Origin of the sequence: Buttiauxella sp. BIGb0471, assembly GCF_024807715.1 — a bacterium.
Classification (GTDB): Bacteria; Pseudomonadota; Gammaproteobacteria; order Enterobacterales; family Enterobacteriaceae; genus Buttiauxella; species Buttiauxella agrestis.
Genome location: NZ_JANUEU010000006.1, coordinates 1 through 57,671 on the forward strand (window position 1 = coordinate 1; position 57,671 = coordinate 57,671).

Annotated in this window: 42 protein-coding genes and 1 riboswitch (1 of these 43 running past the window's edge); of the genes, 13 read left to right on the forward strand and 29 right to left on the reverse strand. The window is 54.9% G+C overall.

Features of this window, described 5'->3' with window-relative positions; genetic code table 11:
- Window positions 1-322: 322 nt before the first annotated feature.
- From M2371_RS17370 to M2371_RS17395, 6 genes are all read right to left on the reverse strand, one after another.
- Window positions 323-1,330 (reverse strand): carbohydrate kinase family protein, encoded by a 1,008-nt coding sequence (locus M2371_RS17370; RefSeq protein WP_259268298.1) that lies wholly within the window; start codon window positions 1,328-1,330, stop codon window positions 323-325.
- 9 nt (window positions 1,331-1,339) lie between these two features.
- Complete coding sequence (locus M2371_RS17375) at window positions 1,340-2,200, reverse strand: ketose 1,6-bisphosphate aldolase (RefSeq protein WP_172895797.1); 861 nt, start codon at window positions 2,198-2,200, stop codon at window positions 1,340-1,342.
- Window positions 2,201-2,238: 38 nt separating this feature from the next.
- Window positions 2,239-2,922, reverse strand: a complete 684-nt coding sequence (locus M2371_RS17380) for a D-lyxose/D-mannose family sugar isomerase (protein ID WP_259268299.1) — start codon at window positions 2,920-2,922, stop codon at window positions 2,239-2,241.
- 126 nt (window positions 2,923-3,048) lie between these two features.
- Window positions 3,049-3,981: an ABC transporter substrate-binding protein gene (locus tag M2371_RS17385; RefSeq protein WP_259268300.1), complete on the reverse strand. Its 933-nt coding sequence runs from the start codon at window positions 3,979-3,981 to the stop codon at window positions 3,049-3,051.
- Window positions 3,982-4,052: 71 nt separating this feature from the next.
- Complete coding sequence (locus M2371_RS17390; RefSeq protein WP_051880616.1) at window positions 4,053-5,075, reverse strand: ABC transporter permease subunit; 1,023 nt, start codon at window positions 5,073-5,075, stop codon at window positions 4,053-4,055.
- Window positions 5,065-6,591 carry a sugar ABC transporter ATP-binding protein gene (locus M2371_RS17395; RefSeq protein ID WP_259268301.1) on the reverse strand — a complete coding sequence of 509 codons (1,527 nt, stop codon included), beginning with the start codon at window positions 6,589-6,591 and terminating at the stop codon, window positions 5,065-5,067. The genes M2371_RS17390 and M2371_RS17395 overlap by 11 nt, the downstream gene beginning before the upstream one ends.
- A gap of 205 nt (window positions 6,592-6,796) precedes the next feature.
- Between M2371_RS17395 and M2371_RS17400 the strand changes: the two genes are divergently transcribed.
- A complete protein-coding gene (locus M2371_RS17400) occupies window positions 6,797-9,361 on the forward strand; it encodes an ATP-binding protein (protein ID WP_259268302.1) in 2,565 nt (854 codons plus the stop codon).
- 290 nt (window positions 9,362-9,651) lie between these two features.
- Here M2371_RS17400 and M2371_RS17405 read toward each other — a convergent pair whose 3' ends face one another.
- Genes M2371_RS17405 through M2371_RS17425 form a run of 5 tightly spaced genes read right to left on the reverse strand, consistent with a single transcriptional unit; the run spans window position 9,652 to window position 28,663 of the window.
- The gene (locus tag M2371_RS17405) at window positions 9,652-11,757 is read right to left on the reverse strand and encodes an HlyD family efflux transporter periplasmic adaptor subunit (protein ID WP_232062513.1); all 2,106 of its coding nucleotides are present in this window, start codon (window positions 11,755-11,757) and stop codon (window positions 9,652-9,654) included.
- On the reverse strand, window positions 11,754-13,106 hold the full coding sequence (locus M2371_RS17410) for an efflux RND transporter periplasmic adaptor subunit (protein ID WP_259268303.1): 1,353 nt from the start codon (window positions 13,104-13,106) through the stop codon (window positions 11,754-11,756). The genes M2371_RS17405 and M2371_RS17410 overlap by 4 nt, the downstream gene beginning before the upstream one ends.
- The gene (locus tag M2371_RS17415; protein ID WP_259268304.1) at window positions 13,103-13,999 is read right to left on the reverse strand and encodes an efflux RND transporter periplasmic adaptor subunit; all 897 of its coding nucleotides are present in this window, start codon (window positions 13,997-13,999) and stop codon (window positions 13,103-13,105) included. Before M2371_RS17415 ends, M2371_RS17410 begins: the two co-directional genes overlap by 4 nt.
- Window positions 14,000-14,007: 8 nt before the next feature.
- Window positions 14,008-15,915 carry a TolC family protein gene (locus M2371_RS17420; RefSeq protein WP_259268305.1) on the reverse strand — a complete coding sequence of 636 codons (1,908 nt, stop codon included), beginning with the start codon at window positions 15,913-15,915 and terminating at the stop codon, window positions 14,008-14,010.
- Between the two features lie 25 nt (window positions 15,916-15,940).
- Complete coding sequence (locus M2371_RS17425; protein ID WP_259268306.1) at window positions 15,941-28,663, reverse strand: Ig-like domain-containing protein; 12,723 nt, start codon at window positions 28,661-28,663, stop codon at window positions 15,941-15,943.
- A 473-nt stretch (window positions 28,664-29,136) separates the two neighbouring features.
- Here M2371_RS17425 and yjdP point away from each other — a divergent pair, with 473 nt between their 5' ends.
- The gene (gene yjdP, locus M2371_RS17430) at window positions 29,137-29,481 is read left to right on the forward strand and encodes a DDRRRQL repeat protein YjdP (protein WP_259268307.1); all 345 of its coding nucleotides are present in this window, start codon (window positions 29,137-29,139) and stop codon (window positions 29,479-29,481) included.
- Here yjdP and lysC read toward each other — a convergent pair whose 3' ends face one another.
- Together lysC and M2371_RS17440 are read right to left on the reverse strand one after the other, a co-directional pair.
- Window positions 29,482-30,837, reverse strand: coding sequence for a lysine-sensitive aspartokinase 3 (gene lysC, locus M2371_RS17435; protein WP_172895775.1), 1,356 nt, complete (start codon window positions 30,835-30,837; stop codon window positions 29,482-29,484). It lies immediately after the preceding gene.
- A 234-nt stretch (window positions 30,838-31,071) separates the two neighbouring features.
- Window positions 31,072-31,387: riboswitch (Lysine riboswitch) on the reverse strand.
- 51 nt (window positions 31,388-31,438) lie between these two features.
- Window positions 31,439-33,244, reverse strand: coding sequence for a sodium:proton antiporter (locus M2371_RS17440; RefSeq protein WP_259268308.1), 1,806 nt, complete (start codon window positions 33,242-33,244; stop codon window positions 31,439-31,441).
- A gap of 211 nt (window positions 33,245-33,455) precedes the next feature.
- On the opposite strand from M2371_RS17440, the gene pgi reads away from it, so the two are divergent.
- From pgi to M2371_RS17470, 6 genes are all read left to right on the forward strand, one after another.
- Entirely contained in the window at window positions 33,456-35,105 is a 1,650-nt protein-coding gene (pgi, locus tag M2371_RS17445; protein ID WP_259268309.1) for a glucose-6-phosphate isomerase, read from the forward strand.
- A gap of 374 nt (window positions 35,106-35,479) precedes the next feature.
- Window positions 35,480-35,725 (forward strand): exopolysaccharide production protein YjbE, encoded by a 246-nt coding sequence (yjbE, locus tag M2371_RS17450; RefSeq protein ID WP_115631479.1) that lies wholly within the window; start codon window positions 35,480-35,482, stop codon window positions 35,723-35,725.
- Window positions 35,726-35,788: 63 nt separating this feature from the next.
- Window positions 35,789-36,427, forward strand: a complete 639-nt coding sequence (locus tag M2371_RS17455) for a YjbF family lipoprotein (RefSeq protein ID WP_259268310.1) — start codon at window positions 35,789-35,791, stop codon at window positions 36,425-36,427.
- Window positions 36,428-36,486: 59 nt separating this feature from the next.
- Window positions 36,487-37,194, forward strand: coding sequence for a capsule biosynthesis GfcC family protein (locus M2371_RS17460; RefSeq protein ID WP_259268423.1), 708 nt, complete (start codon window positions 36,487-36,489; stop codon window positions 37,192-37,194).
- Window positions 37,194-39,290, forward strand: a complete 2,097-nt coding sequence (locus M2371_RS17465) for a YjbH domain-containing protein (RefSeq protein ID WP_259268311.1) — start codon at window positions 37,194-37,196, stop codon at window positions 39,288-39,290. Before M2371_RS17460 ends, M2371_RS17465 begins: the two co-directional genes overlap by 1 nt.
- Before the next feature lie 134 nt (window positions 39,291-39,424).
- Window positions 39,425-39,928, forward strand: a complete 504-nt coding sequence (locus tag M2371_RS17470) for an REP-associated tyrosine transposase (RefSeq protein WP_259268312.1) — start codon at window positions 39,425-39,427, stop codon at window positions 39,926-39,928.
- Window positions 39,929-39,995: 67 nt separating this feature from the next.
- Here M2371_RS17470 and phnP read toward each other — a convergent pair whose 3' ends face one another.
- From phnP to phnC, 14 genes are all read right to left on the reverse strand, one after another.
- A complete protein-coding gene (phnP, locus tag M2371_RS17475; RefSeq protein WP_259268313.1) occupies window positions 39,996-40,754 on the reverse strand; it encodes a phosphonate metabolism protein PhnP in 759 nt (252 codons plus the stop codon).
- Complete coding sequence (gene phnO / locus M2371_RS17480; RefSeq protein ID WP_259268314.1) at window positions 40,732-41,190, reverse strand: aminoalkylphosphonate N-acetyltransferase; 459 nt, start codon at window positions 41,188-41,190, stop codon at window positions 40,732-40,734. Before phnO ends, phnP begins: the two co-directional genes overlap by 23 nt.
- Before the next feature lie 106 nt (window positions 41,191-41,296).
- Window positions 41,297-41,830: a ribose 1,5-bisphosphokinase gene (gene phnN, locus M2371_RS17485; RefSeq protein WP_115631473.1), complete on the reverse strand. Its 534-nt coding sequence runs from the start codon at window positions 41,828-41,830 to the stop codon at window positions 41,297-41,299.
- Complete coding sequence (gene phnM / locus M2371_RS17490) at window positions 41,830-42,966, reverse strand: alpha-D-ribose 1-methylphosphonate 5-triphosphate diphosphatase (RefSeq protein WP_259268315.1); 1,137 nt, start codon at window positions 42,964-42,966, stop codon at window positions 41,830-41,832. Before phnM ends, phnN begins: the two co-directional genes overlap by 1 nt.
- The gene (gene phnL, locus M2371_RS17495) at window positions 42,956-43,657 is read right to left on the reverse strand and encodes a phosphonate C-P lyase system protein PhnL (RefSeq protein WP_034492559.1); all 702 of its coding nucleotides are present in this window, start codon (window positions 43,655-43,657) and stop codon (window positions 42,956-42,958) included. The genes phnM and phnL overlap by 11 nt, the downstream gene beginning before the upstream one ends.
- Before the next feature lie 115 nt (window positions 43,658-43,772).
- On the reverse strand, window positions 43,773-44,531 hold the full coding sequence (gene phnK, locus M2371_RS17500; RefSeq protein ID WP_034492562.1) for a phosphonate C-P lyase system protein PhnK: 759 nt from the start codon (window positions 44,529-44,531) through the stop codon (window positions 43,773-43,775).
- Window positions 44,528-45,376, reverse strand: coding sequence for an alpha-D-ribose 1-methylphosphonate 5-phosphate C-P-lyase PhnJ (locus M2371_RS17505; protein WP_259268316.1), 849 nt, complete (start codon window positions 45,374-45,376; stop codon window positions 44,528-44,530). Before M2371_RS17505 ends, phnK begins: the two co-directional genes overlap by 4 nt.
- Window positions 45,369-46,433 carry a carbon-phosphorus lyase complex subunit PhnI gene (locus M2371_RS17510; protein ID WP_259268317.1) on the reverse strand — a complete coding sequence of 355 codons (1,065 nt, stop codon included), beginning with the start codon at window positions 46,431-46,433 and terminating at the stop codon, window positions 45,369-45,371. The genes M2371_RS17505 and M2371_RS17510 overlap by 8 nt, the downstream gene beginning before the upstream one ends.
- Entirely contained in the window at window positions 46,433-47,017 is a 585-nt protein-coding gene (phnH, locus tag M2371_RS17515) for a phosphonate C-P lyase system protein PhnH (protein ID WP_034492569.1), read from the reverse strand. Before phnH ends, M2371_RS17510 begins: the two co-directional genes overlap by 1 nt.
- Entirely contained in the window at window positions 47,014-47,475 is a 462-nt protein-coding gene (gene phnG / locus M2371_RS17520) for a phosphonate C-P lyase system protein PhnG (protein WP_034492571.1), read from the reverse strand. Before phnG ends, phnH begins: the two co-directional genes overlap by 4 nt.
- The gene (phnF, locus tag M2371_RS17525; RefSeq protein ID WP_034492573.1) at window positions 47,476-48,201 is read right to left on the reverse strand and encodes a phosphonate metabolism transcriptional regulator PhnF; all 726 of its coding nucleotides are present in this window, start codon (window positions 48,199-48,201) and stop codon (window positions 47,476-47,478) included.
- Between the two features lie 16 nt (window positions 48,202-48,217).
- Complete coding sequence (gene phnE / locus M2371_RS17530; protein ID WP_034492575.1) at window positions 48,218-49,000, reverse strand: phosphonate ABC transporter, permease protein PhnE; 783 nt, start codon at window positions 48,998-49,000, stop codon at window positions 48,218-48,220.
- Between the two features lie 111 nt (window positions 49,001-49,111).
- A complete protein-coding gene (phnD, locus tag M2371_RS17535; protein WP_259268318.1) occupies window positions 49,112-50,128 on the reverse strand; it encodes a phosphonate ABC transporter substrate-binding protein in 1,017 nt (338 codons plus the stop codon).
- A gap of 34 nt (window positions 50,129-50,162) precedes the next feature.
- The gene (gene phnC / locus M2371_RS17540; protein ID WP_172895742.1) at window positions 50,163-50,945 is read right to left on the reverse strand and encodes a phosphonate ABC transporter ATP-binding protein; all 783 of its coding nucleotides are present in this window, start codon (window positions 50,943-50,945) and stop codon (window positions 50,163-50,165) included.
- A 190-nt stretch (window positions 50,946-51,135) separates the two neighbouring features.
- Between phnC and M2371_RS17545 the strand changes: the two genes are divergently transcribed.
- Window positions 51,136-52,350 carry a DUF2235 domain-containing protein gene (locus M2371_RS17545; protein ID WP_259268319.1) on the forward strand — a complete coding sequence of 405 codons (1,215 nt, stop codon included), beginning with the start codon at window positions 51,136-51,138 and terminating at the stop codon, window positions 52,348-52,350.
- Between the two features lie 113 nt (window positions 52,351-52,463).
- On the opposite strand, the gene yjdN is transcribed toward M2371_RS17545, so the two are convergent.
- Window positions 52,464-52,904, reverse strand: a complete 441-nt coding sequence (gene yjdN / locus M2371_RS17550) for a VOC family metalloprotein YjdN (protein WP_259268320.1) — start codon at window positions 52,902-52,904, stop codon at window positions 52,464-52,466.
- A 166-nt stretch (window positions 52,905-53,070) separates the two neighbouring features.
- Window positions 53,071-53,406, reverse strand: coding sequence for a zinc ribbon domain-containing protein YjdM (locus M2371_RS17555; RefSeq protein WP_034492586.1), 336 nt, complete (start codon window positions 53,404-53,406; stop codon window positions 53,071-53,073).
- Window positions 53,407-53,789: 383 nt separating this feature from the next.
- On the opposite strand from M2371_RS17555, the gene M2371_RS17560 reads away from it, so the two are divergent.
- The 4 genes from M2371_RS17560 to M2371_RS17575 all read left to right on the forward strand — a co-directional run.
- Entirely contained in the window at window positions 53,790-56,156 is a 2,367-nt protein-coding gene (locus M2371_RS17560) for a dynamin family protein (RefSeq protein ID WP_259268321.1), read from the forward strand.
- On the forward strand, window positions 56,153-57,010 hold the full coding sequence (locus M2371_RS17565) for a YjcZ-like family protein (RefSeq protein ID WP_259268322.1): 858 nt from the start codon (window positions 56,153-56,155) through the stop codon (window positions 57,008-57,010). Before M2371_RS17560 ends, M2371_RS17565 begins: the two co-directional genes overlap by 4 nt.
- Window positions 57,011-57,302: 292 nt before the next feature.
- The gene (locus M2371_RS17570) at window positions 57,303-57,617 is read left to right on the forward strand and encodes a PTS sugar transporter subunit IIB (RefSeq protein WP_172895737.1); all 315 of its coding nucleotides are present in this window, start codon (window positions 57,303-57,305) and stop codon (window positions 57,615-57,617) included.
- A 9-nt stretch (window positions 57,618-57,626) separates the two neighbouring features.
- Window positions 57,627-57,671 carry the start of a glycoside hydrolase family 1 protein gene (locus tag M2371_RS17575; protein WP_259268323.1) on the forward strand. The gene runs 1,344 nt beyond the window's last position, so the window shows 45 of its 1,389 coding nt (coding positions 1-45); it begins with the start codon at window positions 57,627-57,629; the stop codon falls past the right edge of the window.

Genomic DNA, 57,671 nt, shown 5'->3' on the forward strand with positions numbered 1-57,671 from the left:
AACAACCTCAAGACGTTTCTCAAAGGAGTATTTTGGCTTTGCCATATAAGGGACTATTCCATTTTATAGTCCAACTAAATGGGTGCAGTGCACAGGTTAACGTAAAGTTGCCCGGGGCTTTCTTATTCTTAACGTTCAAGAATATCCCTCACTTATGCTCAGGACTGAAAGCCCTAAGCACCCGCCGCATAGTTTACTCAATTTTTATTTATTTAATATGAAATCCACAATGTAATTTATTGATTGAAATTACATTGTTATGGAACGTCTCTCTCAAGTAATATATTCACGCCATCATTATAAGTCGTTGACGTAATAAATATTAACTCTGCTCACTAATAAAACTCTGTAATTCCGTTAATGTTTTTGCGCCATCTATCGCATTTGCACATAAAAGATTAGATCGCGCACAGGCGTGGGCTAATTTCAGGCTGTCAGCCAACGACCATTTTTCATGGCAGCCATATAATATTCCGGCGCAAAATGCGTCACCCGCGCCGACGCTGCCGATAATTTCATTCCGGGCGAGCATAAACGAAGGCACCCACATACCTTCTTTTCCTTTTTCCACACCCCATGCGCCTTCCGGGCAGTGAATGACGACTCTTTGTTTTACGCCCGCTTCGAGTAATTGCGTCGCCGCAATGGCAATATTTTCGATGTGTGGCGCTCCGTTGGTGTGACGAATTTCCAGCCCGCTAAACTCACCGGCTTCCAGCTCGTTTATCACCAGATAATCGAGCCAACGCAGGGCAGGGAGCACCATCGGGCGATAACGTGGGTCGCCCTGGCGCGAGACTAAATCCAGTGAGGTTTCATAGCCTTGCTGCGCCATCATCGCCAGCAATCTGGCGCTGCGCGTGCCGTATTCCGCATCCTCCATATCGAGGCTGTCGAGCAGTAATAAATAACCCAAATGGAAGATTTTGAACGACGATTCAAGACGGTCAAAAGCGGGTAAATCAAGCAGACGATTCGCACCTGGCGAGTGGAAAAACGTGCGCTGCCCGTCAGGGTCGGTCATCACTTGCGACATTGACGTCGGCGCAAAGGTGGTGCGGTGCACATGCTGGCGATTCACATGATACTGATCGAGCATGGCCATAATGTAATCGCCGTCGTGGTCGTCACCGACTAAACCCACGGCCTGGAGCGGCAGGCCGACATGCATTTTTGCCAGCGTCAGCAGAACGTTAAGGGGAGCGCCGCCGGTGGAGCGTTCGCTGTGGACAATTTCCGCGAGCCAACCGCGCTGCGGCCACTGCACAATTTGATGCACATGGTCGACCAACATGTTCCCTGCGGCGATAATTCCACTGCGCTCTGTCATACCTACTCCTTACGCTTTACCCGAACTGCCAAAAATCTGCATCTGTTGTGCGACGACATCCGTAATCGCCTCTTCTATACCCAGTAATAACTCCGCGAACTCGTCATAAATGGCGTGACGCTGATTCATTCGCTGCTCGACGGCACCGAGTGCTGCCTGCGACATCCCGGTGTAGAAATTAATTTTATGAATGCCGAGCGTTATCGCCTTTCTGAAATCTTCATCGCTGATGCCGGAACCACCGTGTAGCACCAGCGGGAGACCGGTTTGGCTACGAATCGCGGCCAGTCTGTCGAAATCGAGTTTCGGCTCGCCCTTGTATTTGCCATGCGCATTGCCGATAGCGACGGCCAGCGTGTCGATGCCGGTTCTGTCGACAAAATCACGCGCGATTTTAGGGTCGGTAAACTTGTTGCTGTCGGCTTCGCCATACAGCGCACCGCCTTCGTCACCGCCGACGGCACCCAGCTCCGCTTCAACCGAAACACCCACCGCGTGGCACATTTTCACCACTTCACGCGTCTGGCGAACATTCTCCTCATATTCAAGTGTAGAACCATCGAACATGACTGAGCTAAAACCGAGGCGTAAAGCGCGAACGACCGCCTCAAAATGCAGGCCGTGATCGAGATTGAGCACCACCGGAATATCGTGGCGTGCCGCTTCGAATTTAACGGCTTCAACCAGCGAATCTAGCGAGACATACTTAAAATGGACTTCGGCGATATTGATGATAAACGGTGAGTTTTCCTGCTTTGCCGCAGCAAAAAGTGCGCGCAGAAAATGACTATCGAGGACATTAAACGCGCCTAACGCGTAGCCATTTTCCCGCGCGTGTTTCAGCCCATCGGCGAGCGATATCAAAGCCATAAAAGTTTCCCCTGGTGTTGGAAAATAAGGTTTGAAAATTAAAGGGTCTGGCGATATTCGTTGCACAGCAATTGCCGCGCGGGTTCGTCTTCAACAATGGCGTTAAAGCGTTCGAGCGGCTTGAGAAAACGGTTGTCATGGTCATCGTCATTCACCATCGACACTTCCCCAACCAGCACATCGCCATAACCCGGCTCGCCCCAAAAACTGTGGTAAATACCCGGCACCAGACAAATGCTTTCCCCCGGTGAGAGACGTAGTTGGCTGCCCGCCGCGTGAGTCTGGCGACAACCATCAATCACCACGGTGACGTCGCTGTCTTCGGTTTGCTCGAACTGATCGGCATTCCACAATTCGACAATCAGATTGCCGCCGCCGCGATTGATAATGTCCTCGCGTTTGCGCCAGTGAAAATGCATCGGCGTGATTTGCCCGTCACGAACATGCATGATTTTTTCGGCATAACATTTGGCATACGGTGCGCCATCGGGTGAACCATTACGCAGCGTAAAAAGCGTCAGACCCTGAGTGAGAAAATCATTGCCACCGAATGCGGTAACATCCCATCCGAGTTTTAAATCAATCACTTCTTGCCAGATTTGTTTATCAACCTGCTGCCATTTTGCCAGGTCGAATGAGGCAAAAGGAGGCAAATGGACATCGTGCTGCATAAAGAAATGGCGCGTTTGAGACAGAATATTATTCACTTCAGAACGTTTCATTTTGCAGGGTTTTCCTCACGTTAATGTCGGATGGCGCTGCGCTTATCAGACCTACAATGAACCCTTTGTAGGTCGGATAAGGCGTGTGCGCCGCCATCCGACAAAAATGGCAGGCAGTGGCAAAATCTATTTCACCGTCCAGCCCTTATACGTGCCGATATTGTTTTTATCGATCATCGTCACCGGAATCAGCACAGCCTCTTTAGGCGCTGGTTTGCCTTGCAGAATGTCGTAACCAATCTCCACCGCTTTCGCCGCCATCACTTGCGGGTCTTGCGCAGGCGTTGCGACAAACAGCGTATTTCCACCGCGTTTCAGCGCTTCTTCCGCATCCGGGCTTCCATCCACGCCGACGATAAAGAATTCGTTACGTTGGGCTTGTTTCGCCGCCAGATCGGCACCGATCGCGGTCGGATCGTTGATAGCAAACACGCCGTCGATCTTCGGATTAGCCGCCAGTAAAGAGGTCATCACTTCCAGTCCTCCTTCACGGCTGCCTTTGGCGTTCTGGTTAGAAGAAAGGATCTTAATGCCAGGGTGTTTTTTAAATTCGGTTTCACAACCCTCAACACGGTTTTGCACCGCAGAAACCGGCGGCCCGTTGATGATCACCACGTTGCCTTTCTCTTTCAGACGATCAGCAATGTATTTACAGGCCATCTCGCCCGCCTGGGTGTTGTTCGAGGTGATCGTTGCATCGGCACCTTCCGCCGCCACGTCCACCGCCACCACCACGATCCCGGCGTCTTTTGCTCGTTTCACCGCCGGGCCGATCCCTTTAGAATCCGCCGCGTTCAGAATGATCATGTCCACTTTGGCGGCAATAAAGTTATCAATTTGCGATACCTGCTGGCCGAGATCGTAGCCGCTGGAAACCAGCGTCACTTTCACGTTGTCGCCCGCCAGTTTTCGGGCTTCAAGTTCCGCACCTTTGGTTATCTGTACGAAGAACGGGTTGGCGAGGTCGCCCACCGTCACCCCGATGGATTTCAGTTCTTTTGCCTGAACAAAAGGCACAGTGGCAATCATGAGTGCAGCAGCGAGTAGTTTTAAACGCATGATGAATCTCCTGTCTGGTTTTGTCGGATGACGCTCACGCTTATCCGACCTACGACTATTGTTGTGTTGTGTTATGCACTTTGATGGTGACGGGTACGGTATTTATCGATCAGCACCGCAATGATGATCACCGCACCCTTGATCACCAGTTGCCAGAAATACGAGACGCCCATCAGCGTCATGCCATTGTTGAGCGTGGCGATAATCAGCGCCCCGACCAGCGTGCCGGTAATCGTGCCAATACCGCCGACGAAACTGGTGCCGCCAAGAATGACCGCAGCGATGGCATCCAGCTCATAACCCATCCCAAGGTTGCCGTTGGCGCTGTACAGCCGCGAGGCACTCATCACGCCGCCAAGCCCGGAAAGCAAACCGCTCATGCCGTACACGAACAGTAATACCAGCCAGACTTTGATGCCGGTCAGGCGTGCGGCCTGCATATTGCCGCCGACCGCGTAGATATGAACGCCAAGCGTGGTACGGCGCAGAATGAACCAGCAGACAACAATCACCGCCAGGGCAATCACAACCAGCCACGGAATCGGCCCCAGATACGAGTTGCCTATCCATTCAAAATTGATATTGGAGTTAATCACCGTGGTGCCGTCGGCCAGCAAATAGGCCGCTCCGCGCAGCGCGGTATAAGTGCCGAGCGTGACGATAAACGGCGGTAGTCCGGCCCAGGCGACCAACATGCCGTTAAACAGCCCCAGCCCGGTGCCCATCATCAGTGCGGCAGGAATCGACAGCGATTCCCAACCCGGCATTAGCGAAACCACCATCGCAGTCACCGCCGTGGTGCCCAGAATGGAGCCCACGGAAAGATCTATCCCACCGGTCAAAATAATGAAGGTCATCCCGGCGGCGAGCACGATGTTGATCGACGACTGACGGGCGATATTCAACAAGTTAGATTCAGTAAAAAAGTTCGGCGTGATAAACCCAAAAACGGCGACGATCAGGATCAAAATCGGCAAAATTCCGACGGTTTGCATCAAATCGCCAAACAGCGCTTTTTTCAGCGAAGCAGATTTGGCGACTTGCTGGGGAGTTGTGTGCGCCAGCGGCGTTTCTTTAGGTTGATTAGTTGCCATGGTGAACCCCCTTTTTGTGGGCATCTTCAACGCCGGTTGCCAGCGTCATAATCTTCTCTTGCGTGATATCAGCGGCGTGCAACTCCCCGGCAATACTGCCTTCGCGCATCACATACACCCGATCGCTCATGCCGACCACTTCAGGCAATTCACTGGAGATCATCAGGATCGCCACGCCCTGTTTTGCCATCTGACTCATGATCCGGTAGATCTCACTTTTCGCACCGACATCTACCCCGCGCGTTGGCTCATCAAGGATCAAAATGCGCGGCCCGATCGCCACCCAGCGCGAGATCAAAAGTTTTTGCTGGTTGCCGCCGGACAGTCCGCCAGCCCGTACTTGCGCGTGTGGGACGCGAATATTCAGCAAACTGATGGCATCGTCAGAAATGGTCTGGGCTTTTTTGCGATCCAGCCAGCCGTAGTGCGCGTCACGCTCAAGGGTCGCCATGGTGATGTTGTCTTGCGCGGCGAGTTCGAGGAACAAACCTTGCTCTTTGCGGTTCTCGGTCAGGAAACCGATCCCGTGGCTAATCGCTTCGCGTGGTGAATGGATTTTGACGGGCTTGCCGTCGATTTCTATCGTGCCGCCGGTGGATTTGCGCACGCCAAAAATCAGCTGTGCGAGTTCAGAACGCCCGGCACCGACTAGCCCCGCAAGGCCGACTATCTCGCCGGATTTCACCTGTAGACTGACCGGCTGCACTTTTACGCCGTCCGTCAGGTGGTGAACGTTCAGACGCACACTGCCGAGCGGAATATCGCGCTCTTTATTAAACAAATCGCTTAGTGGGCGGCCCACCATCATGCGCACCAGTTCGTTGGCATTGAGGTGTTCGCGCGTCAGGCTGCCGACGTATTGCCCGTCGCGCAGCACGCTCACGCGGTCAGAAAGCTCGTACACTTCCGCCATGCGATGGCTGATATAGATAATCGCCATGCCCTCATCGCGCAGCCGCATAATCAACTCGAACAGGCGGTGCGTTTCACGCGAGGAAAGGGCGGCGGTGGGTTCGTCCATCACTAAAATGCGGCTGTTGCGGTGCAGCGCACGAGCGATCTCCACCTGCTGCTGTTCGGCAATCGTCAGGCGCGAAACCAAATCGCTGGCCTTAAATTGCGCGCCGAGGCGGTCGATTACCGTTTGTGCCTGCATCACCATCTCTTTACGTTTGACTAAACCACCGCGTGACAGCTCGCTGCCGAGGAAGATGTTCTCAGCGACAGTAAGATTCGGCGCAAGCTGCATCTCCTGGTAAATCAGCGTGATGCCTGCGTTGAGCGCGTCTTTCGGCCCTTTGATGCTGTAGGGTTCACCGTTAATTAAAATCTCGCCGCTGGTGGCGGTATAGGCTCCGGCGAGAATCTTCATCAGGGTACTTTTCCCGGCACCGTTTTCCCCCATCAGCGCGTGAATTTCGCCGGGGAACACCGTTAAGTCGACACCTTTCAACGCATAGAACTTGCCAAATGATTTGGCAATATTGCGCATCTCCAGAATGGGAACGCTACTCATGGCGCGACTCCTGCGGGTGAAGGTTCGATTGCTGCCAGTTGAACACACGCATGTAAATGCAAAATGTCAGAAGTCGTTCATATTTGTCATATATCGACCCTCACCCCAGCCCTCTCCCTGAGGGATAGGGGGAAAACCGATCGGCTCCCTCTCCTGGGGGAGAGGGCCGGGGTGAGGGCATTCAAAAAAACACCGGAGCTAAAACATGCCTGCACCCCGCACACCCTTTCTCACCAGCGCCCGTGGACGTTTGCTGTCCTTTAACCTGCTGGTAGTAGCGGTGACTTTGCTGGTGTGCGGCGTGGCGATTTTAGGTTTTGATCACGCCAGCCGTTTGCAGGAGCAAGTTCAGGGGCAAACGCTGAGTGATATGTCCGGCAGCATGGAGCTGGCGCGGGATACTGCCAATGTGGCGACGGCGGCGGTGCGTCTTACGCAAGTGGTGGGTGCGCTGGAATATCAAAGTGAAGCGCAGCGTTTGCAACAAACGCAGCAGGCGCTACAAAACTCGCTTAATCATCTGGCGAATGCCCCGCTGGCTAGCCACGAACCGGAGTTGGTTACACGCATCACAGACCGCAGCAACGAGCTGGAAAGCAGCGTCACGCGGATGCTGGAGCTTGGTCATCGTCGCCATCTGGAGCGCAATGCGCTGCTCAGTGCGCTGTATCAAAACCAAAGTTACTTGCATCATATTCAGGATATCAATGCCCGTGACGGGTTAGCGCTGCCGGAAGCGCGGCTGCTAACGGAAATGGACCGCTTGATTCTGATTGCCATTCAAACGCCATCGCCAAAAGCGACCGTGGTGCAGCTTACCGACGTGATGGCGCAACTTCCGAAGCACGCCGATTCACCGCTGGTTGAGGGGATATTGCAGGAGTTAACCGCTCATTTGCAGCAATTGCTGCCACTTGCGGATCAGCTTGAAAACAGCGATCTCGGGATTTCCTGGTACATGTACCACATCAAAGCGCTGGTGGCGTTTTTGAATCAGGACATCAACCTGTACGTGCAAAAAGTGGCGCAGGAGTCGCTCAATCGTACCGAGCAGAGCCACAAAGAGCTGCAATCAATGATTGCGTTTATCGGGCTATTTGCCCTGCTGGCACTGGTGATTACGGGTTTTGCCGGTTGGTATATTTACCGCAACCTCGGCTCGAACCTGACGGCGATTTCCCATGCGATGACGCGGCTGGCGCGGGGCGAGCGCGATGTAAGCGTGCCTGCGTTGCAGCGGCGTGATGAACTGGGCGATCTGGCGCGAGCATTTAACGTTTTTGCGAGAAACACCGCATCGCTGGAACACACCTCGAAACTGCTGAAAGAAAAAAGCACGCAACTGGAAACCACCTTCCACGCCATGCGCGACGGTTTTGCGCTGTTTGATAACGAGGGATTCCTGGTGGTGTGGAACCCGCAGTATCCGTTGCTGCTGGGGCTTGCGCCGGAGCATCTCCAGCGTGGGCAGCATTATATGAGCCTGCTAAAACAGGTGACGCCACTCCAGGAACATATCGTTGAGAACCTTTCGCGCCCGCTTCCTAAACCGCAGGAGCTAAGGCTTGCGGACAATCGCACTATCGAGCTGCGTTTTAGCCCGGTGCCGGGGCGCGGCATGGTCAACGTGGTGCTGGAGCGCAGCGAGCGCAAAGCACTGGAGGAGGCGCTGGTTCACAGCCAGAAGATGAAAGCGGTGGGGCAGTTAACCGGCGGCCTGGCGCATGATTTCAACAACTTGTTGGCGGTGATTATCGGCAGTCTGGAACTGACCTCTGTGGATTCGCCTGATGCCATACGCATTCAGCGCGCCTTAAAAGCCGCCGAACGTGGCGCACAACTGACCCAGCGCTTACTGGCGTTTTCCCGCAAACAGTCACTGCACCCGCACGCAGTGTCGATGAAACATCTGCTGGAAAACCTCGACCCGCTGATCCGCCATTCGCTGCCTGCCGCTCTGACGCTTGAAATTGAAGCCCAGCATCCGGCGTGGCCCGCCTGGATTGACGTCAATCAACTTGAGAATGCGATTATCAATCTGGTGATGAACGCACGTGACGCGATGGATGGGCAAAGCGGCAGCATAAAAATTCGTACCTGGAATCAACGTGTGGTGCGTTCGGGCGGTGGAAAGCAGGATATGGTGGCGCTGGAAGTGATCGACAGCGGGCAGGGGATGTCTGCGGAGATAAAAGCCCAGGTCTTCGAGCCGTTTTTCACCACCAAACAGACGGGTAGCGGCAGCGGTTTGGGATTGTCGATGGTGTATGGATTTGTGCGCCAGTCCGGTGGACGAGTGGAAATTGAAAGTGCGCCAGGGCAGGGAACGTTGGTACGTTTACAATTGCCGCGCGCGCCCGCGCAGGCGGTCAGCGAAGTATTACCGGAACCAGCAGGAGCTAATGCTGAAGAGAACCAGTTAGTGTTGGTGCTGGAAGATGAACACGATGTGCGCCAGACGCTCTGCGAGCAATTGCATCAGCTTGGCTATCTGACGCTGGAAACCAGCGACAGCCAGCAGGCCATTCAATTGCTGAAAGATGTGCCGGATATTCAAATTGTTATCAGCGATTTAATGCTTCCTGGGCCGATGAGCGGGGCGGAGGTGATCCAGCACGCTCGCGAGCATTATCCGCATCTGATCTGCTTGTTAATCAGTGGCCAGGATCTGCGCCGCAGCGGGCAGCAACTGCCGCCGGTCGAGCTTTTGCGTAAGCCTTTCAACCAGCAAAAACTGGCGCAGGCTTTGCGCCTTGCACGGAATCCATAACATTTTGTGTCAGGTTTGCAAATCAATGAAAAGGTCATCGTCAAACAATTGACTAAAAGTCTGGAAACGGACATTAATAGAACGACCCCTTCCAGTATCCCAGGAGGAAGTGGGTGGGTCCAGGACACAACTTAGCTGCCACATGTATTGATATGCACCTCACTGATCATCCTGTAGCAAGGACTTAGCCCCTCTGCAAAGAGGGGCTGACTTTGGCTAAATTCTGGTGGATGACGCCTTCGGCTTATCCACCCTACAAAACCGTTAAGCGCAACGTCATCCGACAAAAACTACCCGTCTTTCCCCATACCCGTCTGCTGAATTAACATCAATGACACGCTATTAAACCAGCGATGCGCAAGACTCTGGCGTTGGCTCTCAACCGAAATTTCGGCGAGATTCTCCCGGTTTAGCTGCGCGGTTTTCCCGTCACCTTCAATCGACACGCGATACCATACGCCTTGCGGACGCAGATCTTTTGCCTGAGCCGTCGGGTTCAGCTGCACCGGCCCGCCATGATCTTTAGCCAGCAGCAGCGAGGGCAGGCGCGTCACCACGTTATGATCGATAGAAACCACACGCCCGATAAGCGGATGCCATTCACCGTTCTGATAAATTTTGGCGGGCGAACCCACACGTAATCGCGCCAGATCTTCCTCGCCCACCAGCGCTTTCACTCGCCAACGATCGGCATTCACCAGCGTCGCGATGTGTGACGTTGGCGAAACCCAGCTTCCAGGCTGCAACGACAAATCACGGTCTTCAATCCTTCCCGCAGACGCCGCCACCAGCCGCAGGCGCAGCAATTCGCTGTTGCCCGCACTTTGCTGGAGCGAATACTGGCGTGCCATTTGGTCTGCCAGCACCTGTTTTGCCGGGCCGTCTTTATCCAGACCCAACGCACCCCGCGCGCTGAATTCCCAGGCTCGGCGCATCTCTTCGGCCTTGCGCTGCGACGTTTCCGGCAGCGGGGCAATCAACTCAAACAGCGGTTGCCCGGCTTTCACTTCTTGCCCGTCGGTGACAAAAACCTTCTCAAGTTTTGCACTGTAAGGCGTATAAATCGGCTGCACAAAACCGGCTTCTATCACGCCCGGCAGGCTCACTTTATTCGACCACGGCACAAAAATGGCCAGCAACACGACGGCGGTAATCAACAGTAATCTGCGGCGATAAAACGGCTGGCTTTCCTGCCGACGCGCCCAAATAGTTTTGATTTCTCTGATCATCGGCTGCACCACAAAAGTCACAATCTCTATTAAAAACAGCACCACGCCCAACGCCTTAAAGAAGGCGTGATAGACCAAAACCGCGATGCCGATAAACAGTAGCAGGCGGTAAATCCAGGTCGCGAAAGCAAATACCGTCAGGAAGCGGGCGAAGGCCGGAGTGACGTTATCGGGCTTTGGGTCGTTGATGCCAAACAAATGCCAGCGCATCGCCCGCTTCGCCCAGTTTCCGGCGCGTTCGTGAAGGCCTGGAAAGTCGAGAATATCGCTCAGAATGTAGTAGCCATCGAAGCGCATAAACGGGCTGGCGTTGACTACCACCGTCATAATCCACGCGGTGGTGGCGAGGAAAAACAGCGCGTTCTTTACGCTGCCTTCTGGGGCGAATGACCACAGCAACGTCGCCCACGCCGCCAGCACCAGCTCAGAAACAATCCCGGCGGCGGCGATTTTTAGCCGGTCACGCGAACGAATCAGTTTCCAGCTTTCGCCGGTGTCGGTGTAGGCCATCGGCAACATCACCAACAGCGCGACGCCCATATGCCCGACCCGCACGCCATGCTTTGTGGCGGTGAGCGCGTGGCCCATTTCGTGCCAGCATTTGGAAAATACCAGCGCGATGGCAAACGCTACGGCACCGTGCCAGTTCACCGAATTATGCAGCGTGGCGACGACGGTATCCCACTGGCGAGCGGCCAGCACAATACCGGTAATTGCCACAAACAGCGTCAGCCAAAGAAAGGTTTTGCTGAACAGCGGTTGCACCCACGGCAGCGCTTTGCGCAGGGCTTTTTCCGGGTGAACCAGCGGAATGCGGATAAACAAATAGCTGTGCAGCAGCCATTTCCACGCCGACGATGCCGGGCGAAAACGGGCGGTGCGCAGCAGTTGCTGTTGCTGCAAAAACAGCACAAAGGCTTTGATATCTTCTTCTTCGACATTCAGCGTGGTTTGCTGATTAATCGCCTGCGCGATCTTCCCGGCATCGGCTAATTGCCAGCGCTTGAGGATTTCAATTTCCAGCCAGCCGAGACGGAAAAACAGGTTTCGCACCGGGTCCGATAAATGCCACGCCGGGGAGCCGTCGCGGTTGCTGCCCGCGCTGTTGAGGCGCAGTTCATCGCGCAGCGCGGGCCACGGTGGAGCGGTGGCAGCGGCGTTGATCACCAGCCGCTCCCGGCACGCAATGTGGCGATGGGGCGGCGCAGCAGCAAGTAACCGAGCAGCGCCCAGTCACCCGTCACGCGAGCCGTACCCTGCAAGCCGATACGCGCCACCGCCGGTTTGCCATCAAGCGTGCCGCGCAGCAGATAACTGGCGATGCCGTTCGGTGCTTCGACGGTTTGATAGCCCGCGTAATCCAGTTTCGCGGTAAACGAGTCCAGCGGCGCGACTTTCAAAAACACTTTCATTGGCGCACCGTGATCAAGGTTGGTGGACTCGCTCACGGGTGCCCAAGCGCGAACGCCTAAATTGTTCGGATCGGCGAGTAAACCAATACGCTCGCCGGTCTGTACCGGGCGGCCAGCCCAGTCATCCGGGTCGGAATAGACAAACACGCCGTTGCCAGGGGCGCGAATCGTCAGTTTTGCCAGATCGCGTTTTATCGACTCGACTTCGACTTTTTTCTCGCGATATTTGCCTTCTGCCATCGCCAGCTCTGATTTCGCCTGCTGATCTTCAATGGCTTGTTGCGAAGCCTGATGCAGCGTGGTTTCCGCGGTTTCCAGTTCCGCCTGCGCCACTGCGAGACGGTTGTGTAGCGTGGTGTCGTCAAGCGTCGCCAGCACCTGGCCTTTCTTCACATCACTATTAGGCAAAACCACCATGCGTTGAATCACGCCGGAATCCGGGGCGGCAATCACTTCACTTTGTAGCGAGATAATTTCAGCGGGAACCAGCGTGTATTCCCGCACCGGAATACACATCACCAGCACCATCGCCAGCAGGATATAAGCCAGACGCCGCCCGGTATTTCGCTGCCAGAATTGCCGGAACCGCGAGGGCTTTGCGGTCAATGCCCACCAGGCGTAACCGTATAAACCGCTCAGTTGCAGCAGCGCAAATTCCGGTGAATCCGGGGCAAGCGAGGTCGGCCAGGCGTCATCGCGCCCTAAAAACCACAGCGCGTGAATTTCGCCGTCGGCACCGGTTAACGGCAGCACCCAAACGTGCGGCGGCAGCCATTCGCTCCACTGGTGGGCGAGCGGTTCACTGAGTTGTGCAGGAGCCAGCGCCAGCACGCGGGCTTCGGGCGGCAGCGCCCGGCAATGGGGGGCGATTTCTTTGGCCACATCCGCCAGCCACAAGGCGTACGGCGTGTTGTTGTCGGTATCACTTAACCCGGAATGGGCGACCAGTTTTGCGCGGTTTGATGCACTGAGGGACAGCAGCGCCGCCTGGCGATATTCCACCAGTTGGCGTGTTTCATTACATATAGCGAAGCCTAACTCTGCGCAGTGGCTTATCGCTTCTACCCTTGCTGCAAGCTGGTAGAAGGCTGTTGGGGAAGTCACGAATTTGCAGCTCCGTTTTTCAGGCAACGGGTTTCATCCGGCGGGCAAATCGCCACGGCTTGCCCACTCATCCCTGGCAGCACGTCGTCCGTTTTTTCCGGGAAGCGGGTTTCGATTTCGATGGTCTGGCTGACGGCGTCCACTTTGCCGCTGATATTGGTCACGGTGAGCGGATATTGTTTGCCCGTTTCACCGACCGAGGCATTCAGTTGCGAGCCAATTTTCAGCCATGCCACCCAGTTTGATGGCACGTTTAACCGCGCGCGCAATGTGCCGCTGCCGACGAGATCAATCACCGGCGCTCCCGCACCAATGCCCTGGCCTTCTTTGACGTAGATTTTCGCCACCCGTCCGTTAAACGGCGCGATGAATTTGCACTGCGCCAACTGGGCGTCAAAAATCCCCATCTGGCCTTTGGTACGGTTCACTTCGGAGGCGGCTAAACCCACTTCCAGTGCGGCGGCAGACTGCAAACCTTGCAGTTTTGCTTTGGCTTCGTAACGCAATTGCGCGGCGTGATATTCCGCTTCGGCGGCATTTTTACGCGCCATCAAATCGCTACAGTCCATGGTCGCCAGCACTTTGTTTTGCGTGACGGAATCGCCGAGCTGCACGTTGATTTTCGCCATGCGTCCGGGAACCACGCTGGAAAGCGGGCTTTCGCGGTTGGCGAGTACCAGGAAGCGCACCTGGGTGTTGCCGTCCTGGGCAAACGCAGGAACAGACAGGCAGGAAAGGGCGCAGATTAACCCGGCGATAAATTTTTGTCGGATGGCGCTACGCTTATCCGACCTACGAAGACCATTCAAGGATGCATTCACCGGACGAAAATGATTCGCATGTTTTGTAGGGTGGATAAGCGCAGCGTCATCCACCATTGTTTTTGTATTCATAATCCACCTCATGGCGTCGCGGTCAGAACAGGGGGCGCTCCTGCGAGCCTCTGCAAATCACTGGTAATGGATAACGTCGCGGCTTCTGCCAGGGCGGTAATGGATCGTGTGCTGGTTTCGTTTGGCAGGTAACTGGTGTACTGGCGCGTCAGCACTTCGGCTCCGCTCGCATCTTTCACGCGCATCGTCCACACGCCTTTACGCGTGCCACTGCTGGCTCCGGTGCTAAAGCTCATTTGCAGATTTAGGCTATTTGGCGACGGTTCCAGCGACAGGTGATTAGCTTCAATCACACGGCCAACCGACTGTTCGACAGCACCACGCGACACGCCGGACGGCACGCGCGTAATCTGAATTGCAATCGGGTGTTTTTCCACGCTGACGCCCGCGGTACGGGCAAACACGCTGCTTTCTTGCTGGCGCAAACTGGTGGCAATTTGTCGCGATAAGCTGGCAACGTCGGTTTTTGTGACCTGATCCGGCAGTAAATCAATCCCCACGGAGTTCAGTACGCGCCCGTAAGCGGCCTGGGCTTCGGCATACGATGAGGCTTCCTGGAAGCGCGACACAATCGAACGTGCCTGAGTACGCAATGTTTCGAGGTCACTGGTCAGTGAGTTGTCAGATCCGGCGCGGGAAATACTCGCCAGGCGTTGATCGACTTGTGCGGATTGCTCGGCAATCTGGAAGTCATACGAGGCAAGTTTGTAGCGCTCGGTGGCTACACGCACCTGGGTCAGAACCGCCATACTCAGCGCCATGCGGCGAGCGTCGTCGGTTTGAGCGCGGGCATCGCTGGCGTTACTGATGGCCGGAATACTCAGCAGTTTAAACAGGTTCATCGAGACACCCACGCCGCCTTCAATCCAGTCATTGTTGTAGAGATAATCGTTGGAGTCGTAATTCAGCCCGGCGAACAAGTTCAGGCTGGGGAATAACGAGGCAATCTGGCGCTTGGTTTCGTAACTGTCGATACGCGTTTTGTAATCTTCTTCGCGCAGCTCAGGGCGGCGTTCGAGCGCCATTTGCTCAAGCTTATCAATATTTGTCGGGGCCGGAGCCAGCGGCGTTGGCGTGTCTTGCAACACCAGCGGCGTGCCTGGAGGCAAGTTGATCAGCGCGGTCAGCTCGCTTTTCGCCAGCTCCATTTGCTGGCGCTTCTGGTTCAGCAAAGTCATGGCATCCAGCAGGGCGCGTTGATATTCCAGCCCTTCGATTGGCGGCAGGATCCCGGCCTGTTCGGCTTCACGCGTTTTATCCAGCGCCTGGGCAATTTGCTCGGCCAGCGGTTGGGTTTCGTCGAGTAAACGCTGCGCGCCCAGCGCACGCCAGTAGGCATCACGCACTTCCTGGACGATGTTTTGCAGCACTTTACGGCGGCGTTCTTCGGCAATGTTGACTTCATCGGCCTGCTGTTTGGCGCGGAAGTAGCTCATCCCGAAATCGAGCAGATCCCAGGAGAAGGTGGCGCTGGAAAGATAATGTTCGCGCTCTTCAGATGTGGACGGACGCAAGCTGACCAGCCCGTCATCAATGCCGACGCTGGTGCCGCCGGAGTCGTTATTACGCCAGCGATAGCCCGCATCTGCCATCAGTTTTGGCAGCATGTCTTGTTGCGAAACATCCAGCAAACTGCGCGACAGCGCGGTTTCCATCATTTTCAGGCGGTAGTCGAGGTTGTATTTCAACGCGCGCGCCATGGCGTCGGACAACGTCATTGGGCCGCTGAGTGCTTCCTGCCCACGATACATTTCTGCCCGGTCACGATTCACTCGCGCGGTGATTTCATCCTGAGAGAGCGGTTCCGGTTTAATGGTGCCACAGCCTGCCAAAATCAGCACCGCAATCAACCCGGCAACAGGTTTGACTAACGGCACGCCACGTTTTTTTTCTTCAGCTATCACGTATGCGTTCATCGTTGTTATTTCCATCTTAAAGCCTTTACCGGCGAGTCATTGTCGGGACCGCAATGTGTTTTCCAGATGCCAAATTGTGTTTCTCTAAAGCCGCGAGCTGAGCCGTGAGCGGTTGTGCCCCCAGTGCGATAACCGGAGGTTGTTCAACTGTTTGTTCAACGGTTTCTTCAAGGGGTGCTTCAACGGCTTTTTCAGGCTGCCCTACCGCGAATGGGCCAAATGAGTTCCCCAGCGAGTTTTGCCCCAGACCGTTGCTTTCAAGGCCTGGCAAAGTGCGTTGTTCGCGCGTGTCGCTGTACCAACGCGAGAACAGCACCGCTTGTTGCATGACTGGCGCATTGGCATGTTCGATGCCATAACCGTAGGCGGCAAACCGGCTGTTAAGGTGAGTTTGCAGACCTACGGAATCACTTTGTAAATCATAGACCAACGGCAGAATAAACAAGCCCGGCTCGTAGCTCTGGCTATAAGGCGACAGCCGTTCCTCTTCTTCGCGACCGAAAATCTGGTCGCCGTCCCGGTTGTCGGTGTTTGGCATGGCGGTGATGCCATGAATCAAAATGGTCAGACGCGCTTCGCTTGTGTTCCCGTCGCTGTCGGTGATGGTATAAACGAACACTTCGCTCAACGACGCATTGGCTTCAAGGGCTGCCACACGCGGGTCGCTGCTGTTCACCTGGTAACGCCAGTTGCCCTGGCTGTCGAGTGTCAGCGTACCGTATTGCCCGGACGTATTGCCGCCAATGATGCCCGCGCTGCCGGTATTTTCGGAACTCACCCCGGTGACTGGCCCGTTGTTTGCCGCACCGTCAGCGCCGATGCGGTCATCGTTAAACAGGTTGCCGCTGGCAGATTCCTGGCCCTGGTCCTGCAAGATTTCGGCGTTGTCATCGGTGGCGGTTGGCGAATCGTTAAACACCGTAATGCGTAACTGGCCGATGGTGGCTCCGTTCACCTGCACGGCGTAATCGTTGTACGTGCTGACAAACCCAGGCTGAGACACCGCTCCGCGCAGGGTGAAGCGGTAATCAATGCGGCCTTCGCCGTCGGCCGGGCTGTAATACGCCAGCAGCGTGATGGTGCCAGTCACGGTTTCGATAGTGATTGGCGACAGCGGATTGAGCTGCAAAAGCTGCTCGGCGGTGATCACCCGCCCCTGGAAGGTGAGGGTGCGCAGTTTATCCAGCGACAGCACATCCAGAGTGCCGCTGACTTCCTGAGCGCCTGGGTCAAGCGGCGTCAGGCCATCTTCGCGCACCTGAATTTCCACCGACGGGGCGACCAGAATGCGCAATGTACCGTTGGTTTCGCCGCCTTCGTTGCCATCGCTGACGGTGTAGGTCACGGGCGGAACGAAGCCGAATTTGCTGCTCACTGGCGTAAAGGTGTAACTGCCGTCGCGCAGCACCGTCAGGCTGCCAATGCCCGCCAGCACAGCGGTTTCGCCCGCGGCGTAACGTTGGCCACCAACCTGGAAGCTGGACAGATGAATCGGGTCGCCGTCCGGGTCTGAATCGTTGGTTAACAGGTTGCCTGAAACCGCATCTCCTTGTGGGGTAATGACCCCTTCCGGGCTGACGACGGGCGCGCTGTTAATCACATGAACGGTGACGGTGGTGGTTTCAGTGACGCCGCCGCTGGTCACGGTGTAGGTGTAGGTATCGGTGCCGACAAACCCCGCGCGAGGCGTATAGGTTATCTGCCCGTCTGGCTGCAAGACGGCGGTGCCATTTGCGCCGTTAGTCACGGCGGTGATGATGGCGTTCGGGTTCTCGAAGTTATCATTGGCGAGGACATCCGTCGTCACCGGGTTCCCGGCGTGGATGGTGGCGTCGTCGGCATTAATATCGGCCACCGGCGAAATAATGATATTCAGCGTGCCGGTTGCGGTGCCGCCAATCAGCGCGTCGTTAACGGTGTAAGTGACGGTGGGCACCACGCCGTTCCAGTCGGCAATGGGGGTTAGCGTGTAACTGCCGTCGCTGCGTAAGGTGAATTCCCCCACGCCCACGATAATCACCTGATATCCCGCAGGCGCAGTTTGCCCGCCGACGCTAAATTGCGTGACGGTGAGCGGGTCGCCGTCGGGATCGGTGTCGTTATTCAGCACGTTGCCGCTGACGACATTATCTTCCGGCGTAATGTTGAGATCCGGGCGCGTCACGGGCAGGGTGTTTTCCACCGTGACATTAACCGTCGCCCTTTCGATAATTCCGCCGCTCAGTACGGTGTAGGTATAGGTGTCGGGGCCGACATACCCCACGTTCGGCGTGTAGGTGATTTTGCCGTTGACGATGCTCACCGTGCCGTGGCTGCCCTGGGTCACGCTCTGAATAATTTTATCGCCGTTGGCGAAAGTGTCGTTGGCGAAGACATCGGTGGTCACGGAAGTGTTGCCGTGTACCGTGACGTTATCGTCAAACGCATCTTTTACTGACGTGATGATGACACGCAGTTTGGCTTCGGATTCGCCGCCATTATTGCCGTCGCTGACGAAATACGTCACTTCCGGCAAAGTGCCATTCCAGTCGGCGACCGGGGTGAACGTCCAGTTGCCGTCCGCCTGCATGACTAACACGCCCATATTGGGAATGTTGAGCGCGCCGCCTGCCGAATAAACCGTCGTGCCATCCACGGTAAAACCGGTGAGGGTCAGTTTGTCGTTATCAGCATCGCTATCGTTGGTCAGCACATTACCGCTGGCGACCTCGTCTTCCGGCGATGAAGCAGGGTCATCAACCGCTACGGACGGTGTATTAGTGATAGTGACGGTGACAAACGTCACTTCACGCACGCCGCCGCTGGTCACTGTGTAGCCAAAGATATCGGTTCCCACAAAACCCGCGACCGGGGTGTAAACCACTTTCCCGTCAACAATCGTGGTGGTGCCGTGCAGGCCGTTGGTGGTGGCGGTTATCTGATGGTCGCTATTTTCAAAGGTGTCGTTGGCCAGGACGTCAATTTCGACAGGCGTTCCGGCGTGTGTGGTGGCGCTGTCGCGGGCGATGTCCTGCGCTTGCGTGACGGTCAGCGTCAGGGTGCTGCTGCTGGTGCCGCCGTTTCGCCCGTCGCTAATCTGGTAGGTAATCACCGGCAGCGTGCCGTTCCAGTCCTTGACCGGGACGAACGTGTAGGTGCCATCCGCGTTGAGGGTGAATTGCCCTTGCCCGGAGATAAATACCGGGTTGCCGACCACGCGAGAAAGCGAATCGCCAGCCAGGGTGAAGCCTGTGACGGTCAGCCTGTCCTGAACGGCGGGGCTATTATCGGCGTCGGTATCGTTAGTTAAAACGTTCCCGGTGATGGTCGTGTCTTCGTCACCCGCTTTGACATCAGGCTGCGCCACCGGAGGGGCGTTGATGACGGTGATGTACACCGTGGCGGTTTCGGTAATGCCGCCGCTGGTGACGGAGTAGGTGTAACTGTCGTTGCCGACAAATGCTGGCGCTGGCGTATAGACAATACTTTTGCCGTCAGGGCTTAAGCTCACGGTGCCAAATTTGGCGGTGCCTAAGGCGGTGATGGCTTTGTCTGGGTTGACGAACGTGTCGTTGGCAAACACGTCCGTCGTCGTGCTGGTTCCGGCGTGTATCGTCACGTTGTCATCGGCGATGTCCGTCACCGGATTTACCGCAATGTCGATTTTACCGACCACCAGCGCGCCGCCGTTGTCATCGGTCACGGTGTAGCTAATTTGCGGCACGATGCCATTCCAGTCGGCGACCGGCGTGAAGGTGTACTGCCTGTCGTAACTTAGCGTAAACGTCCCAACGCCTGGGATCACTGCAACGGTTGGGCTGCCCAGATTTAGCACCGGGAAGCTGCCCGCCATGCCATCCACCTCGAAAGAGGTCACACGCAGGACGTCGTTGTCCGGGTCGGTCACATTCAGCTCACCGCTTAGCGACGTGCCATCTTCGTTCATCGTCAACTGCATGTCGCCGGTCAGTGGCGAAGCGTTAGTGACCAGAATCGAGACAATTGTGGTTTCAGTAATGCCGCCGCTGGTGACGGTGTAGGTGAAGCTATCGCGCCCCGCGTAGCCCGCAGGGGGCGAATAACGCACCGTGTTATTCGCCAGCACTTCCAGCCTGCCGCCCTGGGCACTGATCCCGGAAACCGAGACCTGGCGGTCGGCGTTGGTGAAGGTGTCATTGGCTAACACGTTAATAATGACGGCGTCATCAGAGTGCGTGCTGGCCTGGTCTGCCTGAATATCCACCACGGGCGTCACGGTAATCACCAGCGTGCTGCTGACTTCGCCGCCCTGGTTGCCGTCACTCACGGTGTAATTTATTGGCGGCACGATCCCATTCCAGTCAGCGAGCGGGGTAAATAAATACAGCCCTTCCTGGGTGATGGTGATTCGGCCCATGCCGGGGATATCAACCGGGGTCAGTCCCGCGGCGTAATCGGTGCCGTTAATCGTGAATTTAACAATGCTCAGATTATCGTTGTCGCCATCCGTCGCACCGCCAAGCAGGGTGTCGAGAATCGGGCGGTCTTCCGTGGTGGTGATATACACATTCGGCACCGTCGGCGCGGCGTTGGTCATCGTGACCGTGACCGTCGCGATTTCGGTGACGCCACCGCTGGTGACGGTGTAGGTGAAGGAATCTTCGCCGACATAACCCGCATTCGGCGTGTAAACCAGTTGGTTATTCACAATACTCACCGAACCATGCGCAGGCACGCTGGTGCCAGTGATGGTGGCATCGGCATTACTGAAACGGTCGTTGTTTAGCGCGTCGATGGTGACAGGTGTCCCGGCATGTGTGGATACCGAGTCGTTCACGGAGTCTTGAACCTGCGTGACGGTGATATCCAGCGTGCTTTGGGTCGGCGGGTCGAAGGTATTATCCGACACGTTAAACGTGATGGTCGGCACTTTGCCGTTCCAGTCGGCAATCGGCACAAAGGTGTAAGTGCCATTGGCGCGCAGGATAAAGGTGCCTTTATCGGCAATAACGACGCTATCGCCCGCCTGGAATGTTCCTGTGATTCCCGCAATCTGGAAATCGGTCACGTGCAACGGGTCGTTATCGGGGTCAACAATGGTATGCAGCACGTCGCCATTCAGCGCCGTATCTTCCGGCGTTGAAGCCACCTGAGCGGTTGGCGTTGGCGGTGTGTTGGTCAGCAGAATAAACACCGTGGCGGTTTCGGTAACGCCGCCGCTGGTGACCGTATAGGTATATTTATCCTGGCCGACATAGCCCGGCGTCGGGGTGTAAATCAGCGTGTTACCGGGGCCGCGAGTCACGGTGCCGTGCGTACCCTGACTGAAATCGGTGACGGCCCGATCCGGGTTTACAAATCTATCGTTCGCCAGCACATCGGTCGTAATGACGGTTCCGGTATGCTCTTTTTCGATGTTATCGACCGCATCGTCTACGGCGGCAATGTGCAGCCCTAACGTCGCGGTTTTGTCGCCGTTCATGTTGCCGTCGGTCACGACATAGCTCACCAGAATATCGCCGTGCCAGTCGCCGCCTGGGGTGTAGTTATACGTCCCATTGGCATTCACGGTCAGAGTTCCGTGGCTGTCTTCCAGCGTCACGGTGGTGCCCGCGCTGTAAGTTTGCCCTTCAACGGTGAAGGTTTTCACCGTGAGGGTATCGACTGCGCCATCCGGGTCGCGGTCGTTGGTTAACACGTTGCCCGAGGCTGACGTATCTTCGTTGAGCGTCTGGTTTTCGTTGGCAACAATCGGCGCCTGGTTGGTGACATTAATTGTCACCGTTGCCTGTTCCGTTACGCCGCCGCTGGTGACGGTGTAGGTGTAAGAATCGGTGCCGACAAAGCCCTGGTTTGGCGTATACGTCAGCACGCCGCCGACGTAAGTCAGCGTGCCGTTCGTCGGTTGCGTCACGGCATTGACGGTTTTATCCCCGTTGGCAAACGTGTCATTAGCCAGCAGATCGCTGGCATTTTTGATCAGCGGCACATTGGCGTGAGTGGTGAAGCTGTCGTTGTTCGCATCGGCCACTGCCGTAATATTCACGCCCAGCGTGGCGGTATTTGACCAGTGAGAAGTCTGGTCGCCCGCGATGGCAAAATCGAAGAAATTCACCCGACCGCCAAAAATACCGCTCGCCGTGGTGTCGGTGGTGTCGGAGGCGCGTAAATGCAGGCCGCCGCTGACTGAACCGTTGTAATCGGCGGTCGGCACAAAGCGCATCTGCGTGGTGCTGGCGAGCACAAAGGCGCGGTTCTCGCCCAGATCGGACGGGATCGCCTGCCAGGTGGTGCCATCAAAATATTGCCATTCGCCTTTGCTGACATCGGTGTCATTGGCGTAAATCGCCACGTAACTCAATGCGCCGCTGGCGTTTCCGCCGCCTGCAATCGCGGTCTGGTTATCGGTGGCATCACCATAAACCGACTGGAACAGTTGCCCGACCGTCTGCGTGCCGTTGGTGTCTTCGGCGATAGTCAGCGTTTTATCACCCAGCGTTGGGCGGTCGTTAATGTTGGTGACGACGGTGCTGAGGGTGATGACGGTTTCACTGTAGATCGAGGTGCCGCCATGCCCGCCCATGGTGCTGATATTGGTGACGCTGCCATTGGGCAGGACCGTCGGCGTGGAAGAAATATCGCTGTTGACGTTAGTTTCCACCAGCCGGACGCCTAATGTCGCCGGGTTGCCAAAATAGTTTGGCGCAGGCACAAAGCGCAGTGAGGAGCTGGCCGTAAGGATTAACGCGTTACTGTCGCTGCGGTTGCCCACGGCAAGCCAGTTCACGCCATCGAGGGAATATTGCCATTCGCCCTGAGCGGCGTTGGTGGTTAATTGCGTGATAGCCACGCCGTAGAAGTTATCCGCCCGCGAGCCGCCCGCGCCGCCATTGGTGCTGTTATCCACGGTGTCGTGCTGGTCGTTGAAGAATCCGCTAAACAGGCTGTTAACGCTTTGACCATTCACCGAACTCCCGAGCGTGTCCTCTTCGAGCGTCGGGATTGCCACCGTCGGCGTGCCGACGACCACGGGCGCGTCATTCACCGGATTGACCGTAAAGGTAAAGGTGCGCGTTGTGATCAATGCCGACGAGGTGCCGCCAGGGCCATCTTCGTATTCGACCTGGCCTGGGTCGGAATTAGGATCGGTCAGATTAGGCAGTGTCCCCGGACGCGAACCGGAGTTGCCGCCATCGTTGACCGCTACCGTCACGCCAAAATTGCCGTTCCAGTCCGACGCCGTGGCACTTCCAGGTACGTCAGGCAGCGAGACCTTTAGCCCCGCGAGGTAAGTATTAATTTGCGCATATGAGCCGGTAAGCGTCAGCGTGTCGGTGCCTGCTCCGGTGACGGTGCCGCCGCTGCCGGTTGGTGCGACAAAGGTAAATCCGTTCGGCAGCTTAACCGTGACCTTCATGGTCTGGCTGCCCGCATCCACATCGCTGAGGGTGATCGGCGGCAGCGTGACCGTGGCACTGTTTTCATTGGTGTTGAGCACCGGACTACCGCCCAGATCGATATGCGCCGGGTCGTTGATACTGCTCTGGAAAACAGTGCGATAGGTGGTTGCGACGTTTAGCTCAAGCCCGGTTGGGACTTTAGCGTAAGGGCTGACTTCAGTGGTCGGAACGGGTGATGTCCCATCGCCCGTAGGATTGGCATTATTCCCACCGTTGGCACCGGTCGTCAGTCTGCCGTTTGCATCGCGCATGCGGTCATCAACAATCACTTCAACGCGGAAATACTGGTCAGCATCATCAACCTGGATGCCGTTCATTCTTACCTGCAATTGCGCGAGATAAGCGTTGATTTGGTCGATGGTGCCGGTGATCACCAAAGGCGCATTGACGCCATTCGCTGGCGGATTGACGCCATCCGGGCTGGCGGATTGCACCGTCACGCCCGATGTGGTGTTCAGCGAGGAGATAGTCACCGCCGAGTTTTGCTGGTCACGATACTGTAAAACATCGAACGGATTACCGTTTTGATCGGTGATGCGCACCGTCACTTGCACGATATTTTGTTCGCCTGTCGCAATGCCGCCCGCATCCGAAACATCCGGGTCGCTTATCACAAACCCGCCGACGCTGTTGCCACCGGGCGCGTTGTTATCAAGCAGAATCGTGTCTGTTGGCGCGGTCACGGTTGGCGCATCGTTAACCGGCGTAATGGCAATGGCGACTTGCACATCTGCTGGTATTGCGCTGGTGGTGTTCCCGACGCTAGACGCCGAGGTATCCAGATGAATATTGAGCGTCACATCGCCCGCCGCCGCCGCGTTTTGATCGTGGTTGGCATCTTTATCGCTGAGGTAAGTCAGGCCACGGGTCGAGTCATTGAGCAACGCCTGAATGGCGCTGGCGGTGCCGGTTAGCACGAGTTGCCCGCTGTTATCGCCCGTAATCGTGACGCCATCGATAATAAAACCGCTGTTGTCATCTGCGCCTGCAATCCCCAGTTGGCCCTGGGCGACGGTCAGCGTTACGGTCACGTTTTTGCCGAAAGCCGCTGACTCGTCATCCGCGATAGTGATATCGCCACCGATAATCGTCGGCTGATCTTCGAAGGTGGTTTTGTCGGTGTTACCGACCACCAGGGTGCCGGGGTCATTGGTTTCGGAGGCGTTAATCACCACCTGATTAGCAGAGATGTTGCCGTTACTGGCGGGAACGCCGTCCAGATACCAGTTGTAAGGGGTGCCATCAACCGCGCCGGGCGGGGTGCCGAATGCCGGAGTCGCAGGCTGGTTTACCGGGCCGCCGTTAGCCGCCCCGTCTAAATTACCGTTGCCGTCACGCAGGCGGTCATCGGTGATGACCTGCACCAGGTATTGCGCGTTGCGGTCATCAGGGAAGGTGACGGTCAAACCCGCCAGCGCCGCGTTAATCTGGGCGACGGTTCCGGTGATCACTAAATAGCCATTGATACCGCCTGTGACGGTCGCTCCGGTGTTTGCCGCAGCCGTCAGCACGATGTTGTTGTATTCGGCCTGGCTAAATGCGGTGCCATTGCTGTGCAGTAAGCGCACGGTGGTTTCGAGGATATTGGTGGCGCTTGTCTCGCTTGTGATATCCGGGTCGGCCACGGTAAAACCGTTGACGGCGTGTGAACTGCCGCCGATATCAATCGGGCCGGAAGGTGCGGTCACGGTTGGTTTATCGTTGGTCGGCGTGACATTAATCGTGAAGTGATTCCCCGATTGCTCTTTGTCACCATCGGAAAGCGTGAAGTTAAAACCATCGGCATTCAGACCGCTGCCTGCTGCCTCGTCGCCGTTGTTCAGGTAATAAATACGGCCATTGTTGATGTCCGCCTGGGTAAAGGTGGAGCCATTGCCGAGGAAGCTAAAATTCACGCCGTCGGTGGAGTACGCCAGGCGTCCGTGAGCCGGGACGGTGGAAACCGTATATTGCACCTGCTCGGGCGAGCTGTCCGGGTCGTAGGCCTGAAGCTGGGAGCTGTCGAGCTGGACGTAACCGCCTTCCACCACCGTAGCCGGGTTGTTGGCGGGCTGACCGCCGATGTTATTGGGCGAGTCCGGCGGCACGGTGATATCCGGGCTGTCAGGCGTTGCCGGGATCATCGGGCCATCGTTAACGTTGGTGATGATAATCCCCACCGTCGCGTTGGTCGCAGACGCAGTACCCCAGCGATCCACCGCCGAGACAATAAAGCTGGTGCTGCGGACTTCAGAGCCATTACTGACAAACCGCAGCCCGCTGCTGTTATCGTTTTTCAACAGGCTGGCATCGAGTTTTAGCGTACCGATATCGGCGCTGGTGATCGTGACCCAACTGGTGCCATTGAAATACTGCAATACGCCACCGGTTGGCAGCGACTGGAAGACAATTTTTAGGGCGTTAGCTCCGACAACTTCGTTATTGAGTGCGTAGTTATTACTGCCATTAATATTGGCGATGTTTTCCCACGGCGAGCCGCTATTGGCGTCATCCGGGTCGCTTAAATTCAGCTGCGAGGTGGTGATATACACCGTTTCGCCTTCTGCCAGAACCGTGTTGGAGGAGCCTGTAATCACGGGCGCATCGTTAACCGGAGTGACGAAAATTTTAAGCTCTGGGTTCCAGGTCACTGCCACCGGGTTGCCATTGGCGTCGAGCGTGACTTGCCCTGCGGAAACGGAGAAACGCGCATTAAACTCGAAGTTTTCGCCGCCGTCATGAACGATGCGCACCAGGCCTGCATCCAGTTCTGCCTGAGTGAAAGACCCAAACGCGTTAACCGCGACCATGCCGCCGTTGCCATCACTTTTCATGATGGTCAGGCCGCTTTGGCCCGCATCGGTCCCGAGATAGGTGTACACAATTTGATCCGGGCTAATCCCTTGCACCACATAGCTCATGCCCGGCGTGGCGTCGGAGATGTTTCCGGTGCCAGACAGCGCCAGCGAGCCGCCTTCGTTAATGGCGCCGTGCGGCGGTTGCGTTGGGTTATCGGGATCGGTGCCGATATAATCTGAGCTGTTCGTGCTGTCGGGAATATTCCACGGCGGGACGTTATCCGGCGTCGGGTTGTTTGCCAGGCGCACCAGGCCAATGGTGAACTGGAAATGGGTTAATTGGCTGCTTGCCGCCTCGCCGTCCCAAATCCCGCCCTGGCGGGTAAATGTGGTGCCGTCCGGGTTCCAGCGCAGCGCGGTGGAGTGGTCAATCACGCGGAAGTTAAACACGTCGATGCCGCCCGGTTGCGCATTCAGATACTGCGCATACGCGACTTTCCCGCCAATCACGTCTTCCATGGTGAAGGTGTCGCCGGTCTTTAACAGCAATCCGTTGAGCGTCAAATAACCGTGCGTCAGCCCGGCGGTATCCACAACAAAACTGACACGTTCGGCCGGGGAGTCGGTATCCAGACTGGTGAGCATTTCGGGCGTAAGCACCACGTCAGCCGGGCCTGGCACCACATCGGCATGCAGGCTGGAGTCGGTATCAAGGAACGGGTCGTCATCCACCTGTTGAATATCCAGCTTGATGATGGCATCGCTGCTGGCAGGCGTGTCGGTGCCGCCGCCCAGATCGGTGACGCGCACGCCAAAGGTATCCTGTGCGATCCCATCCTGGCCGTTGTTGGCGTAGGTCAGCAGGTTTCTTTCGGCATAATCAATTTGCTGGCCGACCTGCACCGGAATGCCTTTGAAATAAAGCGTACCGGCAGATGGCAATGACGTAATGGTCAACGTGAGGTGAGTGTCCTGCGTATCGCCACCACTTTCGGCCACGATGTACTGCCCGACATTCCCCGTGTTGGCCGCGTTTTGCGGCTGGCCTTCATACACAATGCCACCGCCGCTAATGGTGGGCGGCTGGTTTTCAGGTGCTATCTCAAGTGTGATGTTTACCGTATCCGACTGGCCGATGGGCGTGGCACCATCGTTCACTTTGGCGGAAAACCCGTCGGCGGTGTTTTGTGTGTCCCCCGTCGCGGTGTGGACATATTTCAGCGTACCGTTGCGCACATCTTGCTGAGTAAACACCGACCCCACGCCCAGGCGCGTGCCGTTGAGCGTCAGATAACCGTATTGCGGTATCGCCGTCAGGCTGTAGACAATTTGCGATGCGCTTTGTGCGCCAATCTGTAATTCAGGATCGAGCGCGGCGAGCGTCGCTTCAGTAATCACGGTGCCCGAACCGTTTCTTTCCGGCACGATGAGCGTGCTGTCGGCGACCGTAACGGGATCGTTGGCTGGCGTAATCGAAATGTGCGTGACCAGGCTGTCGTTACCAGAAAGGCTAAGGATGTAAAACTGCACATCGGTTGAGGCCGACTGATGCCCCAGTTCGGTATCACTGGCGGTGAATTTCAGCGAGTTAAGCCAGGCCTGTGCATCCGCCACGCTCCCGACGAACTCCAGGGTTTTCCCGGAAGTTGCTCCGTTAACCAAATCCCCTGCGGCAGCATTCGTTAAGCTCACGCTAATCGCGACGTTTTCATCGCTGACGTTAAGCGTCAAGCCACTGAAGCTCCCGGTTTCAGCCCCTGGGCGCAGTGCGCCTGGCTCGGAAACCACCATATCCGGTACGCGAGTGGTGATTTCCGGCGCTTGTAAAACACTGTCATAAGCCAGGGATAACGAGCGCGTTTCAATGACGCCGGTGCTGGACTCAAGCGTCCAGTCTGCGGCTTTTGCCGCACTGCCGGTTTCGTCATTCGACGCCGCCACATCCGCATGGGTGTAATCCGCCATGCGCGTAATTAACACGGTATCTTGCGCGGTGACATTGCAGCCATAAAGCAAAATATCGCCATCACTCGTGAGCTTTTCGCCCAGCTTTTCTAACTGCTGCTGATACTGCGCAATCGTTTTATCGTTAAGTTTGTCGCTACCGAGAGTGATTTCATCGCTCGCGCCGTGGCTGATGATATGAATCGCGCTGATATTTTTATCGTTTTTTAAGGCGTCATTAATCTGCTCAAGCCCGGACTGCTTTGAGTCCAGCACCAGCACGCGGCTGCCTTCTGGCAACTGGCCTACCAGTGACTGCCAGTTCTGCACGTGGCTGTCGACAACATACACCTCGTGCGGGGCAGAGGCTGGTGCGTCAGCAGGTGCAGGCGCTGGCGCGGTAATTGACGCCGGAGCAGGGGCGGTTGATTGCGGCACAGTCACCGCTTTCGAGGCGTCCGGCGCGTTACTGTGATGCTGCGCGTCTAACGGGTTATCCGTATGGCTTGCGGCTTCAGCGACGGCTGCGCCATCAAACAATTGTCGTGGCTCCAGAGCGAAACGGTGATGGCGGGGGCGGGCGGGGTTGTCTCTTCTTTGTGTCGACATAGCGGTACATCACTCTGTTAGCGCATCGGTAGCATTAAGATAATGATACAACGTGTTTACATAATATGAATGTATTAGGTCGCCTTATTACATAACATTTACGAATGTATTAGAGAGAAATTGTCGGGTTCGGGAGAATCGTTATTCGATGATTTAACACATTTTGTGGGTATTCAGGGAATAACAACGCAGTGGTGTCCAGCCTAAATAATAAGCAATACTTTTGTATTTCTAATTAAGGCTATTGTTTGAGAAATAATGAGTTACGAAATAATGTTAATAAAGTGTGAAAATAAGGTGGATGACGCTATCGCTTATCCACCTTACAAAATCAAAGCGTAGGTCGGATAAGCGCAGCGTCATCCTACACAAAGATTCGCGCCAAAATGCCCGTCAACAATTGGGATTTCTCCGCTATTGGCTTTCAGGCCATTTTCTTATCGTTTAGCGAACCCATTTCGTGAGACAGGCTTATGAATCGCTACTCCAATTTCCTGCTGCTCGGCACCCTGGCCATGACTTCTGTCGCCCACGCCGATGCGCTGGATGGCCTGTTTGACAACTCGATTGTCGGTTCTATTTCGCAGGCAATAAACGACGCTTATAAGCCAAACGATAACCGTGACGATGAGCGGGATGATAGCCGTTGGGAAGAGCAGGACAGGCAGCGTAGCGAAGATGGGCGTCGGCAGTATGAGGATCGCCGCCGTCAGCTTGAAGACCGACGCCGCCAGCTCGATGACCAGCAGCGTCAGTTAGACGAACAGCGCCGCCAGCTTGAGGAAGATGAGCGGCGCTTAGACGATAACTATCGTTAATTACTCGAACAAATTGTGGTGCAACTTCTGCACGACTTTTTCTGCGTCGTCGCCCGGCACCAGGAAGCACAGGTTATAGCTGGATGCGCCGTAGCAAATCATGCGGATATTGAACGGTTCAAGCACGCCAAACACCTCTTTGCCCACGCCGCAGGCTTTCGACAGTTGGTTGCCGATGATAGCAACCAGCGCGAGGTTTTCTTCCACTTCAACGCGGCACAATGAAGAAAGCTCGGTCAGCAAAGACGTCGTCAGCAGGCTGTCTGAGGTGGATGTGGAACCCGTGGTGTCCAGCGTCAACGCGACGCTGACTTCAGAGGTGGTAACCAAATCGACGGAGACATTGTGGTGCGCCAGAATGTTGAACACTTCCGCAAGGAAACCGTGGGAGTGGAGCATGCTCATGCTGTGAAGCGTCACCAGCGTTTGCTTGCGGCGAACAGCCAGAGCGCGGAACAGCGGCGGGTTTTCAGTTTCATTACACACCAGCGTGCCACCGGCTTTTGGATCTTTACTGGACCCCACAAACACCGGAATACCGCAACGAACCGCAGGCAATAACGTGGCCGGGTGCAGCACTTTTGCACCGAATGTTGCCATTTCAGCCGCTTCTTCAAACGCAATTTTGTCGATGCGTTTTGCTGCGGGCACCATGCGTGGATCGGTGGTGTAAATGCCCGGAACGTCAGTCCAGATATCGACACGGCTTGCATGTAACGCCTCGCCCAACAATGCCGCGGTATAGTCGCTGCCGCCACGACCAAGCGTGGTGGTGCGGCCTTTCGCTTCGCTACCGATAAAGCCTTGAGTAATCACCAAAGATTGCGCCAGACGTGGCAGGAGCTGTTGGCTCGCCAGGTCCGCTAAGGTGGTGACATCCGGCTCGGCGCGGCCAAAACGGTCGTTAGTGCGCATGATTTTACGGATATCAAACCATTGCGCGTCAACTTTGCGCTCGCGCAGGATCTCGACAAACAGCAGCGTAGACATCAGCTCGCCGTGGCTAACCAGTTCATCCGTCAATGCGGTTGAGGTCGCAAGCGAAGCCGCTTCAGCCAGAGTGGTGATGTTCTCGAGCAGACGCTCGACTTCTTCACGAATGATTTGCGGGTTAGCTAAACGTTCGACAATGTCATATTGAATTTTGCGAATCGCATCGAGCTTAACAAAACGCTCTGTAGCTTCCAGTCCGCCTGCCAGCGCCACCAGCAAATTGGTGATACCCGCCGATGCGGAAAGAACGACAACGCGAACGTTTTCATCAGCCAGCACCACATCGGCGCTGCGGTTCATCGCGTCGTAATCTGCAACGCTTGTGCCGCCAAATTTGGCAATAACGGTTTGTGGGTAGGACATTACGGTACAGCCTCGTGTCAGGGGCCATCCCCTTCATATTTCAAGTTGCAACATCGTTGGCTACGTTCATTCACCCGAATCACTTACTAATGTAAGCTCATCGGGACTCGTTCACTTGCCGTCTCGTTGCAACTCGAATTATTTTGGGGCCATGGCAAAAAAAATTAATCAACCTTGGCACAAGGGAAGAGCGGGATACGGGGCAGACGTAGAATAGAAGTTCTGAACTACGATACACCCAGAAGCGCCCCACCTTGTTTCCCCGATTTCTTGACGCCGCAGCGGCGTTGTCTGCGCTAACTCACCCAATCACTTACTCAAGTAAGCTCATCGGGATTCATTAGCTTGTCGCCTTGCTGCAACGCCAATAAATTCGGGGAATAATTTGGAGCATCAATATGCTCCTGGTGACAGCCCAAGGGATTCAGCCCCCGTGGCCGATAATACATGCTGCCATACATGCACTACCTCGGCGTCGCTCCCCCTCCTGTGTCGTCTGCGGATTGGCTCCTCAAACACGATACCTGGGCGACGCGCCTCTTCTGGCTTACTCACAAGTGAGCAAGTAGCCGTATACAAATAAAATGTTACGCGCCAGATGTCAACGTCTGGAAGCCGGGGATTTATCGGTCTGCACCAATGCAATCAAAGTGCAGGGCAGCGTTGGGGTGGTTTGCCCGTTTATTGCGATAGTTTTTCCTTCTTCCAGACGGGCAAAAAGTGGCACGACGCCGCGATTTTTCTCCAGATATTCCAGCCAGCCAAAATTTTCATTCAGGCGGGTCGCTTTAATGGTCGCTCCTTTGGCAAGCTGGCTGCTTAAATTGCTCCAGGTGACATCCTCAGGAAAAAGTTTCTCATGGCGACGAAAACGCGCGCTTTCGTTACTGCCTCGCCCTTTCAACGCGGAACCGGAACGGATAGCAAAAACCTTATCGGTGCCGAAAATATGGCTGAAGTGATACACCGCCAGCGCGTTTTGGTGGCGGTTGGGTGAGAGCGCGAGCACTTGCGCGGTGTTGCTTAAATCGAGCACGTTTTCCGCATGCTCCGACCAGGCATTTCCGTAATAAGCGGGCAATCCTTCCATGCGGGCCAGGCGGTAATATTCCCAACTATTATCGGTGAGGATTACCGGAATGTTTTGTTTCACCAATGCGTGAGCCAGCGTTCGCGCCACCGTATTTGCGCCAATAATCAGCACCCCTTTTGGTTTGCGTTGTTGCACACCGAGCCACCTTGCCAGCGGGCCGCTGGTCAGGCTTTGTAGCACCACGGTGCCAATAATGATGGCGAACACCACGCTGACCAGTTTATCCGCGCCTTCGTAACCGCTTTTTTGCAGCGTCAGGGCGAATAACGAACTCACCGCTGCTGCGACAATACCGCGCGGAGAAATCCAGCTTAACAACAGCTTTTCGCGCAGGGTTAACGACGAACCGAGAGTAGAAATCGCAATGCATAATGGGCGAGCGACAAACTGAATCACCAGCAGCAAAACGACCAGCGGCCAGCCCATCGCCAACACGCCATGAATATCGAGGCGGGCGGCCAGAATAATAAACAACGCCGAGATCAGAATGGCCGAAAGCTCTTCTTTGAACGCGACGATATCGCTGACATCCACATCGCGCATGTTCGCCAGCCAGATGCCCAGCACCGTCACCGCCAATAATCCTGACTCATCAGCCAGCGAGTTTGAAAGGCCAAACGTCAGCAACACCACTGCGAGTACGGCAAAATTTTGCAGATATGCCGGGAACCACACGCGTTTTAACGCGGTGCCAAGCAACCAGCCAAACAGCGCGCCGCAGGCTAAACCCACCACCACGGTCTGAGCGAAGATCATCAGCAATTGCAGATGCGAGCCTGCTTCCTGGCGCAGCGTGATGAACTGGAACACCAGCAACGTAAAAATCGCGCCGACCGGGTCGATAACAATCCCTTCCCAGCGCAGCACCCGGTTAATCGCCGCGTTCGGGCGCACCACGCGCATCAGCGGAGCGATAACCGTCGGGCCGGTCACGACCGTCACGGCACCCACCAGCGCGGCCAATGCCGGTTCTAAATCCAACAGCCACCAACAGGCGAGGCTAATCACCGCAAAAGTCGCCAGCATCCCGATGCTGACCAGGTTGCGCACCACACCGCCTAAACCGCGAATTTCATCAAAACGCAGGGTTAGCGCACCTTCGAACAAAATAATGGCGACCGCGAGGGAAACCACAGGAAACAGCAGTTCGCCAAAAAGCAGGTCGGGGTTAAGCACATGGGTAAACGGGCCAAGAATCAGCCCGAACAGCAGTAAAGGGAGGATAGCCGGAAGCCGGATCGCCCACGCCAGCCACTGCGCCGCCAGCGAGCTAATGGTGATAATCACCAATAAAAGAGGTACGGACAGTTCCATAAAATTTTTACCTTACCTGGTGTACAAGGCCATACTGTTTTTCTCAGTGTAGACGCCGCTTTAACTGACGCGGATGCGCCCTGGCATTTTTTCACTTACGCATAATCTGAAACGGTTTTCCCGATACCAGGGGAGAAAAATCATCACAAATACGGTTTTGTGGATATACAATTGACCGCAGTCACAGTTCTCAAATCAAAAGGGTAACGCTATGAAAAATATCAACCCAACGCAGACCGCTGCATGGCAGGCCTTGCAGGCGCATTTTGACGAAATGAAAGACGTCACAATCGCAGAGCTTTTCGCGCAGGATGCTGACCGTTTTGGCAAGTTCTCCGCTACGTTCGACGATTTAATGCTGGTGGATTACTCCAAAAACCGCATCACTGAAGAAACCCTGACCAAGCTGCAAGCGTTGGCAAAAGAGACGGATTTGCAGGGCGCAATCAAGTCCATGTTCTCTGGCGAGAAAATTAACCGCACTGAAGACCGTGCTGTGCTGCACGTTGCATTGCGTAACCGCAGCAACACGCCAATCATCGTTGATGGCAAAGACGTGATGCCAGAAGTGAACGCGGTGCTTGAGAAGATGAAAACCTTCTCTGAGAGCATCATTAGCGGCAACTGGAAAGGCTACACCGGCAAAGCGATTACTGACGTGGTGAACATCGGTATCGGCGGTTCAGACCTCGGCCCATTCATGGTGACCGAAGCGCTGCGTCCATACAAAAATCACCTCAACATGCACTTCGTGTCTAACGTTGACGGCACCCACATTGCCGAAGTGCTGAAGAACGTTGACCCGGAAACCACGCTGTTCCTGGTTGCCTCTAAAACCTTCACCACGCAAGAAACCATGACCAACGCCCACAGCGCGCGCGATTGGTTCCTGGCAACCGCTGGCGATAACAAACACGTTGCGAAACACTTTGCGGCGCTGTCTACCAACGCGAAAGCGGTTGGCGAGTTCGGTATCGACACCGCCAACATGTTTGAATTCTGGGATTGGGTCGGTGGCCGTTACTCCCTGTGGTCCGCGATTGGTCTGTCTATCATCCTGTCAGTCGGCTACGAAAACTTTGTTGAATTGCTGTCCGGCGCGCACGCCATGGATAAGCATTTTGCTAACACTCCGGCAGAACAGAACCTGCCTGTGCTGCTGGCGCTGATTGGTATCTGGTACAACAACTTCTTCGGCGCAGAAACCGAAGCGATTCTGCCATACGACCAGTACATGCACCGTTTTGCTGCTTACTTCCAGCAGGGCAACATGGAATCCAACGGCAAATACGTTGACCGTAACGGCAACGCGGTGGATTACCAGACTGGCCCAATCATCTGGGGCGAGCCTGGCACTAACGGCCAGCATGCGTTCTACCAGCTGATTCACCAGGGCACCAAAATGGTTCCTTGTGACTTCATCGCGCCTGCGACCAGCCACAACCCGCTGTCTGACCACCATCCAAAACTGCTGTCTAACTTCTTCGCTCAGACAGAAGCGCTGGCATTTGGTAAAGCACGCGATGTGGTTGAGCAGGAATACGCCGACCAGGGTAAAGATCCAAAAACTCTGGAACACGTTGTGCCGTTCAAAGTGTTCGAAGGCAACCGCCCAACTAACTCCATCCTGCTGCGTGAAATCACTCCATTCAGCTTGGGTGCACTGATTGCGCTGTATGAGCACAAGATCTTCACTCAGGGTGCCATTCTGAACATCTTCACCTTCGATCAGTGGGGCGTGGAATTAGGTAAGCAACTGGCTAACCGTATTCTGCCTGAGCTGGGCGACAATGCAGAAATCAGCACTCACGATTCTTCAACGAATGGTTTGATTAATCGTTATAAATCCTGGCGCGCATAATTAACCGTTGGATTTAAATATAAGCCGGCCTTATGCGCTGGCTTATTTATTTAAATAAGATAATTCCCCTTGCCCCGTAAATAGCTTAATTCCCCGGCGTGAGGTTAATCCTAAAAACACCTATAACCTGATAGTTCTGCGGGTTTACTTTCGGATTAATTAGATTGCATTTCCTCTTGATTATATTTTAACTGACTGTTTTTAATCGTTTAAGTTTAAATGTAATAATCTGAATATTGTTATATTTCCATTAATCTTAAAGCACCTCTCATATTTCCCATCGCGGCCTAACGCTATTGCTTGTTGTGTATACTCGAAAGCGCCTGAAATTCCTTTTGGGCAAATCTCCATTCATTCAATGAAGGGAAATTGTTATGAAGAAAGTTCTTTATGGCGCTTTCGCCATATTCACGCTGGCAGCGGCTGGCGCGGCAAATGCTGACCCGGTATCAACGGGTGAAGCAGCTGGCGCACAAGCAACGAATGTGTCCGCAGGTAGTTCTACTGCGACCAGCGCCAGCACTGTCGGGTCGGCAGTGGGTGTAGCACTTGCTGCAACCGGTGGCGGTGATGGTTCCAATACCGGGACCACAACCACCACGACGACCAGCACCCGTTAATTTCGCGGGTGATTTAACTCTAACCACACTTCGGTGTGGTTATTTCGACTCCGGGGAAACCTCGTGCAGCGACTCGTAATTCTTCTTTCTTGCCTGTTACTTCAGGCATGTTCCGACACCACCAAAGGCCTTGGCTCCTCGCTCTGGCACAGCATGGTGGGGAATGACGGCATACAGCTAACTCATGATGAAATTCAAAACATGCGCTACGCCAGCCAGTACATGCGCATCAACAACGGCCCGCAAATTTTTGTGGTGCTGGCCTTTGACGAAAACGGCCAACAAAAATGGGTGACGCAAGACCGAGCGATGATCGTTACCGAACATAGCCGCATCGTGAAAACCACCGGGCTTGGCGACAACCTCCAGCAGGTCACTAACCTGGCAAACGACCCGCTAACCAACCCGAATCAGATTATTGATGGCGCAAGCTGGACGCGGCAAATGGCCTGGACTGAACACCAACAGGTGCGCATGGCGACGGCGCGTTCGACCTTTACCTGGGACGGCACCGACACGCTGAAAGTGGCGATGAGTACCACGCCGGTTCGCGTGCTCGATGAAGAAATTACCGCCGACGGCAAAACCTGGCATAACCGCTTCTGGGTAGACAGCGAAGGTCATATCCGCCAGTCAAAACAATACCTTGGCCCCGATTATTGGCCTGTTAACACGATTCTGTTGAAGGCGGCTAAAGAATGAAAATAAAACGTAGGTCGGATAAGCGCAGCGTCATCCGACGGGTTTGCGCGAAAGGGTGGATGGCGCTTTGCTTATCCACCCTGGTATTCAATGCTTACGCTGCCGGAAACGTGACGATTTACCCACAAAATCAAACCATTAAAAACATAGAAAGACTGGCTGATTTAGTTACACAACCTGCGCTGGCAAACGCCTGGTGGCCGGGTGCCGTCATCAGCGAACGCCAGGCATCTGCTGCGGCAGAACAACAGCACCAGAAATTACTGGCTCAGTTAAGCGAATTTGCCGCGCAGGAAGACGGCGACGACGCCGCAGCGATCAACGGCATGCGCCAGCAGATGCAGGCCATACACGTCACCGGACGGCAGTTTGTTGACCTCGATCCTGACTGGGTGCGCGTTCGCCCGCGTGCCAACGTTCCACTTCAGGGCGAATACAGCCTGTGGACCGGCGCACAGCCGACCACCATCACGCTGATGGGTTTAGTCAGCTCGCCGGGCCAGAAGCCGTTTGTGGCCGGGCGCAGTGCCGATGAATATCTGGATGGCATCGACAAACTCAGCGGGGCTGACCGCAGCTATGCGTGGGTGATTTACCCGGACGGCAAAACGCAAAAAGCGCCGGTCGCGTACTGGAATAAACGCCATGTGGAACTCACTCCCGGCAGCATCCTGTTTGTCGGTTTCAGCGACCGACTTTTTAACTCTGATTTCAACAGCCTGAATCAGCAAATCCTCAACTCTCTGACCCATCGGAGACCGGATTGATGAAGAATAAAACGCTCTACAGCTTGCTGGCGCTGGCGGTCTCCGCGGCCTGCCATGCCGAGACTTTTCCGGCACCCGTTGGCCCGTCACAATCGGATTTCGGTGGCGTCGGTTTGCTACAAACCCCAACAGCCCGTATGGCGCGTGAGGGCGAATTCAGCCTTAACTACCGCGATAACGACCAGTACCGCTTTTACTCGGCTTCGGTGCAGCTCTTCCCGTGGCTTGAAACCACGCTGCGCTACACCGATGTGCGTACCAAACAATACAGCAGCGTCGAGGCTTTCTCGGGTAATCAAACCTACAAAGACAAAGCGTTCGACATGAAAGTGCGCCTCTGGGAAGAGGGATATTACCTGCCGCAAGTGGCGGTCGGCGTGCGCGATTTAGGCGGCACCGGGTTGTTCGACAGTGAATATATTGTGGCGAGCAAAGCCTGGGGGCCGTTCGACTTTACCCTCGGAATGGGCTGGGGCTACATGGGCACCAGCGGTAACGTGAAAAACCCATTCTGCGAAGTGAGCGACGGTTATTGCTATCGCGATAACAGCTACAACCAGGCGGGTTCGTTCAACTTTAGCGGCATGTTCCACGGCCCGGCGTCTCTGTTTGGCGGCATTGAATACCAGACGCCGTGGCAGCCGCTGCGCCTGAAAGTGGAATATGAAGGCAATAACTACACCCAGGATTTTGCCGGGAAACTCGAGCAGCGTAGCAACGTTAACGTCGGCGCTATCTATCGCGTCGCCGATTGGGCCGACGTTAACGTCAGCTACGAACGCGGGAATACCTTCATGTTTGGCGTGACGTTGCGCACCAACTTCAACGATTTGCGACCGGGCTATAACGACAATCGTCGCCCGCAATACCAGCCGCAACCGCAAGATGAAATTCTCCAGCCGACGGTGGTGGCTAATCAGCTCACGCAGCTTAAATACAATGCGGGCCTGGTCAACCCGAATATCCAGGTGAAAGGCGATACGCTGTATGTGACCGGCGAGCAGGTAAAATATCGTGATTCCCGCGAAGGCATTGAGCGCGCCAACCGCATTATCATGAATGACCTGCCGGAAAATATTCGCACCATCCGCATCACCGAAACGCGCCTGAATATGCCGCAGGTGACGACGGAAACGGATGTCGCCAGCCTGCAAAACCATCTGCAAGGCGAGCCGCTGGGGCATGAAACACCATTGGTGCAAAAGCGTGTTGAACCGGTGGTGCCAGAGAAAACTGAGCAAGGGTATTTCATCGACAAATCAAAGGTGAATTTCGCGATAAACCCGGTGCTCAACCAGTCGGTTGGCGGGCCGGAAAGCTTCTATATGTATCAGGTTGGCGTAATGGGAACCGCCGACTGGTGGGTCACGGACCACTTGCTCACCACCGGCAGCCTGTTTGCCAACATCGCCAATAACTATGACAAATTTAACTACACCAATCCGCCGAACGACTCGACGCTGCCGCGTGTGCGTACCCACGTTCGCGACTACGTTGAAAATGATGTTTACGTCAATAACCTGCAAGCCAACTACTTCCAGTACCTGGGCAACAGTTGGTACGGGCAGGTTTACGGCGGCTATCTCGAAACCATGTATGGCGGCGTGGGCGCGGAAGTGTTGTACCGCCCGGTCGATAGCAACTGGGCGATTGGTGCCAACGCCAACTATGTCAAACAGCGTGACTGGACCAGCTCGCTGGACATGATGAAGTTCACCGATTACAGCGCACCAACCGGCCATATCACTGGTTACTGGACGCCACCATTTGCTGACGATGTGCTGGTTAAACTGAGCATCGGCCAGTATCTGGCGAAAGATAAAGGCGGCACGCTGGAAATCTCGAAACGCTTCGACAGCGGCGTGGTGGTCGGCACCTACGCGACGATCACTAACGTCTCGAAAGAAGAGTACGGGGAAGGGGATTTCACCAAAGGTTTCTACGTCAATGTGCCGCTGGATATCTTCTCTTCATCGCCAACCCGCAGCCGTGCGCAGGTCAGCTGGACGCCGCTTACGCGAGACGGCGGTCAGATGCTGGGCCGCAAGTTTGAGCTGTATGGCATGACGAGCGACAGAGATATTAATTTCCGCTAGAGCAAAACTTTGCGAGCGGGTATCCGGTTTTTGGTAAGGGAAAAAAGAACCGGATACCCGCGAGATATGTTCTTCTGGTAGCTTCGTAGGTCGGATAAGCGAAGCGTCATCCGACAACAAACAAGGATGCTTCAATGTCGAATTACCGCCGTATGCGTGTTGCGGGTGGAACATGGTTCTTCACTGTAAACCTCGAAAACCGTCAGGCCGACTTGCTCACCCGACACATTGCTGAGTTAAAACTCTCCATCCAAAAAGCGAAACAACGGCACCCCTTCCAAATAAATGCCTGGGTGGTTCTGCCCGACCATATGCACTGTGTCTGGACGCTGCCTGCAAACGACGCCAACTATTCTCAACGCTGGCGAGCCATCAAAAAAGCCTTCACAAAATCTCTGCCGGAACACCCCATCGTCTGGCAAAAACGTTTTTGGGAGCACTGCATCAGGGATGAACGCGATTACCAGGCACATGTCGATTACGTTTATATCAATCCGGTTAAACATGGATTAGTGAAATCAGCCAGTGAGTGGCCGTATTCGTCTTTTCACCGTGATGTCAGAAATGGGCTTTATCCGGCAGATTGGGCGGGGAAAGTCGAAGATTTTCAAGCCGGAGAACGAAAAGCCGGTGGATGACGCCTGCGGCTTATCCCCCCTACAAAATCGCAAATCGTAGGTCGGATAAGCGAAGCGTCATCCGACATTAATCAACGCAAATCTCCATCCCGTCAAACCCGGCTTCAAACCCTTGCGGCAACGCATTCTCCATCAGCCAGCAATCAAATTGATGGCTGATGTGGGTGAGGATCACGCGCGGGCAACCCATGTGTTTATTCAACTCGATAACCGTATTGAAATCGCAATGGTTTTTCGGTGTTTCGGCACGCGGTTCGTGGCTGCAATCAATCACAATCACCTGCGGTTTATTGTTCGCCAGAAACTTCAGCGTTTTTTCCGGCAGGCCAGCGGTGTCGCATAGCCACGCCACACGGCTGTGCGGAGTTTCAAACAGATAACCAAAAGTGAGTTTTGAATGGTTGAGCGGCAGAGGGGTGATGCGCAGCGCCTGCAGCGTAAACCCGACAAACGGTTCCAGTGTGTGGCTGAAATCGAGAATTCCAGGATGTTTAAACAGATCGTCGCAGCCTTGCTCATCCGGTGGACCGTAAACCGGGATTTTATCGCCCACGCCCCAACGTAGCGGGAACAAGCCTTGAACGTGGTCCATATGGTAATGAGTCAGCAAAAACTGCTGAAATTCCCCTGGCTGCCAGTGGTCCATTAAATCGGGAATGCCCGCATCCAGCAGCGTGACCGCGTCGTTAAACTTCACGACTGCGCTACAAGGCTTGCGGCGATAGTGTGGATGATTGCGGGCGCGCTCGCAGGCCGCGCAAGAACAGCCGAAGGCGGGCACCAGTTGCGCCCCGCCGGTTCCGCTAAGGGTTAACGTCAGGCTCACTCAAATTCTCCACCGGTTTAGTAAAGCGGAAATGGGTATTTTGATAGCCTTCGCGCTGGTAGAAACGGTGCGCGTCGAGGCGTTTGGCGCTGGTGGAAAGCTCGGTGAGTTCCGCGCCTGCAATCCGCGCCTGTTTTTCTGCCCAGGCTAACAGTTTGCTGCCCACGCCGTGGCCGCGTGCGGCGGGCATCACCACCAGCTCCTGGATTTCACCCACCCAGTTCACATGGTGCAGGTGAAATTGCATATGCAAACTGATCATGCCGACAACAGCGCCGTTCAGTAACGCAAGTTGGTAGCATAAGTTGTGATCGTCGAGGTTAGCTGCGAAACCCACATTAAATGCCTGGCGGTTAAACTCGGCCTGTTTTAGCTCACAAATCAAAGCGTAAACGGCATCGCTATCGGCGAGTGTGGCGCGGCGAAATTCAAGCATGGCGCGTTTCCTTGTGAATTTGGTGGATGACGCTACGCTTATCCACCCTACAAAATCATGCACTTGTAGGTCGGATAAGCGTAGCGTCATCCGACATTAAAGCAGCTCAATAGATCAAATGTATAAACGACGAGACAGATTCATCAAGACTATCGTCGTTATTCAGTATCAAGCACTCGTCCAAATTCGGGGCGTAAAGCGCGGCACGTTGCAGGCGCTGCTCGATTTGCAGCGCGGTTTCGCGCCCGCGAGCTTCAAGGCGCTGGCGCAAAACGTCCGTCGAAACATGCAGGCAAATGGGCACTAACGCTTTGCCATAACGCGCCCGCGCCTGGGCCAGATGCTGGCGCGAACCGTTCACCACCACGTCGAACCCGGAATCGAGCCAGATATCCAGCTCGATGCCCACGCCGTAACGTTGGTGATGCGCCTGCCAGCATAGGGCAAACAAACCCTGACGCTGGCGCTGAGTAAACTCCTTTTCACTGAGGGCGATATGATTTTCACAGCCAGCGTCGGCGGCACGGGTGATATATCGGTGCGCCACCAGTAGTTGATTATTCTCCTGCTGGCGCAGCGCGCCGAGCAGGCTGTCTTTCCCGGAGCCTGACGGCCCCATCAACCAGACTATTTTGTTCATCAGAACACCCGTATTCCCTGACGCCAGACGTGGCCGACGTGAATGTTTTCGCCATGCTGATGCGCCAGCACCATATCGGCCCGTTTGCCCTCTGCCAGCACGCCACGGTCAGCCAGATTTAACGCTTTGGCCGGATTGCTCGTCACCAGCGCCACGGCTTGTGGCAGGGTGAAATGGTTGGTTTCTTCAAAAGCCACCCGGAACGCGGCATCCAGCAAACTCGCCGGATAATAGTCGGAGGAGAGAATATCCAGCAGGCCAACTTGTGCGAGTTCATGTGCCGCCACGTTGCCGGAATGCGACCCGCCGCGCACGATATTCGGTGCGCCCATTAATACGCTCAAACCATGCTGGCGCGACGCCTGTGCGGCTTCCAGCGTGGTCGGGAATTCGGCAATCACGCTGCCCAGTTCATGAGATTCTGCGACGTGCGCACGGGTGGCGTCGTCGTGGCTGGCGAGCGAAATATTGCGTGCGCGGCAAACGGCTGCAATCGCCAGGCGGTTGGGCTGCGACCAGCGTTCAGCCAGCGCCAGCTGTTCCGCTTCATAGCGGTCCATGTCGGCGTCATTAAGCTGATATTTTCCCTGATAATATTCGCGATACTTCACCAGATTAGAGAACTGACGCTGGCCTGGTGAATGGTCCATCAACGACACCAGCGACACGCCGCCACGGTCGATCAACTGCTGGAACAGCGGCAGCGTGGTGTGGTGCGGTAGTTCGCAGCGCAGATGCAGGCGGTGCTCGGCGCGGTTCACGCCACGCGCCTGGCTGTCCATCACCGCGTTGATCATCTTCTCTAAGTTTTCCAGACGGTCGCCGCCGTCGCGTACATCGCCAAGGGCGACCGCGTCCAGCACGGTCGTGATGCCGCTCGCCACCATTAAGGCATCGTGGCTGCTCATCGCAGAATGCGCAGGCCAGTCGACTTTTGGGCGCGGGGTAAAGAATTTGTCGAGGTTATCAGTATGCAGCTCGATAAGCCCCGGCAGCAGCCAGCCGCCTTCGCCGTCTTGCGCCTGCGGCAACTGGCTTGGGCTGTCGGCAAAATTACGAATCACACCGTCGGCCACTTCCAGCGAGCCGTTAACCACTTCATTTTCCAGCACCAGCTTGACGTTATTAATGATCATTTTTGGCCTCAACGGTTGCCATATTGTGTAAACGATCTGCGACCTGGTTGCGCACGCTTTCATCGTGGAAAATCCCGACCACTGCCGCACCGCGCGCTTTGGCTTCCAGAATCAAATCCACCACGGCGGCGCTGTTTTTCGCATCCAGCGAGGCTGTCGGTTCATCAAGCAGCAAAATCGGGTAGTCGACGATAAAGCCACGGGCGATGTTTACGCGTTGCTGTTCGCCACCGGAGAACGTCGACGGAGCCAGGTTCCACAGGCGCTCCGGCACATTCAGGCGCGTCAGCAGCATGGACGCTTTGTCTTCACAGACGTCACGCGACACGCCCAAATCCAGCAGCGGCTGCATCACCACTTCAAGCGCAGAAATACGCGGGATGACACGCAAAAACTGGCTCACCCAGCCGATGGTCTGGCGGCGCACCGCCAGCACGTCACGGGCCGGAGCCTGCACAATATCGAGCCACTCGTCGTTATGTTTGACCCAGATATGGCCCTGGTCAGGCAAATAGTTGGCGTACAGCGAGCGCAACAAAGTGGATTTCCCGCTGCCGGAATGGCCGTGCAGCACCACACATTCGCCCGATTCCACTTCCAGAGAGGCATTCGCCAGTACCGGCAAACGGATGCCGTGTTGATGGTGTAACACAAAGGTTTTGCTGAGGTTTTCAACCCGTAATCTGTACATATTGGTTCCTTAAAACGTATGCCATGACGTCGGATGACGGCTTCGCCTTATCCGACCTACAGGTTCGTCGTTCGTAGGTCGGATAAGACGCGTTAGCGTCGTCATCCGACAAATGTCAGTTCTGCAACACCGATGACACCAACAACTGGGTATACGGGTGGTGCGGATCGTCCAGCACACGGTCGGTCAGGCCGCTTTCCACCACTTGCCCCTGTTTCATCACCAGCAGGCGGTCGGCCAGCAAACGCGCCACGCCTAAATCGTGGGTAACAATCACCACCGCCAGGTTCAGCTCACGCACAAGTCCGCGCAGCAGGTCGAGCAAACGCGCCTGTACCGAAACATCCAGTCCGCCGGTTGGCTCGTCCATAAACACCAGTTTCGGGTGCGTCACCAGATTGCGGGCGATTTGCAGACGCTGCTGCATCCCGCCGGAAAAGGTGGTCGGCAGGTCGTCGATGCGCGAGGCAGGGATTTCTACCTCTTCTAACCAGCGCTCGGCGGTGGCTCGAATGTCACCGTAATGGCGTGCGCCGGTGGCCATTAAACGCTCGCCGATGTTGCCGCCAGCCGAAACATGGCGGCGCAGGCCGTCCATCGCATGTTGGTGAACCACGCCCCATTCGGTGCGCAACAGGCGGCGGCGCTCGCCTTCGCTCATGTCATATAAAGAAGAATCGAGGTAAACCACTTCGCCGTTTTGCGGGGCGAGGCGGGCGGAAATGGATTTCAGCAGCGTGGTTTTACCGGAGCCGGATTCGCCGACAATCCCCAGCACTTCGCCAGGATAAAGCTCGAATGACACGTCGCTGAAGCCTTTGCCCGGCGCGTACAGGTGGGTCAGGTTATTGACCGAAAGTAAGGGTTGAGTCATGAGCTTGCGGCCTCGCTGTTCTGGCGGCAGAAATCGGTATCGGAGCAGACGAACATGCGGTTGCCCGCGTCGTCGAGCACCACTTCGTCAAGGTAGCTGTGTTGCGAGCCGCAAATCGCGCAAGGTTCTTCCCACTGCTGGACGGTAAACGGATGGTCGTCAAAATCGAGGCTTTCGACGCGGGTGAACGGCGGCACCGCGTAGATGCGTTTTTCACGCCCGGCACCGAACAGTTGTAGCGCGGGCATCATGTCCATTTTCGGGTTGTCGAATTTCGGGATTGGCGACGGGTCCATCACGTAGCGTTCGTTCACTTTCACCGGGTAGGCGTAAGTGGTGGCGATATGGCCGAAACGGGCGATGTCTTCGTACAGTTTCACCTGCATCACGCCGTACTCTTCCAGCGCGTGCATGGTGCGGGTTTCGGTTTCGCGCGGTTCGATAAAGCGCAGCGGCTCAGGGATTGGCACCTGGTAAATCAGGATCTGGTCCTCACGAAGCGGCGTTTCCGGGATGCGGTGGCGCGTCTGAATCAGCGTCGCGTCGGCGGTGGATTCGGTAGTCGCCACGTTGGTGACGCGCTTGAAGAAGTTGCGAATCGACACCGCGTTGGTGGTGTCGTCTGCGCCCTGGTCAATCACTTTCAGCACGTCGTTTTCGCCAATCACGCTGGCAGTGATCTGGATGCCGCCGGTTCCCCAGCCATAGGGCATCGGCATTTCACGCCCGCCAAACGGCACCTGATAACCCGGAATGGCGACTGCTTTGAGAATGGCGCGGCGCAGGGTGCGTTTGGTTTGTTCATCCAGATAAGCAAAGTTGTAGCCGGAGAGTGCCTTAGTCACGATGACGTTCCTTTTGCAGACGTTTGAGCAGTTCCAGTTCGGCCTGGAAATCGACGTAGTGCGGCAGTTTCAGGTGCGAGACAAACCCGGCGGCTTCGACATTATCAGCGTGGGCCAGCACGAACTCTTCGTCCTGCGCCGGGCCTGCTACCGTTTCGTCGTAATCCGGCGCTTGCAGCGCGCGGTCAACCAGCGCCATCGCCATCGCTTTGCGTTCGCTCATGCCGAATACCAGCCCGTAGCCGCGGGTGAAGTGCGGGTCTTCATTTTCGGGGGCGACAAAACCATTGACCATTTCGCACTCGGTAATCAGCAGTTCGCCGATGTTGACCGCAAATCCCAGCTCTTCCGGCACAATTTCCATATCGATATAGCCACTACGAATCTCAGCGGCAAATGGGTGGTTGCGCCCGTAACCGCGCTGCGTGGAATAGGCGAGCGCCAGCAAATAGCCTTCGTCGCCGCGTACCAGCTGTTGCAGACGTGAGGAGCGGGAGCACGGGTAAACCGGCGGCTGGCGGGTGATGTCGTCAGGTTTCTCGCCGTTATCTTCTTCGGCTTTCGCCAGCCCCTGCTTTGCCAGCAGGCTGAATACGTGCGGCGCGGGTTCGGCGTGGTCATCAGCGGTTTTAAGCTGTGGCGCTTCGCCGTTTGCCAGCAGGGTGAAATCCAGCAGACGGTGGGTGTAATCGTAAGTCGGGCCGAGTAATTGCCCGCCCGGCACGTCTTTATAGACCGCAGAAATTCGGCGCTCGATGCGCATCTCACTGGTGTTCAGCGGCTCGCTCACCGCCAGGCGCGGCAGCGTGGTGCGATAAGCGCGCAGCAGAAAGATGGCTTCAACCATGTCGCCGCTGGCCTGTTTGATGGCGAGAGCGGCGAGTTCCCGGTCGGCAATGCCGCCTTCGGTCATCACGCGATCCACCGCCAGACCAAGCTGCTGCTCGATTTGTGCGACGCTCAATTCGGCCAGGTTCGGGCTGCCACGGCGGTTGTGTTCCTGCAATTCATGGGCGGCGGCTATTGCCTTCTCGCCCCCTTTGACGGCGACGTACATCAGCACACCTCCACATGAGTGGTGCGAGGGATCGCCAGCAGGCGGTCGCCGCAGGTGAGAATCAGGTCGATGCCCAGCGGGAACGGGTGCGGGCGCTCGGTGAGTTCGTGGATCACGCAGTCCGGCAGTTGTGGGGCAATCATGCGTTCTTCGCGAATACCCGCGCCGGTTAAGCGCAACATGCGCCCGCCGCTCAGGCTCGGCACCTGCAAAATCAGCGTGGCGCTGGTGTCGGGGGCGACGTCGGTGCCTTGCGCCAGCGCGTTCAACTGCCCGGCGGTGATTTCTGCGTCGGCAACGGCAAACTGCGCGTGTTCAGGCGTCAGGGAAATGGGGGCATTTGTATGGAATCGGACATTTTGCAGCGTGACGTCATTGCTCAGAGCGTCGCTAATCCACACCGGAGTATCGTTATCGGCAAGCGTCAGCAGCACGCTGGTGGAGGCCACATTCAGCGGTTTCCAGCCATGTTGCAGGGAATGCAGCGCGACGATTACGCCCGGCTCGCTCATCGCTTTGAGCAGGCGACGGAAGCTCTGTTGGGCATCCTGCACGGGCAGGTTGAAAGCGGTCATCAGGGTCATGCGTTATCTCCGCGAACCAGAGTGAAGAAGTCGACTCGGCTGCTGTTAATTTGGGTGCGGCGAGCAGCTAAACGCTGTTCGCGATTTGCGGCCAGAGGCGCAATGACGGTTTCTTGTAAAGTCTGGAATCGAACTTTTTCCTGCATCAGCGCGTCGATTACGGCACAGCGTTCGGCGTGGGCTTTGTCGCGCCCTAATAAGTAGCTGTAGCCGTAAGTCCCGTTGGCGAGCTGCACCACGGCGCGGGTTAGCGTGGCGTCACCGGCAAAAAAGCGTTGCCCGGTTGCGCCCATTCGCGCCTGAATTTGTGCAAGTCCGGTTTCGGCCTTGCGGATAACTTGATATTCAGGGTTGAGATTTTGTTCTGCCCAAATGGCGGCCAACTCTTGCGGCAGGCTGTGGGCGAGCACGGCCATCCACTGCTGGCGCTGTGCGGTGTCAAAATGCGGTGCGTCCATTTAGTGCTCCATGGTGAATTCAATCATGTCGGCGCGCGTCAGACTGACGGAGTATTCCGCAGGCGAGGCGTCACCTTCATGGTGGTTGAGAGTGCGCACGCACAGCAGCGGAGACATATTCGGGATCTCCAGCAGGCGACTTTCTTTGGCCTGAGCGCGGCGTGCGCTGATGCGTGTTTGGGTGCGGGTGAGGTTGATACCGAGTTGGGTCTGAATCACGTCGTGCAGCGAACCGCTGGTGAACTGTTGCAGCGTGGGCCACCAGGCAAGTTCCGCAAAGTAATGGTCAATCAGGCACACCGCGATGCCGTTAACGCGGCGCAGTGTGCGCAGGTGAATGATGTTCTCGCCTTCGGTGACGCCGAGCGCGTCTGCCACACTATTTGAGGCCGGGCGCAGTACCGCGAGTAAGCGCTCGCTGGTGGGGTGGCTTCCCTGGTCGAGCAGGTTCTGGCTAAAGCGGGCCTGGGAATTTAACGGGTAGTCGAACGGGCGCATCAGCACTAACACACCAATTCCCTGGCGGCGCTGCACCCAGCCTTTCTCAACTAACTGGTCGATGGCGCGGCGCAGCGTGTGGCGATTCACTTCATAACGCGCTGCCAGTTGGCTTTCGGCTGGCAGGTAGTCGCCACAGCGGTAGTTTTTACGCAGCTCCACTTCGAGCAGGGCGGCGATTTCCTGGTAACGCGTCGGGTAACTGGTCGGATGTCTGGATAAGTGCATTTTCAACAAAGCCTCGTTAAATGAAATGCTTACGTAACCGTTGCGACATGAAATCCAACAGGCTGACGGTGATGATGATGACAATCATCAGCGCGCAGGTTTGCTGGAACTGGAATCCACGAATCGCTTCCCAAAGTGTTACGCCAATCCCGCCTGCGCCCACCATGCCAACCACCGTTGCCGAACGGACGTTCGACTCAAAGCGATACAGCGAGTAGGAAATCAGCAGGGGCATCACTTGTGGCAGCACGCCGTAGATAATCTCTTCAAGTTTGTTGGCGCCGGTGGCGCGAATGCCTTCTACCGGGCCGGGTTCGATAGCTTCCACCGCTTCAGAAAGCAGTTTGGACAGCACGCCGGTGGTGTGAATAAACAGCGCTAAAACGCCAGCGAAGGGACCAAGGCCGACGGCGACCACGAACAGCATGGCGAACACCATTTCGTTGATGGCGCGGCAGGCGTCCATCAGGCGGCGCATCGGCTGGTAAATCCACCATGGCACCAGGTTGTCGGCGCACATCAGGCCGCAGGGAATGGACAGCACGATGGACAGCGCGGTGCCCCAGACGGCGATTTGTAGCGTGACGCCCATTTCACCGAGGTATTGTTGCCACTGGCTGAAGTCAGGCGGGAAGAAGTCGGCGGCGAAGGTCGCCATGTTGCCCGCATCGCGGAACAGAGTCAGCGGAGCCATTTCCGCGCCTTGCCAGGACGCAACGAGGACCGCTAACAAAATCGCCCAGCTCAGTAGCGAGAACCAGCTACGTTTTGGTGCGGCGACCTGAATGGTTTGTTGCATGGGGTGCTCCGTGTTTGGGTTTTGCTTAACACTGTCGGGTGACGCTGCGCTTACCCGACCTACAAGCTCTGGGCCGTAGGGGGGATAAGCGAAGCGTCATCCACCAACAATTTACTGAACCGCTTTATTCACGTTGCTCATCGCAGACAGCGCGGCGGTCAAACGATCCAGGTCACTAAGCTGGTTTTGCAGGGCAGTGACTTTGGTGGCTTTTTCCGGCTCGGCTAACCCTTTGTTGTCCTTCACACCTTGCATCTGTTTGAACAGGGCGAGCTGGCGAATTGGCACCAGTTGCAGGTCGCTGGATGGGCGGAACGGCGCCCAGGTCAGGCCTTTGAGCACCGCAGCTTCTTCTGGCGTTTTGCCGTAAGTCATGAAGAAGTCATAGATTTTGTCTTTGGTGGCTTCAGAAAGATTTTTACGCCACACGATCGGATCGCCTGGGATCAACGGGGATTTCCAGATGACTTTCAGATCTTTGAATTTCTCAGGGGCGGTTTGCTTCAAACGATCAAGGTTTTCAGTGTTGTTGGTCGCCACATCCACCTGTTTGTTCGCCACTGCCAGCGCGTTGGTTTCGTGGTTGGCATTCACTGAGCGTTTGAATTCGTTCGGTGCCGCGTTATTTTTGGCGAAAACGTAGTATCCAGGGACCAGATAACCTGAGGTTGAGTTCGGGTCGCCGTTGCCAAAAGTCAGCTCTTTGCGTTTCGCTAACATGTCCTGCAGATTATTGATTGGGCTGTCTTTGTTAACGATCAACACGCTCCAGTAACCCGGCGTTCCATCTGCCGCGACCGTCTGAGCAAACACCTGGCCGTTGGCGCGATCCACCGCTTCCATGGCCGAAAGGTTGCCGTACCAGGCGATATCCACTTTGTTAAAACGCATACCCTGAATGATCCCGGCGTAGTCCGGCGCGAAGAAAGCATTCACTTTCACGCCCAGTTTCTTCTCCATATCCTTCAGGAACGGGTCCCACTGCGGTTTCAGGTTTTGCTGGGATTCGGTGGAGATAATGCCGAAGTTCAGGGACTTTTCTTGCTCATCCGCATGGGCTGCGTTGAACAGGGCGCTAACGCTCAGGAGGCTGGTAAAGGCGAGTGCTTTTACGGCTTTGTAGCTCATGGCTGACTATTCCTTGAAGTAGATAGCAAAGTGGTTAAGCAGCAACCGCATCAACGCGATTTATGCTGCGGTAAAGATTTCCCAGCCGTTCGTTGTCGAACGCCGAGCTGCTTCCGTCGTAAAAAACATGACCCTGGCGCAGGGCGACAATGCGTTCGCAATAGCGCAGGGCGTAATCCACCTGATGCAGCGTCACGACTACGGTGATGCCGTCCAGACGGTTAATGTCATGCAGCGTTTCCATCACGATGCGTGCGGATTCCGGGTCGAGTGAGGCAATCGGCTCATCGGCCAGAATCACTTTCGCCTGCTGCATCAGCGCCCGGGCAATCGCCACGCGCTGCTGTTGCCCACCGGACAGGGTGGAGACGCGTTGATACGCAAATTGCGCCATGCCGACGCGGGTCAGCGCCTGCAACGCACGTTGCTTTTGTTCGCGGGTAAACCAGTTAAAACAGGTGCGCCAGAACGGCGTGGCACCGAGCGCACCAATCAGCACGTTTTCGAGTACCGTCAGGCGATTCACCAGGTTGAACTGCTGGAAGATGTAGCCGGTGTGAGCACGACTCTGCCGGATATCGCTTGCCAGGCGGCCCGCTTTTTGGACGGTGCGGCCAAGCAATTCAACATGACAATCGGCTGATTTATCAGAAGTAATCAGGCCGCTCAGATGACGTAAGAGAGTGGATTTGCCTGAACCAGACGGCCCCAGCAAAGCGACCATCTCACCTTCATTGACTTCCAAATCAACAGCATTTAATGCCTGATGCTGGTTGAAGGTTTTGCTCAGTTTGTTGACGCGAATAATAGTTTGCATCACACGGCTCCTTAAAAAGTTGCCTCATGGTGCCGATGAAATGTGACGATTTTGTTAAGGATAAGTTTCGGTATGATGAAGAGTGAGTCTCAGCCTGGAAGTCATCAGGCTAATCAACTATTTGTCGTATTGTTTAGCGTCTCGTTTTTGGCTTTGCTTACAGATACCCTCTGGCCTTGGGAATTCAGCAATGAGCAAAAATATTATTTTTTGTGCCGATGGCACATGGAGCGCTCCTGGTGTTGAAGAACAAGCGGATGACGAAGCCGCGGCAAGTAATGTTTATCAGTTATTCGTTGATTTAAAAGGTGCTGTAGACCAGCAAAGTTTGCTACTGGCAAATGAACAAGAAAAGACCCTTACCGATAACAGCGGCAATGTGCTGCAAGTGGCCAAATATATTCATGGCATGGGCGATCCGCATAACGGCCTGGTAAAACGCCTGGGCGGCGCATTTGGTGCGAGCCTGATCATTCCGATCATTCGTGGCTATACGTTTATTAGCCGCCACTGGCAGCCTGGCGACCGGATTTATATTGTCGGATTTAGCCACGGGGCTTATACCGCGCGAATACTGGCAGAAATGATCGTCGATCGTGGGTTGCTCAACCGCGACAGGCTGCATTTAAACGTGCGCAATAAAGAAGAAGCCTGGCGTTTTGGTTCGTCCATCTGGGCGCAATATCTGGCTCATGCGCCGGATATGAGCCCGAGTATTTTGGGCAGCGTATTGCGTGAGCTGCCTGGGTTTTTCTGCGACAGCGTTGATCCCACTTGTATTACGCGCCCGGCTTCCATTGAAGCGGTTGCGGTCTGGGAAACCGTCGGGCAGATGGGCATTCCTAAATATTTCAACGACAAGCGCTACGGTATTTTTCGATTTAACAGTACAGAGCTGCATTCGCGCGTCAAATACGGGCTACAGGCGATTGCAATAGATGAACAGCGCGTCGATTTAACCCCGGTGCTGTGGGATAACCGCGACCGTATTTTGCAGGTGATGTTTCCGGGTATTCATCATGATGTGGGCGGTTATTACAGCGGCACTGATGAAGATCGCTGTTTGTCTAATGGCGCGTATTTGTGGATGCACGATGCGCTCGATGATTTGGGTATTCATTTGGCGCGGGGCGAAGTGGTGTCTGATGCGCTTGGCCCGATGCACTGCGAATGGTATCCGCCAACACGCTATTTGCGCATCATGCCGCGCCAGCTTCCTGCCCCCGTCAGCTCGTCAATGATGGTGCATCAGTCGGTTATCGAGCGGCTTAATGGGGGAAAAACGTTGCTGCAACAGTCGGCGGTAAGCGGGGAGTGGCAGACCGGACCTTATGTTCCGCACCCATTGCTGGATTACCTGCATGCGGCAAACGTGATTCCCATTAATTGGGCGATTGCGCGGTAAAAAGTGTTACCCATGTGCCCGGTTTGTACCGCTAGCGTCATCCACCCTTTTCGTCAGATTTGTCGGATGACGCTGCGCTTATCCGACCTACTTTTGGCATCAGGTCGAACCGGTTACATCGGTTTTTCGACATTCACCATCCACGGAATACCGTATTTATCGGTCAACATGCCAAAGCCTTTTGCCCAGAAGGTTTCCCCCCACGGCATGGTGACATCGCCTCCGGCAGAGAGGCTATCAAACCAGCGTTTGCCCTCGTCGACATCTTTGCTGGTAAGACTCAGCGCGTAACCCGTGTGTTTCACTTTATCGGCGCACATATTGCCGTCACTCATCATCACTTCGCCGCCGCTAATACGTACATTGGCATGCATGATTTTATCGTCAGGCCAGTTAAATCCGCTGCCGCAACCCTCGGCGGTGTCGCTTGCTTCATCCTTCGGCATTTCGCCAAAAGTCATTTTAAACAGTAACTCAGCACCGACGGCTTGCTTGTAGAACTCGATAGCTTCTTCGCAGGTGCCGTCAAAAAAGATGTAGGGGCCAATAGACATGGTCAAATTCCTCATAGAGAGAGATTATTTTATGGACAGAACAAGTTTAGATGCGGGGCGCGGGGCTAGCCAGGCGGGGGAGGGGGAATGGTGGATGACGCTGCGCTTATCTACCCTACAACAACCCTTCGTAGGTCGGATAAGCGCAGCGTCATCCGACACTAAGTTAGTTCTTTTTAACGAACTCCGACTTCAGCTTCATCGGGCCAAAACCATCAATCTTGCAATCAATGTTATGGTCGCCTTCAACCAGACGGATCCCTTTGACTTTAGTACCAATCTTCAACATTGAAGAGCTGCCTTTAACCTTCAAATCTTTCACTACGGTGACGTTATCGCCGTCAGCCAGCAGATTACCGTTGGCATCTTTAACAATCAGCTGATCGCTGTCTTGCGCAGGTTCGGCATCATTCCATTCATGGGCACATTCCGGACAAATAAACATACCGTTGTCTTCGTAGGTGTACTCGGAATTGCATTTCGGGCAGTGAGGGAGAGTCATAAATAATATCCTCAAAAATAGCGGCGTTCCGCCAAAAGTGGCGCGATTATACATTAAAACCCTGGTTTTGTCGGGACTACTGCTGTAATGCTGAGTGCTTTCAGACATACAGCAATAAGAAAGTGCTATTTTAAAACGTTATTTAATTGCCAAATTCGCGACGAAAATACAGAATTGGATTATCAAAATGCGTTATTGTATTCTTTTCCGAGTTATTCAACTGGCGACTCGTCCAGGTCTTTTCTATATGAAAAATTAGTCTTAATTATAATATTAACGAATAAATGATTTCCGCACGTAATTATAATTACCGGTACTGCATTCCCACAAAAATATAAAGACTTTTAAAAATCCGCGTAATTTGATTTAAGTAAGGATTTTTTATGCACGCACAAGCGATATTTGAGTTAAGTCAGGAAGCAGAACGGTTATTGCAACTCGCCCTGCAAAACCTGAATACTTTAAAAACGACCTCTTTTACGACACAGCATAACAATAATTATTTCGCTCAACCGTCAACAGGCAAGCTTGCAGCCTCGCAATTTTGCCCACGCAGCATTCAGGCGCAACAGGCGCTGCTGCAAAATGAGCTACGGAAAATAACCCAGCATGAAATGGTGCTGGCGATAGTCGGAACGGTAAAAGCGGGAAAATCCACCACCATCAATGCCATTATTGGGACGGAAGTTTTGCCTAATCGCAACCGTCCGATGACGGCATTACCGACGCTTATTCGCCATACGCCCGGCCAGCGTGAACCGGTGCTGCATTTTCCCTATGTTCAGCCCATTGAAAAGCTGATGGAGATATTGCAAACCCGTTTGCAACAAACTGACAGCGAAACGCTGACAAAACATCTGGAAATTGACAAGGATATGGCGGGGTTATTAACCCGAATTGCCGAGGGAAATTCATTCGCTAAGCATTATCTTGGTGCGCAGCCAATATTTCATTGCCTGAAAAGCTTGAATGACCTGGTGCGTTTATCTAAAGCGCTGGATGTACCTTTTCCTTTTAAAGCGTATGCGGCGATTGAACATGTTCCGGTCATTGAAGTGGAATTTGTCCATCTTGCCGGAATGGATGAATCCCATGGCCAACTGACATTATTAGATACGCCTGGACCAAATGAAGCCGGGCAACCCCATTTGCAAAAAATGCTTCAGGAACAACTGGCGCAGGCATCGGCTGTGCTGGCGGTGCTGGATTACACCCAATTAAAATCGGTTTCTGATGAAGATGTGCGTAAAGCTATTCTGGGTGCAGGAACTTCCGTCCCGCTCTATGCGCTGGTGAATAAGTTTGACCAGAAAGATCGTAATAGCGACGACGAAGAACAAATTAAAGCGCTGATTTCCGGCACCTTAATGAAAGGGGCAATCGATCCCAGCCATGTTTTCCCGGTGTCATCTATGTGGGGATATCTGTCCAATCGCGCTCGCCATGAACTGACATTACACGGCAAATTACCGCCTCCCAATGAGCAGCGCTGGGTGCAGGATTTTGCCGACGCCGCACTTGGCCGTCGCTGGCGCAATGAAGATCTGGCGGATACTGATGCCTTACGCCAGGCGGCAGAATTACTGTGGGAAGATTCAATGTTTGAAGCGCCGATCAAAACGGTGCTTCACGCCGCTCATGCTAATGCGTCGATGTACGGACTGCGTTCTGCCTGCCAGAAACTGCTCAATTACACCCAGCGCGCGGAAGACTACCTGAATTTCCGTTGCCAGGGCCTGCACGTTGCCAGCGAGCAGTTGCAGCAAAATATCGCAGCGCTTGAAGATGACATGAATCTGGCGGCGTCCAGCCAGCAGACGGCGAATATCGTGGCACGCAATAACGTCAACCAGGCGATTGATGCGATGGGCGATTTTATTCGTCGCTATGAACAGCAAATTATCAGCCATATCGAAGATTACTTTCGCAATGGCATGGTGCCCGAGAAACTCACTCGCCAGGCGCTCTCGTTTGGCACTCAGCGCGGGCGCGATTTTGACGCCCGCCATGCCTCTCTCAGTTTTGACGACGAGCCTTCGGCGCAAATCGCGCTGCACAGAATTCGCGCTTCATGCGAAGTCATTCTGACTGCCGCACAGGAAAAGATGACCGAGGAATTAACTCATCTTTTCAGTTATCTCGAAGTCGAACTGGCCGATACGCTGCGAAATACCCTCAAACCGATTGAATGTCGCGTCGCGCAGGGGCTAACACAGGCCGGATTTCGCACTAATATTAGCCTGCCGGTGTTTCACGTCGGCTTATTAAACTTCAATGCTAATCAGGCGTTTAACGAGCTTATTGAAGAGCAGGATATTCCCGTCGCGCGATTACGCCGCCCGGAGGGAATGCGTGGAACGGTGGCTCGCTGGCTCAATAGCGACGACTGGGGCTGGGAAGGCTACACGGTGATGCAAAGCCGCTACGTGATTTCCCTGGCCGATGTGCAACGCAGGCTGTGCCAGCACGTGGCTGAGTTCTTGTTGCAGCTTAATCAGAACATGGCGGCACAAATCGAAATGTCTGTGACGGAGGGAATGACCGCCTTCTTCGCTGATTTTTCGCAGGCGCTGGATGCAATCCGCCTGAACCTGCAACAAAGCCTGATGGCACGTTCGCAAAATGAAGAGGCGGTGATGATCTTGCGCCAGCAGCTTCAACAATGTGTCCGAACCACACGCTACATCCACGAGGACACCCGCCTGTTGCGGGATGATATTCAGACGCTTTTTACGGTAGAACAGCAATGAGTGGTTTATTACCCGGAACGCAAACACGCGCTTTGGAATGTGTTGCAGAGAAGTTTGTCGTCGACTTTGCCAGAAACAGTGGTGCCATGCGCGAGTCGTGGCGCAGTCAGCACAGCAAAGCCTTTTATCAACGTCTGACGAAGGAATTCATCGGCCAAAGCCAGTTGCAGAAATGGGCGCTGGACGACGTATTACTTGATGCACCAGAAGTCACGCTGGCGATGCTCGGACAGCTTTGCCAGCGGGTTGCCAAAAAGCACCGGGCGCTGGTCAGGGTTCATGAGAGCATGCGTACGCGTGTACCCCATGATTTTCCTGAGATTCGCCAGCAATTCGTGCAGTTACAACAACTGCTTGCGCAGCGTATCGACAAACTGGAAATTCAATTAAACGGCAGCGATATGACCCATCTGGGGCTGGTGCATTGCGAGCAGGTTATTGCCCGCTGGCAGTCCGGGCATTACTCGGCATTTTCTCCGGCCGGTCGCTGTTATATCGCGCTACAAGAGCTGTATTGGGGCGCGTTTGGCGAGGCGCTACGCTTCGGTAATGCGTTGCAAACCACGGAGTTAATCGAGCAAGCACGTGCGCTGGCTATCAGGCAATTAGCGCAAGATGTGAATGCGTCTGTCCGCACCCGCCATTACTACTATGAATGGCTGATGTTCCCAACAACGCCCGAAATGATGGAAAGCAAAGAAGCGCTGGCATGGCTTGGTGATGATTGTGACGGCGAAAAACACCCGGTTAGTTTTGCTACAACGCAAACACACCAGGGCGTTTCACTGGGGATGCCGCGTATTTGTTCGGCAATGCGATTGGGTAGTGCGATGGTCGATGAGGTTTTTAATTAAAATAACGAATAACCGTAATGACTTCTGGAATATATTTATATTCCAGAAGTCATAATGTTCAGCGATATAATCCTATAACCTCGCAAATATGAATAATATTTTCGACAGAAGTAACAACCCTATCTTACTGTTTATCATGCCTAAAAATTAAGAAGTACCATCATCTGCCTGAAAGTACCAATTGTTAAAATTCATTCTGTGTTGTCCCTCTCTTGCTGCTTTTTACGGCGCGCCGCAAAATCTAATTTAACGCATGTCGAGCAGAACAAGATTTATTACAAAAGGGGATATGATGAAGAAGATCTTTTTATGCTGTGCAGCCGGAATGTCTACCAGCATGTTAGTGGAAAAAATGAAGCAGTCCGCCACTCAACGCGATATTACCGTTGAAATTACGGCGGTGCCGGTTTCTGATTTTGACCAAATCATCACCGAAGCAGATGTCATTTTGCTGGGTCCGCAGGTGAAATTTCAACTGAAGAGTTTATCTACCGCTGCCGCTGCGCACGGCGTCCCTGTTGCAGCCATTGATATGATGCAGTATGGCTCTATGCAAGGTGACAAAGTGCTGGATCACGCCCTGTCTTTACTGAATAAACCACAATAAGGGCAGGCTATGAAATACGATTTTCCTGATAATTTCTGGTGGGGAACCGCCACC

What these genes read in the sequence shown, in the direction of transcription:
- M2371_RS17370 (WP_259268298.1), bottom strand. Translation starts at nt 1,330, where the DNA reads ATGACAGAGCGCAGTGGAATTATCGCCGCAGGGAACATGTTGGTCGAC.
- M2371_RS17375 (WP_172895797.1), bottom strand. Translation starts at nt 2,200, where the DNA reads ATGGCTTTGATATCGCTCGCCGATGGGCTGAAACACGCGCGGGAAAAT.
- M2371_RS17380 (WP_259268299.1), bottom strand. Translation starts at nt 2,922, where the DNA reads ATGAAACGTTCTGAAGTGAATAATATTCTGTCTCAAACGCGCCATTTC.
- M2371_RS17385 (WP_259268300.1), bottom strand. Translation starts at nt 3,981, where the DNA reads ATGCGTTTAAAACTACTCGCTGCTGCACTCATGATTGCCACTGTGCCT.
- M2371_RS17390 (WP_051880616.1), bottom strand. Translation starts at nt 5,075, where the DNA reads ATGGCAACTAATCAACCTAAAGAAACGCCGCTGGCGCACACAACTCCC.
- M2371_RS17395 (WP_259268301.1), bottom strand. Translation starts at nt 6,591, where the DNA reads ATGAGTAGCGTTCCCATTCTGGAGATGCGCAATATTGCCAAATCATTT.
- M2371_RS17400 (WP_259268302.1), top strand. Translation starts at nt 6,797, where the DNA reads ATGCCTGCACCCCGCACACCCTTTCTCACCAGCGCCCGTGGACGTTTG.
- M2371_RS17415 (WP_259268304.1), bottom strand. Translation starts at nt 13,999, where the DNA reads ATGAATACAAAAACAATGGTGGATGACGCTGCGCTTATCCACCCTACA.
- M2371_RS17420 (WP_259268305.1), bottom strand. Translation starts at nt 15,915, where the DNA reads ATGAACGCATACGTGATAGCTGAAGAAAAAAAACGTGGCGTGCCGTTA.
- M2371_RS17425 (WP_259268306.1), bottom strand. Translation starts at nt 28,663, where the DNA reads ATGTCGACACAAAGAAGAGACAACCCCGCCCGCCCCCGCCATCACCGT.
- yjdP (WP_259268307.1), top strand. Translation starts at nt 29,137, where the DNA reads ATGAATCGCTACTCCAATTTCCTGCTGCTCGGCACCCTGGCCATGACT.
- lysC (WP_172895775.1), bottom strand. Translation starts at nt 30,837, where the DNA reads ATGTCCTACCCACAAACCGTTATTGCCAAATTTGGCGGCACAAGCGTT.
- M2371_RS17440 (WP_259268308.1), bottom strand. Translation starts at nt 33,244, where the DNA reads ATGGAACTGTCCGTACCTCTTTTATTGGTGATTATCACCATTAGCTCG.
- pgi (WP_259268309.1), top strand. Translation starts at nt 33,456, where the DNA reads ATGAAAAATATCAACCCAACGCAGACCGCTGCATGGCAGGCCTTGCAG.
- yjbE (WP_115631479.1), top strand. Translation starts at nt 35,480, where the DNA reads ATGAAGAAAGTTCTTTATGGCGCTTTCGCCATATTCACGCTGGCAGCG.
- M2371_RS17460 (WP_259268423.1), top strand. Translation starts at nt 36,487, where the DNA reads ATGGCGCTTTGCTTATCCACCCTGGTATTCAATGCTTACGCTGCCGGA.
- M2371_RS17465 (WP_259268311.1), top strand. Translation starts at nt 37,194, where the DNA reads ATGAAGAATAAAACGCTCTACAGCTTGCTGGCGCTGGCGGTCTCCGCG.
- M2371_RS17470 (WP_259268312.1), top strand. Translation starts at nt 39,425, where the DNA reads ATGTCGAATTACCGCCGTATGCGTGTTGCGGGTGGAACATGGTTCTTC.
- phnO (WP_259268314.1), bottom strand. Translation starts at nt 41,190, where the DNA reads ATGCTTGAATTTCGCCGCGCCACACTCGCCGATAGCGATGCCGTTTAC.
- phnN (WP_115631473.1), bottom strand. Translation starts at nt 41,830, where the DNA reads ATGAACAAAATAGTCTGGTTGATGGGGCCGTCAGGCTCCGGGAAAGAC.
- phnM (WP_259268315.1), bottom strand. Translation starts at nt 42,966, where the DNA reads ATGATCATTAATAACGTCAAGCTGGTGCTGGAAAATGAAGTGGTTAAC.
- phnL (WP_034492559.1), bottom strand. Translation starts at nt 43,657, where the DNA reads ATGTACAGATTACGGGTTGAAAACCTCAGCAAAACCTTTGTGTTACAC.
- phnK (WP_034492562.1), bottom strand. Translation starts at nt 44,531, where the DNA reads ATGACTCAACCCTTACTTTCGGTCAATAACCTGACCCACCTGTACGCG.
- M2371_RS17510 (WP_259268317.1), bottom strand. Translation starts at nt 46,433, where the DNA reads ATGTACGTCGCCGTCAAAGGGGGCGAGAAGGCAATAGCCGCCGCCCAT.
- phnH (WP_034492569.1), bottom strand. Translation starts at nt 47,017, where the DNA reads ATGACCCTGATGACCGCTTTCAACCTGCCCGTGCAGGATGCCCAACAG.
- phnG (WP_034492571.1), bottom strand. Translation starts at nt 47,475, where the DNA reads ATGGACGCACCGCATTTTGACACCGCACAGCGCCAGCAGTGGATGGCC.
- phnF (WP_034492573.1), bottom strand. Translation starts at nt 48,201, where the DNA reads ATGCACTTATCCAGACATCCGACCAGTTACCCGACGCGTTACCAGGAA.
- phnE (WP_034492575.1), bottom strand. Translation starts at nt 49,000, where the DNA reads ATGCAACAAACCATTCAGGTCGCCGCACCAAAACGTAGCTGGTTCTCG.
- phnD (WP_259268318.1), bottom strand. Translation starts at nt 50,128, where the DNA reads ATGAGCTACAAAGCCGTAAAAGCACTCGCCTTTACCAGCCTCCTGAGC.
- phnC (WP_172895742.1), bottom strand. Translation starts at nt 50,945, where the DNA reads ATGCAAACTATTATTCGCGTCAACAAACTGAGCAAAACCTTCAACCAG.
- M2371_RS17545 (WP_259268319.1), top strand. Translation starts at nt 51,136, where the DNA reads ATGAGCAAAAATATTATTTTTTGTGCCGATGGCACATGGAGCGCTCCT.
- yjdN (WP_259268320.1), bottom strand. Translation starts at nt 52,904, where the DNA reads ATGTCTATTGGCCCCTACATCTTTTTTGACGGCACCTGCGAAGAAGCT.
- M2371_RS17555 (WP_034492586.1), bottom strand. Translation starts at nt 53,406, where the DNA reads ATGACTCTCCCTCACTGCCCGAAATGCAATTCCGAGTACACCTACGAA.
- M2371_RS17560 (WP_259268321.1), top strand. Translation starts at nt 53,790, where the DNA reads ATGCACGCACAAGCGATATTTGAGTTAAGTCAGGAAGCAGAACGGTTA.
- M2371_RS17565 (WP_259268322.1), top strand. Translation starts at nt 56,153, where the DNA reads ATGAGTGGTTTATTACCCGGAACGCAAACACGCGCTTTGGAATGTGTT.
- M2371_RS17570 (WP_172895737.1), top strand. Translation starts at nt 57,303, where the DNA reads ATGAAGAAGATCTTTTTATGCTGTGCAGCCGGAATGTCTACCAGCATG.